Genomic DNA, 57,671 nt, shown 5'->3' with positions numbered 1-57,671 from the left:
GCGATGAGGCGATTGATTCGTTTCGTCAAGCGGTGTCCGAACGGTATTCGGAAGAAATCGGGTATGCCCCGACGTTCTATGTGGCCTCAATCGGTGAAGGAGCACATGAAATGAAGCTTGGGATGAAGGAGGAAGTGTGATGACAACATTAGTCGTTGGTGGAGCCGGTTATATCGGGTCACATGCTGTGTATCAATTATTGGATCGCGGTGAGGATGTCGTCGTGATTGATAATTTGGAGACGGGACATCGGGAATCGGTTCATCCGCAGGCGCGGTTTTATGAAGGCGATATCCGAGACCGCAACTTCTTGAGCGATGTGTTCGTGACAGAAACGATTGATCAAGTCGTCCATTTCGCTGCCAACTCGCTCGTCGGCGAGTCGATGACCAATCCGCTCAAATATTATGACAACAACGTCCATGGAACGCAGTGCTTGCTCGAGGTGATGGTGGCCCATGACGTGAAACGACTCGTTTTCTCGTCGACGGCTGCGACATACGGTGAACAAGACGTGATGCCGATTACGGAGGAAGCCGTGACGAGACCGACGTCGACCTATGGGGAAACGAAGCTCGCGATGGAGCGAATGATTAAGTGGACAGAGGCGGCGCATGGATTACGATTCGTCTCGCTCCGTTACTTCAACGTGGCCGGTGCGCGCGCAGGCGGTGTCATCGGTGAGGATCACCATCCAGAGACGCATTTGCTGCCACTCGTTCTTCAAGTCGCGAACGGTCAGCGTGAGGCGATCTCCATTTTTGGGACGGATTATCCGACACCGGACGGCACATGCATCCGGGATTACATTCATGTCGAGGATTTGATTCAGGCGCACGTCTTGGCGCTCGACTATTTGAAAGAAGGCGGGGCGAGCGAGGTGTTTAACCTCGGTTCAAATAACGGTTTCTCTGTCCAAGAGATGATTGAAGAAGCGCGGGCCGTTACCGGTCATGCGATTCCGGCCGTGGAACAAGAGCGTCGGCCAGGTGACCCGCCGCGTCTCATCGCGTCGTCGGCGAAAGCGAAACGCATCCTTGGATGGGAACCATCGCGCACTGACGTGAAACGGATCATTCAAGACGCTTGGGATTGGCACCGGGCGCATCCGAACGGCTATAAGGGAGGCGTGACGTCTTGATGAATACGTATATCGAAGGATTGATTGATGAGGCGAAACGTCAAGAGTTGATTACAAGTCGTGACATCGTCTATTGTCGCAACCGCCTATTCGATTTATTAGGAGTCACGTGGGCTGAGGTCCCACGTAGCGATGGGAGCATTCCTGAGCTGTTGAATCACATCACAGAGGAAGCGGTGCGGCAGAAACTGATTGAGGACTTCTTGGAAACGAAAGAGATTTTGGCTGCTAAAGTGATGGATGTATTTTTACCAAAACCGTCTGATTTGGAGTACATGTTCCAACTTAAATACTTTGATGAACCGACGAAAGCGACCGATTACTTCTATCACTTGTCTCAAGCATCGAACTATATTCAGACGGCACGAATCGCCAAAAACATCTCGTATCAAGTCGCGACGTCATATGGAGAACTCGATATCACTATCAATATGTCGAAGCCAGAGAAAGATCCAGCTGAAATCGCGCGACAAAAATTGCTGCAACCAGCTGCAGGATTGGTCGACTATCCGAAGTGTCTCCTATGTGTCGAGAATGAGGGATACGCTGGCCGATTGGACCACCCGGCACGTACGAATCACCGTGTCGTCCCGATTCGTTTGGGCGGACAACCGTGGTATTTCCAATACTCGCCGTATGTCTATTACAACGAGCATTGCATCTTATTGTCGGAAGAGCATCGGGACATGGTCATCGATGAAGGGGCGTTCGAGCGCTTATTAGATTTCGTCGACAAGTTCCCGCACTATTTCGCCGGGTCGAACGCCGACTTGCCGATTGTCGGAGGCTCCATCTTGTCGCACGACCATTACCAAGGAGGGTGTTACGATTTTGCGATGGCCCGGGCCAAGGAACTATTCCCGCTGGAGCTCAAAGCGTTCCCTTCGATTGAGGCGACATATTTAAAATGGCCATTATCGGTCGTCCGTCTGCGAGGAATGGAGAAAGAGCAATTGATTCAAGCGGCCACGCTCGTGCTCGCTCATTGGCGGGTCTATTCGGATGAATCGCTCAATATTCTCGCTGAAACGGATCAGCCACATAACACGATTACGCCGATTGCGCGTCACCGAGGGGATGCGTTCGAACTCGATCTCGTTCTCCGCAACAACCGGACGACCGCAGACCATCCGATGGGGCTGTTCCATCCCCATGAGGACGTCCATCACATTAAACGAGAGAACATCGGATTGATTGAAGTGATGGGACTCGCGGTCTTGCCGGCACGGTTGAAAGCAGAGTTACGAGAAGTCATCCGCTATGTGGAGGGACGTCCGGCATCGGTCGAACCGATGCATCAAGCGTGGGCGGATTCATTAAAACAAATGGCCACGCATGACGTCGAGACGCTCGTTTACGAACAAGTCGGTCGGAAGTTCTTGAAAGGTTTAGAAGATTGCGGCGTATATAAACAAGATAAAACGGGATACGAGGGCGTGAAACGTTTCATCGACTCGATGCACACACAAGGAGGGTTGCGGGATGCGGCGTCTGTTCGGGCATTTGAACAATGAACCAATTTTCGAATATACTATATTTAACCAAAACAATCATGCCGTTTCTGTATTGAACTACGGCGGAATCATTCGAAGTTGGATGGTACCGGAACGTGACGGTCAAATATCCAATATCGTCCTCGGTTTTGACACAATCGAGGAGTATGTCGAGCACTCGCCGTATTTTGGAGCGATAATAGGGCGTCACGCGGGTCGAATCGCAGATGGGACGTTCCGGATTGAGAATGAGATGTATCGCTTGGCCAAAAATGATGGCGCGAATCACCTTCATGGTGGGGTTCAAGGATTTGATCGCCACATCTGGCAGGTTGAGCAACACGAGCAAACGCTCGTGTTGACGCGGACGAGCCCACATCTTGAAGAAGGCTACCCAGGCGAACTCACCGTTCAAGTGACGTATGAGCTGACGGATGAAGGGGAGCTCGTCATTTCATATGAAGCGACGACGACCGAACCGACCGTCTGCAATCTGACGAACCACACGTATTTCCAACTTGGAAGAATCGGTGAAACGGTGGCGGCGCAAGAACTGAGCATCGCGGCTGACGCGTTCGCACCGATTCGACCAGACTCGATTCCGACAGGTGAAAGAATCCCGGTCGAAGGTACCTTATTCGACTTTCGTTCGCCCCGGCTACTCGGATCCGGTTTTCATCGACTAGATGAACAATTAGAGCACGCGCAAGGCGGGTATGATCATCCTTTCTTTTTGAACGAGACAGACGAGTCGCCTCAAGCGACACTGCATGACCGCGACACCGGGCGTCGATTAACGATGCGAACGGACTTGCCGGTTCTCGTCGTCTATAGCGGCAATCAATTGGATGGCACTATTACAGTAGAAGAGGCAATCATCCCACAATACGGGGCGATTTGTCTTGAAGCACAACGGTTACCAAATGAAATCAATGAAGTCACTACCTCAAGCGCCATCTTGTCTCCCGGAGAGACGTATCGGGCGACAACGGTATACCAGGTGACGACGGACTAGTATAGGGGAGAAGCACATGGCTACGATTAAAGACATAGCGAAGCGAGCGAACGTGTCCATCGCGACCGTCTCGCGTGTACTCAATTTGGACCCATCTCTGTCGGTGACGGCAGAGACGAAACAACGTATATTTGAGATCGCCGAACAAATGGATTATCAAAAGAAGGGTACCAAACGGACACGCGTCCAAAAAGTAGCTTTGGTTCACTGGTTCACGGAAGAAGAAGAATTGAACGATCTTTACTATATGGCCATTCGTCATGGCATTGAAAATGCCTGTCGCCAACAAGGTCTCGACGTTCAAAAATACACGTATCAACAGTTGGAAGACGTCAGCCAAGCGAATGTAGAAGGGATTATCGCGGTCGGAAAGTACAGCCATCAAGAAATCGAGTCGTTGAAAAAAGCAGCGGACGCCATCGTGTTCGTCGACTACACGCCTGAAGACGAGCGTTATGATTCTGTCGTGACTGATTTTTCGAAGGCGACACTAAAAATTCTCCATCACTTTTGGCATCAAGGGGTGACGGACATCGGCTATATCGGTGGACGAGAGACGTCACGCGACGGGTCCGAAATTTTTGCGGATGCGCGGGAACAGACGTATGTCCAGTTCATGAAAAATCACGACGTCTTCTTGCCGGAACGGATGATGGTCGGTAAGTTTTTGGCGGACGACGGATATCGGATGATGAATGCGATGATTACCGAAGACGAGGTGCCGAAAGCATTACTGATTGCGAGCGATACGTTGGCAATCGGTGCCCTGCGTGCCCTCCATGAAAAAGGGGTCCGGGTCCCGCACGACGTCTCGATGATCAGCATCAACGATATTAGTGTCTCGAAGTACGTCTATCCAGCCTTGTCGACGATTCATGTCCATACGGAGATGATGGGAGAGACGAGCGTCGAACTGTTGCTAGAACGATTGAACGGCCGGAAAATCGGCAAAAAGGTCGTATTGCCGACAGAACTCATTCTCCGCAACAGTAGCCAACAATAAGCGATTCGACCGCCACGAGATTGTGGCGGTTTTTTTGATGGGATTATCCAACGGAAAGGGAGGGAACAAGTAGCATAGTTAAGACTCTAATCGAAGTAGGTGAGCCAGTTGAGAGAAGCAACGATTGAAAACAAGAACGGCATGCGCTTGTCTGCCATTTCATACGGATGTGCCATGACCGAGTTGACGGCACCGGACCGTGATGGGAACATGGACTCCGTCATTTTGAAATATGGCAATCCCGAGCAATACCTCGAGAACCCGGTCTATCTCGGTTCCGTCGTCGGACGAATCGCCGGACGGATTCGCAATGCGGAGATTGATGGTGTGGCCTTGACCCCAAGCGAGGCCCCGCATCATATCCACGGCGGAGACGACGGCATCACATCCCGACATTGGGACATGGACGTCGAGGGGCAGGCGATTTACTTTAAGTATGTAAGCCCAGATGGGGAAGAAGGCTATCCCGGCAACGTCACGTTCAAAGTCGTCTATGAGTTGACGGACGACAATGAGTTCGTCGTCACGATGACGGCTCAGACGGACAAACGGACGTGGGTCAACTTGAACCATCACAACTACTTCAATCTCGGCGGACGACCGACGATTCATGACCATGTGTTGACGCTGCCGGCCGAGCACGTGGCGAAGCTCGATGACGAGTCTTTACCGACGGGTGAGTTACTTGAAGTGGAAGCGACACCGTTCGATTTCCGTGACGGGAAGCCAATCGGTGAGGCAATTTCGTCGGAGGACGAAGCCATTGTGAAGGCTGGTGGGCTGGATCACCCATTCATCTTGAAGGACGGGGTGACCCGGTTGCACGATCCAGTGAGCGGACGCGTGATGGACGTCGAGACGAACCAACCGGTCATGGTCGTCTATACGGCGAACTTCCTCAGTGAAGAGACACCAGTCACGCTCGAGGGACGGCAAAAGCACAGTGCGATTTGTTTAGAAGCACAAGCGTTCCCAGACGCACCAAACCATCCAGACATCGCCACATCGATTGAACTGAAACCGGAGGAGTTATATCACTCGAGGACGGTTTATCGGTTTGGGGTGGAGTGAAATATGAAGCTCATTATGCAATTGCATAATGAGCTTTTATGTTGGAAAAAAATACAGAAACTTATTCGTACCATAAACAAAAAAAGTAAAGCTCAACCTCTGTATAATCCTTATAATGTAAAAAGGATAATATTTTTGTAAAGGGGTCTAAAAATATGGAAGCGCTAAGGTTAATAAGCATTAATGATATCGGAGTGAAGTCACATTTCTTTGTCCCGTCCTATCAAAGAGGATATCGATGGGATGATCAGCAAGTTAACAATTTGTTAAATGATCTATATGAATTTATGGGTGAGCGCGTAGGGGATCAATTCTATTGTCTACAGCCTGTCGTAGTGAGGAAGCGTGGAGAAAATAATTTTGAGGTCATCGATGGGCAACAACGATTGACGACGATTTCCATTCTACTTCAATGTTTAGGGTTCCCTACATTTTCAATTTCATATGAGACGAGACCGAAAAGCCAACATATGCTAGCCTCCCTTAAAGATTACGTGCAAGAAGAAGCGAAAGATGTTGATCACCATTATTTCAAAGAAGCCTATTTAACAATCAAAAAATGGATCGAGGAAAAGCAAGTCGATGAAATGACCATCATCAGTGAACTCTATATCACTCTTGGAAAACATACAAAAGTCATCTGGTATGAAATAAAGGAAGATATGGATGTTCATGAGTTGTTCATGCGTTTAAATATTGGGAAAATTCCATTGACGAACGCCGAGTTGATTAAAGCCTCACTTCTCCAACCGCTATTCAACAGCGAACGGCAAGAACTCGCTTTACAATGGGAAGAGATGGAGCAAACGCTACAAGATGATTCATTTTGGTATTTTATCGAACCGAAAGTTACGTACACGAACCGTATTGAATTTCTATTTGACATCATAGTCGGTAAAACATCAGCAGATATTGACCCATTCCATACATTTTATAAGCTGACGCAACATGAAGACTTTTGGGAAAAAACCCGTTTATTATTTGCACGTCTTCGAGAATGGTACGCGCATAGGGAGACGTATCATCTCATTGGATACCTATTGCATGCGAAAACAAACGCTTATTCGATTCCGAATTTGATTACCTTATATGATAGCGATTTTATTGATTCAAAAGAGAAGTTCATCGATACATTAAGTCAGTATGTTCGAGCAACTCTTCCAAAGGATTTTAAAGTTATAAATGATTATCGGTATGGCACAGATAATCGTGCGATTCAAAACGTGCTTCTCTTTTTCAATATCTTAGAGGAGATGCGTTCGGCGCGAGATACACATAGATTTCCTTTTGATCATTATGCGAAAGAGCATTGGTCTCTCGAACATATTCATGCACAAAAAACTGAAGAGCTCAATAACCGAAAGCAGTGGGAGAAATGGTTACGTGATGCGCTTAAACTGATAGAACCGCTCGTACAATCGAAATTAACTGAAAACATAAAAGAAATGTTGGATCGCGATTTTGAACGGGTCGAATTCGAGAATATGGTTCAGCAAGTTGAGAACGAATTGAAAGAAGAGAATAAACACTTGTTCCTTGAAGGAGAAGACATTCATAGTGTTGGGAATTTAGCGTTACTTGACCGAAGGGTGAATACGATACTAGGTAATCACTATTATCCCATTAAATTTGAGGCTTTGAAGCAACACGAAAGAGCTGGCGGATACGTGCCTCCTGCGACAAGAAAAGCGTTTTGGAAGTACTATTCAAAACAACCAGATCATTTTGAGTATTGGGCATCGACAGATCAACAAGATTATGTGGATGGCATCGTCGAAACGTTAAACACTTACTTTAAGGAGGGTACTCATGCACACGTTTAAATCGCTCTTGTCAGAACAAGCAATTCTGATTCCTATGATTCAACGAGACTATGCGCAAGGGCGAAGGGATGTCCATGCGACGCGTGTTCGTCAAGAGATTGTCGAGCAACTTAAACAAGCAACACTCTATCAAAAAGGATTAGATTTTGATTTCATATATGGAGCTGTCCGTGAAGGTGCGCTTAGACCTTTAGATGGTCAACAACGATTAACGACGTTATTTCTCCTCTATTGGTATATTGGGAAATATCGAAAATCAAATCTTCCTTCGTACTTATATCATTTTACGTATGAAACGAGAATTAGTGCGCGCGATTTTTTCAATGCTTTACGAGATAAAGAAATTGTAGAAATTTCGAATCAACCTTTAAGTAGCGTCATCCACAAGCAAAAATGGTTTCAAGAGGCATGGTTGAATGATCCGACGATTCAAGGTGCACTGACGATGCTCGATACGATTAATGAAACTTTTAAAGATGTTCCAGCGTCAGAATTTCCGGATTTAGAGTTTGAAGAGCCAAATGTCACTTTTCATTATCTTGATTTGGATACGTTTCAACTTGATGAAAGTTTATACATCAAAATGAACTCACGTGGAAAACCACTTACTGCATTCGAGCACTTTAAAGCACAGTTTGAACAGATGTTAGAAAAAAACGGGTGGATCGAAGAACAGCAAGAGTTTGCACAGAAAGTTGAAGTCAAATGGTCGGATTTACTTTGGCCATATCGTGATTTAAAAACACAAACGATTGATTCGGCATTTTTAAACCTATTTCGTTTTATTTCAAGCATATTGGTTTTACAGGAAAGTGATTCTGAATTCGATGATCAGGAAGATTTATTTACATCCGTGACAATCCCTGAACGATTCAAAGTGATTTATCAAGACTGTGAATCCGTTCGATTTTTATTTGATGCGCTCGATGCTTGGTCATCGGCAGATGTGATGGTTCAAGATTTTAAAAAATATGTAGAATCAATTCCGTTGATTAATCAAGACTTATTGACACGCCTACTTACTGGAAAACTATCAAATGAAGACCAATTTATCGTCTATGCGATCTTATTGCTTCGACAAAACGAATTAAATGAAAATATTGAACTTGTAAGAGTGCTAAGGAATGTAATTGAAGGAATACGACAAAACAACCAAGGCGTTTATAACTCAAACTTAAGGTTCGAAATGTTCGGTTCTTTATATAAACAAATCAAACAATTTATAACAAAAGATGGCACAATTATCGAACGATTAGAGCGGTTGGAAACACCTTTCAACGCACGTGTGATTGAACATGAGATAGAGAAACAAGTTTGGCTGACTGAATATCCGCAATTTAAATCGCTAATGTATCAATTGGAAAATCATCCAATCTTAAAAGGATTGACGCATCGTGTATTTCCAGCTTTCATGAGACATGGAGAAGTTGCTGCAGAATTAATTTTTGAGTTGTTAGAAGCATCGCCGGCCCAGGTTTCCCGAGCAATGTTGGCGATAGAAGATTTCGATTTAGTCATAGGGCGATCAAATTTAGGGCCACGTTATGTTTTTGGAGGGACGAAGTACAAAGGGTACGTTTGGACAAATCAGCTTGGGACAGATGAACAAGAGGAAGAAAAGCAACTTCAACTTGTATTAGACCGTTTAATCGATTACTTGTTAGAGATTGAGGGTGAAGTAAGTGCGAGATTGAAACAAGTCATAGATGATTGGTCTGGAGATCGAGATTGGCGCTATTATTTAATCCGATATGATAATATGCTGACGGACAAAGGACACGTTTTTACTTTACAAGGCAAGAATGCGTGGCAAATGGAGCGTTTGAATGGTGTAAGTTTGCAAGGGTCACATGCGAATCCAATCTATTTTGAAGTGGCTGAACATAGCCCAGAAGTCACTGTTGAAGAGGTATACTATAACGATTACAGTGAAATGACGGTAAACGGGACTACACTGTTTATTGTTGATGGTGTATGGGAAGTTGAAGGTGATTACGATAAAGAGGCGTTACAGCGATTGGTTGATTCAAATGAAGATTTAGTCGAGCAAGGAATCAAATTAGCACATTGGTTTAGTCAAAAGAGTCAAATCGTTACACCATAAAAAAGACGTCGTTCCTCATCATTGGATGAAGGACGACGTCTTCATTTATTTTGGAAACGGAACAATCTCTGGGGGATGGAGTTCTCGATACGTTTTCCCACCCATATCGCGAAAACGTTGTGCCCAGCCCTTTTCACTTTTGCTCAGACACACGTCCACCAGTGTCTCCGCTTCGTTCGGAGGCACATAATTTATTTCGATGCCTTGTTCAAGCATGAGTGGCAAAAGGTTCAAATAGCCCGAGTCAATCATGACCATTGCTAAATTAGCGCAAAACGATGTTCGTTCATCTCGTTGGATGGGGAGACATTCTAAAAACTTTCTCTTAAAAATTGAGGGGCGTCCACAGTGAAGCGAGAATGCCAAAAAATTAAATGAATCATGTAGTCTGAACGGCGCCACCGGATAACGTAGCATGCGTTGGAGTGTCATTTCGTTCTCATCAAAAATGCAAAGATATATCGCTTTGTGAGAGACACGCCCTCCTTGTTCGATGACGAAATCGACGGTTTCAGGACGCAATCGATTCGGCAAGAAGTCTAGCAAATCGTCTGGCAGCGTATACTGAGGATTTAATCGACGCAGATGTTCAATCATAAGTCGAGCAGGTTCAAGTTGATTAGAACTCACTGCGAAATGGAGCGACGTTTCTCCCCAGCGACCGATACGTTCAACTTCTGCACCATGATTGAGCAAGGACTGAATGACTTCAACATGAGTATTATTCCGAAACACCAATTCGGTTAAAATCGTTTGCCCGGTTTTGGTAGTACTGTTCGCATTCATCCCATTTGCGAAGAACATTTCGACCAAATCGAGATGCCCGGATTCGGCACATATTTGAAAATCACCGATATCTTCATACGATAAAAATAATGGGGCGAGTTTTGGATCATATTGTAAAGCAAGACGAAGTAATTGCTTAGTGTGGTAATCGTCTAATTCAATCGACTCGAATAGTCTAATGGCCAGCGCTTCATTTTTAGATGAGATCGCTTTTTTTAACAATTTATACATGTACCAGCCTCCATTTCATGATGTACGTACGGTTTCCCATTTCAGACAAGATGCTCCTTCGAAAGTATCCAGACCGCTCATGCTACCGCTATACGGGCCGTTACATCTTCCGGTCGCTTCCTTGGTCTCGAAAAAGCTGGCAGTAAAATCTACGTTGCGTTGGCCGCCCCAATATCGGCAACTTGCGCACACTAGTTGGTCTTTGCTCCATGTCGTCAATAAGTATCCCACCCTATTAAAATAGTATAGATTCCATTATATAGTTATTATATAATTATTTTGTAATTAATTGTTCGTATTTTTCTTTTAATATCCATTTTTAATTCGTAAGCTATTTTGATTTAGAACTACTTTTGAAAACTTTAATTAATTCGAATAAACACTTTACAAACTTCAAATGAAATACTATTGTATTATTAAGAGCAAGTCATACTCATCAATTGGAGGAATGTATATGTATTATTCAGATCAAGATTTTGCTGAGAAGGTTGGAGACAAGCCAGGTAATATTCGATTCTTTAAGAAATGCTTACGGGATTTAGGGCTCATTGGAAGTCGTCAACAACTATCCGATGAATACTTGGAGATTTTTAAAGCAGTGAGTGATTATCGAGATGAGAATCGGTCGACATGGGAAGTGGCGATGGAAAGTGTCCTGCCAAGATACGTCGATCAAGAAGACACAAAAAACGATCGGGAGATTTTAGAAGAGATTCTAGCAGTGCTAAAGCGCATCGAACAAAAAATGTGATGTGATTCGTTGACAACTAAGTATACTGAGTCCTAAGTTTTTATCAATTGCTATCCCATACCAATGAAAAGAGGACAAACAATGACAACAAATTTTGAAAACGACCAGTTTCATCTATCAGAGGAAGAAATGAAACGATTAGAGAAATGGTTTGGTTACGGCGCCTTTCGAGAAGCTGATATCGTATTTTTTGGAAACGAAGAAGGCCTTGGTGGCTACCCGATTGAAGCGGTGCGCGCTCGAACACGAGTGTATGGTAAAAATTCAGATACTTGGTTAGGTGAAGATTGGGAAAATGGTTATTGGGATGAGAGCGGTCATACAGGATACAAGTTGCTTGGGGAAGTCACGAATGAAATTCGTGCTGAAAAGGGATTGGCACCACACAATAAAAAAGAAGGTAATCCGCGTTCAACTATGTTAGATTTTCAAGCTCGCTTACTTCTGGCATTAGAGCAACCGGAATATGATTGGTTCGCTTTAAAGGACGGGAAAAAGGACGAAGAGACAACGAACAAATGGAAAGAAAAATATGAGCGGATTCAAACCTTATATGATAAAGACCATAAAATAAAAGCTGCGCTAATGGACTGGAGACCGCTCCCCCGTCAGGATGAAAATACTTGGCCTTATCAATTGGATCAAAATGAGTACTTAAAAGCATTTAAACCTGGAAAACGATATTTGAAAAAAATACAGTCTGCCATTGAGACAGATAATCTAGATGGTTTGAATGAGTACGGTAAAATGGTCGTAGCAAGGACGAAACTCTTGAAGCGAGTCATTGAGCAATTTGATTTCCCGGTGATTGTCGCGTCTGGAGATCCCGATGCGAAAGAAAACTTATTCAAATTGATATTTGCTGACGGGGGAATCACGTTTGAAGAAAAAACTCTATCGAATGGGAAGCGTTACAAAAAGGCGGTAGTTTACGTGGGGAATCGAGAACTTACAATTCTGTTAAGCTTATTCTTCGATTACCGCAGCAATTGTCTTGGACGTGATGGATTGAAAGATTTGTATAACAAAGAACTTGTTCCGCTATTTAATTAAGGCTATCTATAATTTTCATCTCTGGGAATCTAGTCATTCAAGAACCGTGATTAGATTCTTTTTTTGTTTAACTATTATAAATAAAAAGAAAATATTTGAAAAAGGTAAACTTTAAATTCCTGATATAAACTATATATAGTTTGATTTACAAAATAATGGAGGAATATAAATGGCTACATATTTTTTAAAATTAATCCTCGTCACAGGAATGGCGCTCTTGACTTTCGGAAGTAGTGTCTCAGCAAATGAGAACGAAGCCATGCCCGAACGAGTAATAGTCGAAGTTAAAGGAACGAGAAATGGAGATTTTGAAGGGGAGGTGATTTCGTCAAACCACTTGCGTAAGCAAGCGACGATGACTATGGAAGTACCGGAGGGGATGGCTACTTCTGCATTTATAAAAGAGTTAGAGCAAGATGAAAATGTTCTACGCGTGGAAGAAGACCATTTACTTAAATCAACATACACCCCGAGTGATCGATATTTCAATTATCAATCTCATCATACTAACATCCAATCTGAAGACGCTTGGGATCGAGCGAAAGGGGCAAATGTAGTTGTCGCAATTTTAGATGATGGAATCGATTTGAGACATGAAGATTTTAAAGGTAAAATTGTTAATCCATATGATATTGTATATGACTCGCCGTACACATTGACACCAGGTGAGCACGGCACTCATGTCGCTGGGATTGTCGCCAGTCAAATGGACAACGGTTATGGCGGAGTGGGCGTTGCGCCCGATGCATTCATCATGCCGATTGATGTCTTTGTAGGAGATGCTGCATACACATCAGATACGATTAAAGCAATTTATCGTGCCGTTGATCAAGGAGCGGACGTCATCAATATGAGTTTAGGTAGTTATAACTACAGTTATGCCTACCAACAAGCGATTAACTATGCGTACGCGAAAAATGTCGTCGTCGTGGCCGCAGCAGGAAATGATTCGACGAGTGCGACGCATTATCCATCTTCCTATAATCACGTCATTTCTGTAGGATCGACGACTTCTTATGATACGCTATCCTATTTCTCTAACTACGGATGGGATATTGATATTACTGCACCGGGAAGCTCCATCTTTTCAACAATGCCTTACAATAAATATGCATATATGAGCGGGACCTCGATGGCATCTCCAGTTGTTGCTGGTGTGGTCGCTTTGTTGAAATCTTCCGAGCCAAGCCTGTCTGTGGATGCTATCACAGAACGTTTGACTAGCACAGCTGATGATTTAGGGAATGCAGGATGGGATTATTATTATGGACATGGTCGTGTCAATGCGAAGGCAGCACTACGTGTTCGTAAACTCGAAGCTGTTACGGTCTATGAGTTTTCCGACATCTCGGAGACGATAACTGGCATGGTACCAACAGAAAATGGAATTGGACATGTATCAATTACTGACGAAGCGGGAAATGTCGTCGGCTCTGCGCGTAACTTATCTGGAGGCGAATATTTCAGCATCACTATGCCACGCTATGAGGCCGGAACGGAACTAAAAGTGGTATTTCATGATGATATTGGGAATTATAGTCCGTCTACATTAATTACAGTAAGCGATCGAACAAATCCGATTGTAACTGGTGTAAAGAATAAACAACTTACCAACAAATCGATTCTCATTCAATATAACGAAGGTACAGCTACTTTAAATGGGAAACGTATTTCAAATAATTGGTCGGTGCAGACTTCTGGTGATTACACACTTCGTGTCACTGATCAAGCTGGGAATACAACCGTTCTAACATTCACTATCGACAAAGTAGCACCGTCAAAACCGACCATCTCAACGTTGACGAATAAATCGACGAAAGTAACTGGGAAAGCCGAGAAGGGATCAACGGTGTCCATTACGTATAATGGACGGACGTACACAACGAAAGCATCGACTGCCGGCACATACAGTTACAGCTTGAAAACAACGAAAGCAGGGGCGTCGGTTACGGTTCGAGCGAAAGATACGGTAGGAAACGTTTCGACGACTGCTTCGAATAAAATATTAAATACGTTCGCCACGTTTACCGTTAACACGATTAAATCGAGCGCATCCTCGGTAACTGGTAAAGGAAATAAAGGCGCGACCGTGAAAGCGTACGTCGGTTCGAGAGCCATCAGCAAGGCCGCTAAAGTAGACTCGAAAGGGAACTATAAGTTGACAATCTCACGTCAAAAAGCGGGCGTCACGGTGACCGTGAAGATGACACAAACAGGCTATCAAGAATTGAAGAAGACGACCAAAGTAGCGAAGTGATGTAATACAACAAAAACACCCGAAGGGTTGGTTGTTCGATCAGCCAACTCTTCGGGTGTTTATTTAGTTTTGTGATCTATCTAGTATGCCATTCGTAGTTATAAATGCAGTGAATAATTATGTGATTCACTTTCTTTATGTAGTCGTGGTGTCATTGCTTCTTTTCCCACAGTTAAATTTTCGTGACTGAAGACTAAATAGCTGTTGGAGAGGCAATAAATGTCGGAAGATGGACATATATCAGAAGCATGTATAATCAATTACTTATTCATAATGAACAAGTTCAACATCATTAATAAGTACTGATAAAATTAAGAGAGAAAATGTAATTTAATACGTTCAGAGGAGTCTGTATGCACACAATGAACAAAATAAAGTATCCATTAATAGTATTGATTTTAATATCTTTCTTAGGCATTAATGGTTGGTTGGTGTATAGCAATACAAACAGTGAAGACATAGACAAAGAATTATCTATTGTTTCTTTAGCTAAGCTTTCTGACTTAAAGGTTGGAGAGCCTCTTCGAGTGGTGGGGGTTGTACGAAGTAATTATATATCGAAGGAAGGCATTTTAAGCGTTGCACTTCATGATGGAAGTGGTGAGATTAAAATATCCATGTTTCCAAGTTATGGGAAGCTCGACCATGAATTAAAAATCGGGGATAAAGTTCAAGTGCAAGGAGTTTTGTTGAAATATAAGGAACATTATCAAATTCAGCCTTTTTCAAAAAACTCAATTAAGCTTTTAGAACGTGATTCAAATAATATTCAACTACCCAACGTCTCACTTAATGAAGTTGAAGAATATATAAATAAAAAAATTTTAGTCCGTGCTGTTAAGGCAGAGGACGTCCAACTGTTCACTAGTAAAGCTGGAAAAATTCATGTCCGATTTAAGTTGAATCAAGAACAATCACATGTAGACGCAGTCATGTTTGAGAGCACATGGTCAAAAGAAGACGTGACTATTCTCAAAAATGTTCAATCAATTGACCTTATTGCTACGGTCAGTATGTATAAGGATGAACTATCATTGAACGTTCATGAAGTTTTTCAAGCGACGGAAGGCATCGACACATCAAATCGTTCACAATCAGAAGAAAGTAATAAAGAGAATAGTACTGTTTTACTTTCGCGAGCAGGTCAACATGAAGGAGAAACAATATTGATTGGGCCAGTGTATTTTAGTGACTTAGAAAAATTCACTAGTAAAAATGGTAAGGAGCATCTCCGATTCAAAGTTATGCAGAATCAATCCAAAGTGAATGCTATTATGTTCGAAGGCGACTGGTCCAAAAGAGAGACTACTATGATTAAGTCCTCTCATGAATATTATATAGATGCAAAAGTAGACGAATACAATGGGGCTACCTCCTTGATCGTTGAAGAAATTAAGGAGTAACTATGGACATCATAATTATTTTAATTTCAATCATAGCTGGAATAATGACGGGGATTATTACAGGTCTTATCCCCGGCATACATGTAAATACAATTGCCGCTATAATGGTCAGCATCGCAGCCGTTTTATATGGTTATGGAATCGATAGCACCGGAATAGCTGTTTACATTGCCTCAGTGGCAGTGGCCCATGCGTTTTTTGATTACATTCCTAGTTTATTTTTAGGTGTTCCAAATGACGAAGTCTTTGCTTTGTTACCTGGCCATCGCATGGTTAAAGAGGGTAGAGGAATTGAGGCATTGCACCTTTCGATTCAGGGGAGTTGGAATGGAATCAAGATTGGAGTATCGATTTTACTGATTGTTCTATTGATTAGTTCAACAGGGATCGAGTTTTTTAAAATCCTTGATACATATATCAAACCCTATCTATTCTGGATATTATCAAGTATCTCTATCATTTTGATTTTTAGTGAAACGAAGAGGTTGTGGGCGCTACTTATTTTCTTATTAAGTGGTTTTTATGGAATGGTTGTATTTGGTTCAGCGTTAGTTCCTAGCACCACAGCTGCCTTCAATGGACTGTTTCCTGCACTTGCTGGAATCTTCGGTGTGAGTGGCCTGATTTTTTCTCTTTTCGAAAAAATTGGTGACCTACCTGTCCAAAAAGAAGCTAATAAACTGCCAATTGACGATAAAGAGATTCAGAAAAGTTCAATTCGTGGAACGGGGGCAGGAATTGCCGTAGGGCTTTTACCAGGATTGGGTGCGGCCAACGCTGCGACTTTATTGTTGCTTGTGGAAAATTGGTTAGATAGAAAAAGTGAAAAAAACACTTCACAGTACAGATATATTGTAACGACTAGTGCTATCAATACATCAGATACGCTGTTTGGAATTGCTGCCCTCTATTTTATAGAAAAGACTCGAAGCGGAGCGTCGGTAGCAATGTCTCAGCTTTTTGAAGGTGACTTTAGTCTAACTGCTTTAATCGCTGTAATTTTCGGAACATCAATGTCAGCATATGTATCAATGAAGATTATGAAGCAGTATAGTACATTTATCGCCCGTTTCGTTTCTAAACTACACTACAAAGGGTTAAATCTTTCTGTCTTAGTATTTTTGATTTTATTTATATATTTGACATTAGGCGGCTGGGGAATCGTTATTATGATTGGAGGCACACTTTTAGGGATGTTACCTCAACTTGTAAACGTTCGTCGAGCACAAGCGATGGGATTCTTCTTGCTCCCTGTAATTTTATTTTACTCGAGTTATCAAAGTGAGATTGTATCTTTAATACATTTAAAAGCCAGAGTCACGTACCATGAAAGTATAGAAATTAATAAAATTGCCCTGTACCTCATAATCTCAGCAGGAATCTCCGTTTTGATTTATGCTATGGTAAGTATTTTTCCAAAAATACTGCCAAAGAAATAGGATAATATGATTTTTTGTAAAAAAGAACGTATTATGAAAAGCAGAAACAGCTATGGTCCCGAGTGGTTGTATCTTTCTACCGATTTGGGGAGTAAGTGAAAAAAATCTGGCGACGCTTAACGCGTCGCCAGATCTTTTCTACATCATATCTAGTTTTTAAAAGTGTCTTAATCCAAATGCTCTGACATATCCATTCGAGTCATAATCTACCCAAAATGTAGTATTTTTTGTTGGTTTGTATTCAATAGTTCCAGCAAGTTCATAACTCATTACTGATTTGTTGTTTCTGGAATACACTTTATTGTATCGATCATAGATAGAAAATTTATTGTGTGATTTTGGTTTGCCAAGCGCACTTGTCACTTCCGTCAACTTTATTTTACGATTATCGATTGATGGCATCGTCATGATATCACCGACATGATTCGGATACTTTTCATCATATCCAATCGTTCCATAGAGAAAAACTCCTTTTTCTTTGCCAAACACACAACAACCAGTGGCATAGAATCCGTAAGATGCGTCTTTACCTGCTATCTTCATGCGGTCATACAATTTTGCCTCAGCTTTATACATGGTGCCCTTCTTAGCAGCTGCGTAATGTTCTTTCAAATAGGTCGCATTACTTTTTTTGAAGACAGTGACGGTAATGGTCTTTAGCTTGCTTTTGTTTTTGGCAGCATCAACAGCATACAGTGAGAACTTGGTTCCACTTGCCTGTGCCTTAAAAGTAAACTTGAAAAGACCTTTTGAGTCAGCTTTTGTACTGGCGACCTTTGTTTTTCCTTTATAGAGGTACACCGATGCCTTTGCTTCCGTTTTTCCCGTTAGGCTCGTACTTTTAGTATCTACATTACTAGATGTTGGTGTAGGAGGTGCTGTTTTGTCTGTTACTTTAATAAGTACAGACTTACTCTTGTTTTTAGCGGCATCCATTGCGTAAATCGTCAATGTCGTTCCGGCTTTTTGCTTAGCTAGTTTCACTGAAAATTTTCCTGAAACAGCGGTCGCTTGCCCCACTTTTTTGCTTCCGTTCATGACAATGACGGTACTTTTACTCTCAGCTGTTCCGGTAAGTGCCGTCTTTGCATCTGAGAACGCTGAAACTTTTGGTGTGAGTGGAGCTGTCTTATCGATGACCTTGAACGTCGTCACGGCGCTTCGATTTTTTTGATTGTCTTCCACTGCTACATAGAGAGTAGAACCGCCTGGTTGTTTTGAAACTGGAATAACAAACTTCCCTTTTTGACTTTGTTTGAGTTGGCCAATAACTTTATTTGAAGCATTGTATACATAAATAGTGCCCTCTGGGACATCGTATGGAAGTTGTCCTGTAACTTGCGTCGCTTGATCTGTAAATGCATCCACGATAACTGGGGCATACATTGACGTATTGACGGCTGCTGCCGCATTGACGCGACCGTGTCCGTAATCTTCGTCTTTGCCTCGTGCTCCGAGATCATCTGCCGTATCAATCAAACGTTTAACGATTTGATCGCCTGTTAAAGAGGGGGCGGTTGCTTTAATTAGTGCTGCAACACCTGCGACGACAGGAGATGCCATGGAAGTTCCGCTCATCTCGCCGTAGCTATCGTAGGGTAACGTCGAGTAAATATAGCTGCCTGGAGCCGAAACATCAATTGTCGAACCATAGTTTGAGAAGTAAGATGGTGAATCCCATGATGTCGTCGAGGCGACGGATACAACATGTTCGTAAGCGGCAGGGTACCATGGATCGTCCGTCGCATCGTTTCCTGCTGCTGCGATGATTACTACTCCAGCATCATGTGCGTATTCAATAGCTTCTTGATTTAACCAACTGTAATAGTAACTACCTAAACTCATGTTAATAATATCGGCGCCATTGTCTACTGCATAATAAATGGCTTTGATAACATCTGAAGAGTAAGCACCATCCCATTCAAACACATTAATAGGCATAATTTTTGATTTTGGAGCAACTCCTGCTCCTCCTGTATAATTATCAATTTGCCCGGCGATTATTCCCGCAACGTGTGTCCCATGTTCGCCCATTGGAATTGTCTCATCTGAATCTTCAACCATGTCATAGGGATGAATGATGTTATTTTCTAAATCCTCATGATTTAAATCGATTCCATCATCAATTACAGCAACAATGACATTAGCTGATCCTTTTGTCTTATCCCATGCTTTTTTGGTCTCAATGTTTTCATGATGAGATTGAAGATCTAAGTCTGAGTCATTTGATGTATAAGAGTGTTTTAAAAGATAATCAGGTTCAACTCTTACGACTTCTGGTTGGGATTTTAATTCACTAATATATTCCTTCACAGTTTTCCCTGTCGGAACGTCCACTGTATAAATCGCTGAAGAATTACTTATTTTTTTTATGAGCATTTCTTGTGATGTGTTCGTCAAGTTCTGGCCTTTCACTTGAACGATGACTCGATTGTTTTTTGTATTAGTGTCTTCTGCGATGTAAGTGTCTGACCAACCTAAACACCCCGACGTTAAAACAAGACCAATTACCCATTTCCCCCACTTCATTTTTCATCCTCCTACAATCTTTTTATTTTATGAAAATACCACAAAAAGGTAATATTTACTTTTTAGACAAAAAATAATACTCTTACTTCCATTAAGACGGTCACCCTCTTAATGAATGAGCGGAGCGACGAGACGTGGATGAGTGACGTCATTGTCCCATTCTCAATCGTTGCGTACGTCCAATCTGATTTTCTCATTCGAGTAGCGAGTCAGATACTGATTGACGCCAAACACTTTGAGCGGATTGAGTTGATGGAGACGGTTGAATTCGGTCGAGTCTTCGAGTTGTAAGATGGTGTCGAGTGAGTAGGTCATATCCATCTCCTAAGAGAGTGGATAAGTTTAGCGACTAATTAAAGGTTTTTTGAGGATCCTCAGATTAAAATTGTCGAATGAATGTCGAACGATTCCAGGGGAAGATTGGCAATATCATCTACCTTTTTTACAGAAATCGAGAGTAATTTTTCTATTTCTTTTGTAATATCAACATCGAAGGTATGACATTGAGTAATTATAACTAATAAGGTCTATATTTAGTTCCTCATGCCTATAAACCCCTAATAAAGTTAATAACAAATATACTCAAATAATGTAATTACAACGCATTATCAAGTTAAAAAAGTAATCGAAAGAAAAAATGTATAGCGGGTGATTAAAATTGGAAAAATTAAATCAGTATAAGAATTCGATTAATAACCTTATCAGTACAGCAAATGCTCTTCAAAAAATAGCAAGTGCGATAGAACAAGACGACCTTTTTGAACAATTAAAATTAGTGAAGCTATGGGCAGAAGAACAAGATTTGCTATTAGCTACTGTCGGAGAGGTCTCCGTTGGAAAATCCTCTTTTTTAAATGCTCTATTAAAGCACCCGGTTTTACCTGTTTCTAGAAAAGAATCTACAGCACTTGTAACTCATGTGCGTAGAGGAGAGAACTTAAAAGCGTCGCTGTACATCGAAGGGGAGCAGATTTTTTCTTCAAAAGATTTAGAATCATTCAATGACTCATACACGGTTCATTCTAAGCGGTGGAAGGAAGAAAGCACCGGACGGTTAGCCCGATTTAAAAAAATCATGACAACGAAAAACGAAGTGAACGAAGATACATACATTGAAATTCAACTTAATCATCCATTATTACAAAACCGAGTTCGCATCATTGATACCCCTGGACTCAATGATTCAGGTGGCATCCGTTCTGTTATTACAAAACGGTTTGTCAGAAAAGCGGATGCTGCAATCGTATTGATGCGAGCGGATAAATTGTTATCGAATTCAGAGATGGCTTTTTTTCAGGAATATATTCTTAAAAAGCATGTGGATCACATCTTTATCTTAGTTAATCGATTCGACAAGTTAGGAGCAGATGACCAAGTCACGGTAAAAGAAGCGGCGTACAAAAAATTTAAAGAGTTAAACATTCCTGAGAAAAATGTCTTTTTCGTTTCCGCTAAGCAGGCAGTTCTTGCAAACAGCTTAGAAAAAATTGTTGTCAGCGGAGAGGGTGACTTCCCAACGAAAGCTCTTCAGCTTAAAGCAGAGTCGTTAACTCCTAGTGAGCGGGTGTCGCTTGCAAAAGATGAAATGCTTCGTCTAAGAGAATCGAGTGCATTAAATTACTTCCTTGACGTTTTACAAGAATTTCTTGTTTCGAATAAAGGAGAAGGAAGAAAAAGAAAAATTGAAAATCAGTTAGAAGAGATTGGAAAACGTCTAAATGATGAATTAGATGAAGCGAATAAAGACTTGCGTCGGACAGATGATGAAGTGAAAACTGAACTGAAACGCAATCGAGATGAACATAAGCAATCTATCAAGGCCATGGAAACGACTCGTCAGAAGTTCAGTGAAAAGACCAGACTAGAGAAACATGAGTTTATAAAACGCTTTGAAAGAGTTTTTGAATCAATAAAAACAGAGGTTGAAGCGGAAACGACGATAACACATATACACTCCAGTGAAGCAGCTAATGCGTTGTTAAAAGCTCGAACTGATGAATTGATGGATCGTATCCAATCGTGGGTTCTTGAGGAACTTCCGAAAATTGAACAGAGCGTCAGACAAATATATCTCAATGAATACTCTAGTCAGTTACCGACGGTCCAAAATGTTTTCCAAATGCCTACTATACGTAGTGCATTTATTCCAGCAGAGATTAAAAAGTCTTCAAGTAACACAGATTCAGCGGCATTAACTGGAGCTGTGGTAGGTTTTGGGGCAGCTGCATTATTAGGTGTTGGAATATTTGGTGCCCTTTTATTGATTCCTGCAGCAGCGATGGGGGCAGCTTTCCTTGCCGAAGAAAGTTCATCAAGTTCAGACGGTCGTAAACTGACGCAAAGACTCAGCAAAGAAATTGAAAAATTGTATGTTCGTGTAGAAAAAGAGTCTAAAAAAACTATTCAAACCGGATTCGATCAATCCGTTGAAACATGGATGAACGATATGGAAGAAAGCATACAGAAATCTTTCGAGCGAACGGAAAAGCGTCTAAAGAAAATAGAGCAATCATTTAAAGATGAAGAAACAAACGTCTCAAAAGAAATTGAGTATATTAATTCATTAAAAATAGAAGTCCAAGCTCAACTTGCTAGAATCTAACATCCTTTATATTTTTCAATGAGGTGAGAACATGTATTTAGATACGGTGGAAAAAATTAAACGAGTGAAGGATGTCATTGCACAAGAAGAAATATTTATTGTGGTTGTAGGTGAATTTAATCACGGGAAAAGCACCTTTGTGAACAGTTTACTTCGTCAAGATTTACTGCCTACAGGTATATTGCCAACTACGGCAACGATAAATATTATCGGCCAAGGTGATGAAAAGATACAAATTCATAAACAAGAACAAATCGTTACAGTAAAAGGTGAAGACTTACGGAGCTACATTGGGGATTCTGATGTAAGTGAAATCGAGTGGATTGGCATTAGACACCCGAATATTCCGTTCGCTCCTCCTGTATATGTGGTAGATACGCCAGGTTTGAATGACGTAAACAAGAAGCGAAGTGACGTGTCTTACAAGTTTATCCCTAAGGCAGACATTGTGTTCTTTTTATTAAAGGCGGATCAGCCGATAACAGAGACCGAACTATCTTTTTTACGCGATACACTTTTAAAAGAAGGGCTACATCGCATAATTTTTGTTATGAATTTTGCTGATGCTTTTGAAGATGAAGAAGAAGAGTTGGAAGAAATGATTGAGTCTTTAAAAGAGACTTTATGTACCATCGAAGGACTCGATGATCCGATTATTATCCCATTTGATGCAAAGAGAGCGCTGAATAACTCGATACTTGGCCAAACTTCAGAAGTCGATGAATTGATTTCTCAAATTGAAAAATTCCAAAAAAACGGACTTGAGTCGTTGAGGTTACCTCGTTACAAGGCGATGTTTAATGAGGTAACACGTACTTTTAATCAGGAACAAGAGACTTATAATCAATTAGATATGATGAAGGTCGAAGAACTTGAAATTATTCGGACATGGATTGATTCAGCCAACGAAGCGAATCAAGTACATTTTAGTGAAATAAAAAAATATTTGGAAGTTAGACAGAATGACCTTTTGTTAATGATTGATAAATCGATTGAACGTCTGTCCGAAGAATGGATTCGAGAATGTAATCGGGTTGTCAAACGTTATCAAGGGCCTTCTGCTCAATTTTTAGAAGTCATTCAACAAGATATTGAACATATATTATCAACGGAAAGAAAGCGTTGGGTTGAACGTTATACACCACAAGTTGATTTATATATTCGAAAAGTCCAACAGGAGGTTTTACAGTCCGTAACCAACATGACGAAACAGCAAGCCGTCGTGCTATGGAAACAGATCGAAGAAGACAATTTATCAGAAGTATTATTCCAACCGCCTTTCTCGGATGGAAAACCGGATCCGACTATTACCGCTGGATTGGTGGCAGGGGGAGCGGCAGCCATCATGTTAGGCCTAGGGGGCGGTTTACTATTGCCTTTCGTCGGTTTAGCAGCCTATCCAATCATTAGAAAGAAGTTAGAAACTCAAGCTCTGACAGAAGCCAAAAATCTAATGCTAATGGACTTGGATAAAATAGTTCATGTTGTTCTAAAAGATATGAAGCAAACGCTTGAGACTTATGTGGAAAAATCTTTTGCTACCATTTCAGAAACGACATTAAGTCAAATTGCAAATCATTACCGAAGCCAAGAAGAGAAAATTCAAAAACAATTACATAATCAAAAAAATGACAAAAACGTTTGGTATGAGCAAAAAAAGACGATTGAAAAAGAACTAGAACATGAAATCGAAAAAATTAAAGAGGCATTATTTAAATGAAAGCGAGAAAAAATATGATTCAGTACAAAAAAATGCTTCCTCTCCTTGAAGCTTTTGAAATGGATGCATGGAACGATTACCTTCATTTTTTGGAATACTATTCTCTAGCGACAAAAAGGCCGACCATGGCGTTACTGGGTGAATTCAGTGCAGGGAAAACTAGTTTGATTGAAGCCTTGTTAGAGACAAAGGCAGGCGTAATCGATATTCTCGAATCAACCAAATGTCCCGTATACTTCGTATACGGAGATGAAGCTCGTATTTATCCATTTAGTAAACAAGTGCCTTCCATTCAAAGTTTTGATATAGAGTCCATTTCTTTGCTAACAGCTTCAGCAAAAGAGGCAGATTGGTTGTTAGTAACGTTACCAAACAAAAATCTGAAGAAAATAAGTCTTCTCGATACTCCTGGGTCAAATGCCAGTACAACTTTCGATTTAGATTTTATCCCATGTATTACGTATGCTTGGTGTATGCCATACGGGGACGTACTCAGCGAGACACAAATGACGACTTTGAATCAAATTGGAGCTACACATCTCATTGCGACAAAAGCAGATCTCATCGATGAAGATGAGGAGGAAGAAGTAGAAGAACTATTTTCTGAAATTCAAGATACTGGCCTTTTTAAATGGGTCACCCAACAGTCTAGCCTTTGGTTGAATGACGAACCGTCATTACGCAAGTCCCTCTGGGAGCAACTGATAAAGCAGTCTAGATATCCTGCGAGTAATATAGAAGTTCCGATCATTGACCAAGTGACACATGAATTGTCATCTGCAATTAGTCGAACTGCAAATATGAAATACAAATCAATTGAGCGAAAGACAGATGTTATTTGTGCACGGTATAACTCTTGGGACAAAGCCTATCAAACTAGCTTGAACAATTTAGATTTCAAACTTAAGGAACTTCAACAAGAATGGTACTTATCATTCTTTAATATGATTTGGAAGAATGAAGAGGCCGATACTGCGACTTTAATCGGTAAAACTGTGAATATATTTAAACAAACCTGGAATCAATATAATGATTTTTCTTTATCTCATGATAATCAGCAGTTGATTATGCATCAAAAGGAACAGATGCTTTCGTTGTTATACGCAATGGAAAAAAGAATATTCAGTAACCTTTCTTGGACTAAAACTGAACAGAGTGCATTTCATGACGTGATTGAGGAAGCACAGAAATTAGATCAACGTTTAAATCTAATACTTGATAAAGATAAAGAGAAGTTAGAGGAAGCAAGACTTCAAGAAGGTTACAAAGAGTTTAGTGAATTTGGTACTCGGCACTTAACGAATGTACAGAAGACCATTAAGAACGATGTAGAAAAAGATTATTTGAATGATTTTGGGAAAGTTATTTTTATAAAACGAAATGGAAATAGTGGAGAAATAAAAATTTCTCCCGATTTGAAGGACCAAATAGAAAGAGATAATATGTTGACTTTCATCCATGAAATGGAATTAGCACTCATATCGATAAAACGAGAGAACATGTATTTGGTAGAAGAAGTCTTAAAAAATTCACCTAGAAAAGAATGGGGATTACCGAAGGAGGAACAAGTATTAGAAAATCCGTGGAAAGCGATTAAAGACTCTTTGTTAAAACTTGAGGAAAAACGAAATAGAATTCTAAAGTATTCCGATGACTGGCAAAGTAAGATGGATCAAGCAGAACATTCTTTGAATGAGTTAGGTCAAAAGATTGAGATAATTGATAAAAAATTAATCAAGTATCCTATCCCACAAGAAAATGAATGGAGCTTTGTTAATGCTGTTGTCGAACGGGTGATTTCAGATTCGAAAATACTATTAAATGGGGTTTCTAAAACTCATGCGTTCTCTTATCAACCAGTGTACAAGAAATATGTAAAGCTAGAAAAACCTTCTGCAAAATACAATAAGTTTAATCAACGGCAATGGAATTACTCACTTTTTAAATTCGATACATTGTCTATGACGGTCTTACTGACATTCTTACTTTTGGTTGGTCCTTTGATTTCTTTTTCAACTATAGAAATGGATTATGGGAAAGGGTTTCTATTATTCCTACTTACCAGCCCAAGATTTTGGGGAATCGTCGCCTTCAGTTTTATCAGCTCATTAACCTGGACTTACTTTGCACATCGATACGTAGAGAGAACATTGATGAAGTCAAAAGTAGTCGGAGTACGATTTACAACAGATGTACAGAAAACAGCAAAATTAGATTTTCCTTGGAATCTTATGTTGATAGGTATGGCACTACTTTTAGTGGAGATTGGTAATCTCCTATTTGGAGCTGACCGTGCAGTCGTTAGTTATTTAGTCGGTGCAATTTTACCGTTTATGTTGTTTCGAAACTATTAATTAATCGTTCATAACCCACGAATAATAAAAGGATGATAGTTATTATTTAACTATCATCCCTTATTATCTAGCATTAGCTTCTTCTGTAGTATCCATCACCATCAAATACATTCGTGTTTCCATCTCCGTCACGGAAATAGCCTTGTACATATGTGCCATCTGAGCGGAGATACCCATCTACCCAGTGAGGTTCTACATAAGTTAACTTTACAGGTTCCAGGTTCAAATGTTGGATGTGTGCTAAAGGATCGTGTTTTAACAAACAATCATCAACAGTCATTGCGTGTGAAGAATGTACCATAGCATTAGACAGAACAAATGGATCATTTGCGATGTCAGTAGGTGATATCTCACTTAGTGATTGATAGTCGTATGAATCAAAATCGTTATCCATATAAAATCCTCCTTAAGATATAATTTGTAAGATACTTATAGCTTATTACAAAAACTATAAATTTTCATTCTTTCATTTACGTAATTAAAAATGTACTTATCCACTGCGGGGAGAAAATCTAATGAATCCTTACAAAGTTTTGAAAGTAACTCCTTTACATACAAGAGAGGAAGTTGAAAAAGAATACCTGAATCTTCGTAAAGACGATTCAGCAAACTTTGATGAAATTGAAGAAGCTTATCAAATCATCGTCAGGTCATTAAATAAGACTGTCCATGAAAGAAGTTATATTTCCAATGTTGAACATGAACTAAGTAATCAATCAGTGCCTAAATTAGGAGGGAAACCCAAAAAGAGTTCAAATCATCGTGATATACAGCAAAAAATCTTTTTAGGGGATCAAAATTACAACCAGCAGTTTACGTACCCTTCAATCTCTTCTAAAATTTCACATTATCGCTCAGATATGAGTAAAGGATCTGCGAACAACAAGAAATATTATGTTTTGCCAATGGCTTTTTTACTTGTAGCGAGTGGCGCGTTCTTATCAAATGCTACGCATCAATACTATACGAATAACGAAATGGATTTTAGTCTATTACCTTCGGATGAAGAAGACTGGGATGGAGAGTATGACGAAGGTTATTATTCTGAAGATGAGTCTTATTCTGATGAAGTCTTCGAAGACGAAGAGCAAAATGAAGACGATGAACAAGCTTACTTAAATGAAATGGCAATCGGATTAGTGAACGATATGTCACCAGTATTTTTTACAGATTTACAGAACTCACTAAAAGGAAGAACAGATAACTTTTCGGGAATTGTCACAGATAAATTTCGAAGCGATTTTCGTCCTATTGTTGAAAGAATGGGAGAAAATCACGTGGTTTTTGAAGGTGAAATTCAATCATACCCAATCAGTTCATCCAATATCATTGAAGTGACTGAGAGTCGAGTGGTTGCGATTGTGGGGACGGACTATTCTTCTCTATCTTATGTCCCTTATTTGAGAGGGGAACCAGAAGGTAGTGAAATGGAATGGCAACTGACAATACTGAAAGAAGATGGGTATTGGAAGGTAGATGAGCGAAAACTGATTTCAGATTCATCGAGTGATCGAATTGATCCAGTTCGCCCAGAAGTGAAACAGGATATTGTGGATACAATTTATACGAATGCACGGGATTGGGAAAAAGCTTATCGAAATAAAGATTCTAGTTACTTTACTCGCATTCGTTCGTCAGACTATATCGATCGACAAGAATCATATTACCGAGCACTGGATCGAAATGATTGGTATTGGCAAGGTGAATATGTCGGATTGGAGTTCAGTAGTGATTCAATCAGCATTGAAGAATCTAATCCAATCAAAGCCACGATTGAAGCTAGAATTCAATACGAGGGTGAATACTTAGATGAAGATACGATGGAGTTTGCTGAGGAAGACGATTCTAAACCAAGTACTTTCCGATACAATTTAGAATTCGACTACGATGCACAGACGTGGTACATCGTAGATACTACACTTTTGAAACAGTTCTCAGAAGGTGGCATACAGTCATATTCAAGTTATTGAATTCAAATGATCATGGATTATTTTATTAAACAATATATTTTATATAAAAATCGATAATCAACATAAAACGTGTTTCTTATCCTACTAGGAAGAAGCACGTTTTTTTTGTGAAAAATAGTTGATAAATCTGGGGAAATCACATGGAGAGAAACAAAAAAAGATAATTACAATAAAAAGCTAAACAAACACAAGATGTATTATTTTTTTCCAATTAACAATTCAAGATGTAAAAATATAAGAATAAATAGGTGATTATAAAGTGAATTAATCGAACACCTCCTTACTTACTTATAATTAAAACTGAAAAGGTAATTAATGCACAGCCATAGTGTTGTTTCTACTTAATTAATAAGGAGGTTAATTATGCTAAATAGAGAGTTGAAAAATGAATCGATTGAACGTCTGAGTTTTGCAGAATTATTGTATGGACGGACCAAGAAGGGTCTTATTGCAATGTCAGAAAGGTTATATAACGAAAGAAGATTGCTAAATATCTCAATCAATGAGAAGTGGGAAATTTTGAACCATCTCAAACACAAACCTGCTGATTTAAAATTAAGCGTACAAATAATTGCAGAAGAAGTTGGGGAATACGAGAAATTAGTAGAAGAAGTGAATAATGAGGCACGCATTCTTATTAATAAGAAAATTAGTTCGAATTCGAAAACAGATATAACTCACAATGAAATAGTATCGATGGCTACAACTTTTGCTTCAATCATCCCGGGTTTAAAAAAAGATAATAAAGCAATCACTCAAGTGACATTTAATTGGCTCATAGCTGATTTTATATTACCAGTGAAATTATTAGCTCGTGGCATGATGTATTTTTCTTCGTTACTCTTCCCATTGAATTTTGTTTACGAAAATTATTCGAATAAATCAAAAGCGATGAGAATACAAAATCAAGCTCTTGCATATAGAAATGAACAAAAATTGTTAATGAGAAGTATAGGAGAAGTACGGGAATTAATAGATTTAACAATGGAAAGTAGAAAAGGAATCAATTCTTTAATGAATGAAATTGGTCCCCTAATTAAATTAAATGATTACAGCATAGAGAATATAAAAAAAGATCGTGACCTTTTAAGTTTATTGGGAACTTTAGTGAATTTACTTCATACATCCTCAATCATTCTGAATAAGAAGGTGGGCGACATTGATGAATCAATCTTTTGAAAACATTCTTCAACAAAATTATGGGATTAACCTTAATACTACGCCTAAGTTAGGACGTACTGGAATTAAAATATTGCTACAAGAGTTTAAAGAAATTGCGTTGACTCAAGTTATTAATGAATTTGGAATAGGTCCTTTTTTAGAAGATTACAAAAAAGGGGGAAATGTAACAACACTTCACAATGCGAATGCAAAAGTATTTGCAGAACTTGATGTAAAAGAGCGTTATGAGAAGAAGTATTCTTCAGAAGTAAGAAGAAAAATATATGAACCTGAATGGCGTCAAAAGAAAAGACAACATCTTAAACAATATTCGATACCCATAGATGCTTATACGAATAAAGAATTGTCGAACGTTTCGTGGAGCCATCTAGATCATGTAGTGTCAGCAGCTGGAATTCATGAAAATCCTAAGGCTCGGCTGTATATGACAGACGTTGAGCGGGGAGGGATGGCCGTTGATAATCAGAACCTAGCTTTAACGACGGGCAAGATAAATTTGTCGAAAGGCAAGAAGGATTTAGAAGAGTGGGGGGATAGTAATAATTCATTAAACCAAAAAAAAAGTAATTTTGATTATTTCGAAATTGATAAAAAGTCTGCATTGTCACGTCACACTGTAGCTAAGAAACATATTAATGATTCGATTAAAGTTGCTGGAATCAAATATTATTCAAAAGGACTAACTGTAACTGGAGTTAAACAAGGTCTGGTTGTAGGTTTAAAACAAGCAATGGGTTTATTCCTTTATGAATTACAGTCTGTTCTATTTAGAGAGTTAAATGTTTATTTCGCAAAAATAAAACATTTTAATAATTGGGAACGTAGAACCAAGGAACTAAAGAAAGCCTTCAATCGAGTACACATTCACATGTCACAAAAAATAAAACGTTTTTTAACTGTGTTTGCAGAAGGTTTTCTTCGAGGATTTATAAGTAATTTGATTACCGTTCTTATAAACTCGGCATACACTACAACAAAAAATATGGCGAAAATGATAACTGATGGTCTAAGTGGTCTTTGGCAGGCTTACTGTCTTTTGACTAATCGATATGAAGTGACACCTCGACATACCGCTCTCAAAAAAGCCTCCAAAATTATTACAGCAATCTTAGTTACGACTACTGGGGTGATATTTACTGAATCTTTTGCAGTATATTTAAAAACAACAATATTTGCTACTTTTGCAGAGCTTATTGGTAGCCTCGTAGGAGGAATTTTAACAGGTATTACTGTAGCTATTTTAATGTACGCGATTGAAGAATTGGTGTTTTCTTTACAGAAAATAAATGAAGATATTGCGTGTGTAAAAAAAGAACTTCAGGTGGATGATAAGGAGTTACAACGCACATATACAAAAACATTAGCCACAATAAATCATGAATATCAAAATTTGTTAAACCGAATAATCAATGAATATAAAGTTTATCGATCTCTAACAGTAAAAACATTTGATGATAGTCACACTGTAAATTCAAGGTTTACAACAAGTATAGAATTAGCTAATTCCTTGAAGGTAAAGGACGCGAAGATACTAAAAAATCTAGAAGATGTTAGTAATTTTTTTAACTTATGAACAAAATGAACAAAAATCATATGATATTTGAATAAAGGGAAATTTAGAAAGTACAAGTGAAATGAGAAAAGCAGCTCCAGCCAATTCGGCCGAAGCTGCTTTTCTCATTTCTCTACAGAAGCCTTAAGTGTTACTTCTTCACCATTCGTCGCGATAACTTGCTTATACCAATCAAAGCTCTTCTTCTTCGAACGGGTGAGAGACCCGTTACCTTCATTGTCTTTGTCGACGTAGATGAAGCCGTAACGTTTCTTCATCTCGCCGGTCGAGGCGCTGACCAAGTCGATCGGACCCCAGCTCGTATAGCCGAGAATCTCGACGCCGTCCTTGATGGCCTCACGCATCTGTTCGATATGCTTCGCCATATAGTCGATGCGATAGTCGTCTTCGACGTAGCCGTTCGCGTCTGGCGCGTCGACGGCACCGAGTCCATTCTCGACGACGAACAACGGCTTCTGGTAGCGGTCGTACAGTTGGTTCGCCGTGATGCGGAAGCCGGTCGGATCGATCGTCCAGCCCCACTCCGACTTCTCGAGGAACGGGTTCTCGAGCGAGCTGAAGATGTTGCCTTCGGTCGATGCGTTGATCTCCGGGTCCGTGCTCGTCGTCCGGCTCGCATAATAGCTGAAGCCGATATAGTCGACCGTATGCTGTTTCAACAAATCGAGGTCGCCGTCTTCCATTTGGAGAGTGATGCCGTTTTCGTCGAGGAAGCGTTTGGCATAACCTGGGTACTCGCCGCGCGACTGGACATCGATGAAGAAGAACGATTCACGGTCCTTTTCCATCGCGTCCAAGACGTCGTCCGGGTTGCACGAGTAGGCGTACGTCTGACCGGCCGCGAGCATGCAGCCGACTTGCATGTCGGGGTTGATGGCGTGCGCCGCCTTGACCGCTTTCGCGCTCGCAACGAGCTGGTGATGCGCCGCCTGATATTTCACTTGCTGCTTGTCCTCGCCGTCCGCAAAGACGAGACCGGCGCCGATGAACGGCAAGTGTAACAGCATATTGATCTCATTGAACGTCATCCAATATTTCACTTTACCATTATAGCGGGTGAACAGCGTCGTCGCGTACGTCTCGAAGAAGTCGACGACACGGCGATTGCGCCAACTTCCGTAGTTTTGGATCAGGCTGACCGGTACGTCGAAGTGGGCGATCGTGACGACCGGCTCGATGCCGTGCTTCAACAGTTCGTCGAAGACGTCGTCATAAAACTGGAGCCCGGCCTCGTTCGGCTCGGCGTCGTCGCCGTTCGGGAAGATACGGGCCCATGAGATCGACAGGCGGAGCGCCTTGAATCCCATCTCGGCGAACAGCGCGATATCTTCTTTATAACGGTGATAGAAGTCGATTGCTTCGTGTGAAGGATAAAACTCGCCCGGCACCGGCTCGAGTGACGGCAAGTCACCGAACATGACGTCGAAGCGCTTCTTGCCGGTCGGCAACAAGTCGACCGTCGTCAAGCCTTTTCCACCTTCTGAGTACGCACCTTCAGCTTGGTTCGCGGCGATGGCGCCGCCCCATAAAAATCCGTTTGGAAAACTCATTAAATCCATCCTTTCTCAGATAGGGGAGGGACGGGCCCTCCCACATTTATTCGTTGATGACAAACAAGGCTTCGCCTGAGCGAACGTTTGTGGCCCGGCTCGGTGAAATCACTTTCCGGTTCGTGACGATGACCGGTGTCGTGAGGGCACGGCCAGAGCGTTTGATTGCGTCGAGGTCGAACTCGATCAACAGCTGTCCTTTCTCGACGAATTCGCCTTGCGTGACGTGTGCTTTAAAGTGTTTGCCTTCGAGTTGAACCGTGTCCATACCGATATGGATGAGCACCTCAGCCCCGGTCTCGGTCGTGATACCGATGGCGTGATGCGTTGGGAAGAGGGCGGACACCGTCCCAGATACCGGGGCGACGAGCTTGCCTTCCGTCGGTTCGATGGCGACACCTTGGCCGAGTGAGCCCGATGAGAAGGCGACGTCCGAGATATCTTTCAAGTTGACGACGTTGCCGGCAAGTGGACTGAGGATTTGCTCTTGGCCGACTTTCGTCGCTGATACTTCTTGTGAGACTGGTGTGACTTCTGGTTGTGGTGTTGCGGCGACCGCTTTATTGACGCCACCGAACAAGTACGTCAAGACGAAACCGACGACGAAGGCGACGGCCGTCCCGATGAGTGAACCATAGAAGCCGGTCGTGATGCCTTCCGGTGAGATGTTTGACGGGTATCCGAAGACGCCGAGTCCACCGATGATATACACTTGTGTACCCATGATGCCCATGATCCCACCACCGACGGCACCACCGATACAGCTCATGATGAACGGTTTCTTGAGTGGGAGCGTGACCCCGTAAATGGCCGGCTCGGTGACCCCGAAGATTCCTGAGATGAAGGCCGGGATCGAGAGTGTTTTGATTTTTTGATTTTTAATGCGAAGGAAGACTGCGAGTACGGCACCGATTTGCGCGAATGAGGCTGCGAAGACGAGTGCGAGTACCGGGTCTGCCCCGAGTGACGTCAAGTTGTTGATGGCGACCGGGACGAGTCCCCAATGTAGGCCGAAGATGACGAACACCTGCCAGAGACCGCCAAGGAAGATCCCGGCGATGAGCGGGCTCAAGTTGTAGACGGCGACCGTGGCGCTACCAAGCAACATACCGGCCCATGTCGCGATTGGTCCGATTAAGATGAACGTGAGCGGAACGATGATGAGCAACGTCAATAATGGAACGATGAACATTTTGACGACGTCCGGAATGACCGTCTTCAAGAAGTTCTCAAGCTTCGCTGCGAAGAACGCCGCGATGATGATTGGAATAACCGATGTCGAGTATGTCATCAAGATGACCGGCACACCGAGGAACGTGATATGGATCGGTGACTCGAACATGGTGCCGGCGAAAACGGTGTAAAGCGGGTCACCGGCCGTGAGTGTCGACAGCGTCGGATAGACGAGCGCCGCCCCGATGGCCATCCCGATAAACGGACTGCCACCGAACTTCTTAATGGCCGTATAGCCGAGGAAGATTGGGAAGAAGTAGAACAACGAGTCGCCGATGGCGTTCAACAGCTGATACGTGCCGGATGTGGCGTCGAGCCAACCGAGAGCGACGAAGAGGGCGTTGAACCCTTTGATCATCCCGGTCGCGGCCAAGACGCCGAGGACAGGAGTGAAAATGCTAGAGATGATATCGATGAACCGGCTGAATAATGATCCTTTCGGACCTTCCTCTTCTTCAATCGGTGACTGGTTCTGGAAACCGCCGACTTCGACGACGGCTTTATACACGTCGGGGACGTGATTACCGATGACGACCTGGTATTGGCCGCCGCTCTTCATGACGGTGACGACACCATCCATGTTTTTGAGGGCTTCCGTGTTGGCCTTGCTCTCGTCTTTTAATTTGAAGCGCAAACGGGTGATACAGTGGACGACGCTGTTGACGTTCTCTTTGCCGCCGACTTGCTGGATAATGTCGCGTGCGAGCTGTTCGTATTTCATGTCCATACCTTCCTTTTCCATTGGATTTTACGTTCGCGTCAAATAAAAAACCTGACCCGTGTCAGATGAGATACGTGAAATCACGTCTACCATCTGACTCGAGTCAGGTTATGCCCACTAAAGGTAACATTCCTGCGCAGGAGACCGTTCAGTTGTTATTTGATACTTGAAATGTAGCACGTGCCAAAACAAAATGTCAACGCTTACATTTAGGAATTTTCAGATTTCTTTATTTAGACAAAAATGGACTCACCATGAGGCGAGTCCATTGGATTGGATTATACGGCGTAGTCTCCGTTGTATTGGACGAGTGAGACGTCGCGGACTTCTTCAATATCGTTCAGTCGGTTCATGAAAGCTGTATTGTCGATTTTCAAGCGTAACTCCGCCGTCAATTCGACGACATCTTTCCGAACGATTTTTGATTTGAGCGTGTAATCGAGTTGCTGCAGTTCACGTCGTACTTCATCGTTCCCATCTTCATAGTAATGGATTACGAGAAGATAAAGCGTATCGGTATGCTTTTTCCGGGACAACATGAAGATGACAGCTCCGACGACAACCGCGCCGAACAACGTCAAAAAGTAGAGTCCGGCGCCACTCGAGATGCCGGCCGCGATTGCCCAAAACATAAAGACGACGTCGAACGGGTCTTTGATGGCTGTCCGGAAACGGACGATACTGAGTGCACCGACCATCCCGAGTGATAAGACGACGTTCGTCGAAATGGTCATAATGACGAGGCACGTAATCATCGTCATGACGAGCAACGTGGCATTGAAGCTCGGACTGTACAGGACACCTCGGTATGTCATTTTATAGATGAGGTAGATGAAGCCGCCGGCAATAAAAGCGGTCAACAATCCTAACATCACATCGATAATTGATAAATTTCCGAAGGTAAATTCGTTTAAGAAGCTATTTTTAATGACATCGTTAAAGTTTATTGTTGTATCCATTGATTCCACTCTTTCATAATCCATGATAACGAATGCTGGCCATCCGACAGTGAACATACTTCGAAATGGCAGATCGTTGGTGTGACTCTAACTGCAATAATTGGCGTACATACTCCGGCAAGAATTCATCGTACTTCACTTCCAAAATCGTCTTTGGATAGTCGAGTACTTCTTCCGATACAGGGTGCTTCTCGAACAAATCGACACTGTTCGTGACGAAGCTAAGCTCTTTATCGAACGTGACCCGGACATTGCCGAGGGTCCCGACGTATGCCTCACGGACATAGTCGACGATGACACGGGGACGCATTTGGGAGCTCGTCAGATAGTAGTAAAACTCTTGGTATAGCTGCCCTGTTTTCTTCAACAAGAAGTCATAGTCCCAGTCTAAGATTTGTTCATATTCTTCACGCGTAATCGGGACAGAGGATTTTAAAATGTATTCACCTTGCCGACTTTTTTTCTCGAGCTTGATGACGTCTTCTGAGTAGTTGTACGTTCGAATCCGAAACTTTTTACGGCGGAAGATTCCACTGTTCTTTTGAATCAAATCGTGATCATACACGTTGTCGAAATAAAGACTGCGAATCAAGTAGCCGTCCCGACTGACGGAGTGCCGGTCTTGGGTCAGGACGAGACTGATTTTGTCGCGAAGGGTCGCGTAATCTTTTTCATTAATAAAGTATTTGAGTTCGTGCCGGAATCGCTTCATGGTTTTGCTCCTGGTATGACAATTTGTTGGACTCCCCAATGCATCGTACGGTCGTTATCACGGTAATAGTCAAATGGGATTTGTGTATTTCCTTCCGCGTCTGTGACCGTGACACGCCAATAGTAACGACCGGGGTCAAGGCTTGGAATCGACTGAGAAAACGTCGTCATGTTTTGCTTTTCGGTGACGAGCGTCGAAAAATCAGGAGATTTACTCAATTCAAAGTGATATCGTAACTCATCGTTTTGGATGTCGTATGAAGCATCCCATCGGAAGACATCTTGCTTCCCTTCACGAGCATGGTTAAGGAAAATCGGCATTGGATTTTCGAGAGATCGAATAAAATCTTTATGATATTTCGAAGTGATATTTTCGAGTGTACGATAACTCGTCGCATAATCTTTTGCTTCGACGCTTAAGAAGCGAATATCTGGTTCACTCGTGACGAGTGGGGCGACAACCGGATAGAATCCATCAATCAATCGTTTCGTATTGTCCGCATTGATGACGCGCGTCAATTCCTCCATTTTTGTCTTCAGTGCCTCGACGTGATCCGGGTCTTTTAAATAACGGCGATGGAGGACAGTTCCCCAGTAACGTTGGACACCTTGTTGCCAACTTGGCATGACGTCCGTCCGTTCAGTATCTCGTCCGAGTGCTTTGTCGAAGTCCCAAGGCATGAAATACCATTTTTCCGAGTTGAGCGGACTATATAAATAATAGTTCGTCGACATCGTGTCATAGTTACCAAACAAAATATTCGTCCCAAGCCATGTTAAGTAATTGTCCTCATCGAAATAGGTGTCGAATACTTCGTCGAACGGTTTGGATAAATCATTCAAATCATCGAGCATGGTCAACAACTCTTCATGATTATCCGAACCATTAATTTTGAGCACCGACTCGAATGTTTTTTTGTCATAAGTCGGATCGTCTTTCGCTTTTAAGGCATCCGGGTAGCGATGAAACTCAAAATTTTCTGCTTTGTATAAATGACCATCTGGGTTCAATCCGCGCGCAGAGAGCGCCTCCTCATTCAGTTGTTCGACATGCGTATAGAGGCCGTAACTGACAAATTCGTCAGCCTGGCTCGGATCCGTCATATCGCGGACATGCAATTGAACGAAGTTGGTACGCAAACTTGAGATATCATCGAGTTGTTCGTAATAGGCGAAGGCCAAACGATTGCGAACCCGTGTCCGGTCGTCCGCATGTTTATTTAAATTCAGTACACTTTGGCCGTACCACAGCCCGGCGCTGTCTTGGAGTCGGATTTTATACGACTTTTGTGGTTCTAAACGGCTCGATCGCCCCCGTAGTTCGATGGTGGCATTGACGGTCGCGTCATCAAATAAGTTGAGGGAATCAGGACCCTCAGCATCGCCTGACTCAAAATGGACGAACAGCTTCGGACCGCTCTCGAGGTTGCTATACTGTTTATACGATTCATTTAAATCATACAGAGTGATGTCGTTTTCCGGTACCGACTTTTGGTCGAACACAGTGACGTATACGTGCTCAAGCCGGTTGCCATCATGGCTGGCATACACCCGTTTGTCTTCAGCGAACGACGTTTCGGACAATTTTGCCTCGGGCGATGTGACAGTCGATGAGGCTGATGTCGACGTCGATGTCGATGGAGACTTTAGAATGGCTTGAAGGCCAAGCAAAACAAAAAATAAGCAGATGATACTGACTGTCGTTTTCGGATAAGGCAACCGTTTCATTAATTAACTCCTTCTTTCATGACAAGCTGCCGATTCGTCGCAAGAATCGTTCGGTTTTCGTCGTGATTTTTTGGTAGACAATCGGCTGTGAACAGAACGTGGTATAGTCGATGTCATTTAAGCTCCGGATGAGCAGACGAGCTCCCCATAGAAACCCGAGGACGGAGGAGAGGAACATGCCGACGCCGTACATATCGAAACCGAGTACAAACAACAGGGTAGTCGTGAAGCTCGCCACCGCATAAAATCCAGTCAAACTGATGGCAGCGCGACGTTCGTCAAAATAAAGCAAAATCAAGAAGAACGTGATGATCAAACTGAGGAACCAACTACCGAGTACCACGATAATGTAAATATCGATTTGGTTTTGCGTCATCCCTAGGAAGGGAAGCAGACGCACACCTAAAAATAAGAAGATGAACGTGATTAACATTTGAACTTGAGCCATGAACAAGAGCTCGGAACCAAGTGTTCGATACATCTCTTGTTTTGCGTTCTGAATATCTTTGTACGGGTATCCGTTCAAAATCCGACCGTAATATTTTTTATACGTCGTATAAAAAGTCGTCTCGAGCGTGACCATAAACAACACGAGAGAAGGCAAGACGCTCAAATAGGCGTAGAACACCGGAGTGTCATAATAAGGCGCCATTAAGAAGGTCTCCCCGACAACGATGGCCCGGTCTCCAAACCAAGTCGCCAAATTATGTCCGTATAAACCAAAATAATAGGCAACACCAATTAAAAACAGGAGCGGGTACTTCTCGAGATAAACGAGAAAATAAAAGTAATTACGATCGTTCACTTGAAAGTAATTGTGGATGTCTCGGAATAACCGAATCAAGATGATAAAAAAGCCGATGTTTAGTCCGATGAAGACCGAGGTCGGTGTCGCTGAATCGAGTGGTCCCGTCAACAGCCAAATGAAAAATGCCGCGACAATCGTTCCGAGTAAGTAGCTCTTGACGATTTTTTTGTAGTCTTTCAGAGCGGATACATACATCGATAAAATCCAAATGACAGAGAGCTGGGTGAAGTATAAATACGTCACGAGCTTATAACTGAAAGGTAGCGGAGACCCGGCGTAGAAGACGACCGTCATCACAAACCCGATTAAGACGACGAGACTGATGAGTCCGTATAAAGACGACAAGACGTGCTCTTCTTTCTCTAAAAACGTCTGATCGGCTACGAACCGAGAAATCGTGAACAAAAAGCCACCAGTCAGCAATTGAGAGAAGATAAATGTGTATTGGACCGCTGCCATATAGATGTTAATCTCTGTTGCGGCGACGTCCAAAAAGAGAAGCCATTCGCGTGATGCTGTGATTAACAGTATGGATAAAAACATAGGACCGACCGCAGTAATCGAGGAATATCCATAGGCGCGGAGTTGTCCGAAAAAGCTAGATTGGTCATACAGACGCTTCAGTTGAAATCCGATTCCGGCCATGACGTTCTCCTTTCTCGTAATAAGATTTATAACGGTCAATCATCATGTGGAGCGTGTAACGGTTGAGGACGCGTTCCCGCCCATTTTGTCCATATGTCATTCTCGATTCCGGGCGCTCGATTAATTTTATGATCTCTAACGCCAGTAGGTGAAAATGCATGACAGGGACAGTTGCGCCGGCTGGACCGTAGTGATCTTCTGGTCCTTCTAATAGTTCACGGCACCCTCCGACGTCGGTCGAGACAAAGGGAATCTCCATCGCAAGCGCCTCTAAAATTACCAAAGGTTGTCCTTCGCTAATGCTTGAGAGGACAAGAATGTCCATGAACGTCAAGTAGTCCGTGACGTTGACAGGTCCAGTAAAATGTACGTTCTGTAAATCAAGTGTGTCGATTAAGTCGAGGCACTCGTCGTAGTAATCTTCATCTTCGTCCAAGGGACCGATGATATAAAAATTGGAGTCAGGGAAGGTCTCCTGAACAAGCGCGAACGCCTGTAACATCGTCTTGATGTCTTTGATTGGGACAACACGTACGATGGCCCCGATATGAATCCCAGGTCGTGTCGCCCGGAGTTCGGGCGAAAATCGAGCGACATCGATACCGTTCGGAATGAGAAACGTCTTGTTTGGGGGGCAACCGAGCTCCAATTGGATTTCACGATTCCCTTCGAACAAAGTACTGACGTCGTCGGCGTATTGATAGGCGCAGTTGGATAAACTGTAGAAGTAATCAATCCATACATCCTTGAAGTAGCCTTTGATCCATGAGGACTTAATGATTTCTTCTTCACGTTCACGTGTATAAATCCCATGTTCTGTGATAAGCAATGGTTTTCCGTACTGATACTTCGCAAGTGCCCCTAAGACGCCGGCGTATCCCGTCGACACGCTATGATAGACGTCGGCAACGGGCACTTTTTGATCGATGCAGACGAAGAGCGGAAGTAACATCGAACGTAGCGCCCAAAACATGTCCGTGAACGGAACTTGCATGAAACGTTTTTCACACAGGATGGTGACGATGTCATAAAAATCTTTGCTTCCTAAAAAGTTCATAACCGAATCGATTCGGCCACTCGTAAAGAAGTTGAATAGGACATCCCAATCGGTCTGACGGTTAGACATAAGGGAGAGGAAGGCCAACCGTTCGGCTTCAGTCAATTTGTAACGTTTTCCGGTCACGATGGCTTGATCCAAGTAATCCCCGAGATGAATTTCTCGCAATTCAATCAAATTCGGAGGGAGCGTATATTTGGGCTTCGCGCCTTTTAATTCTTTAGCGGAAATCGAATAAACGATGAAGTCATGTTCAGGCATTTGCGTAATGATGGATTGAATCCAGCTCGAGACACCACCTGTGACGTGAGGATAGGCCCCTTCTGAAATTAGACAAATTTTCATATCGTTTCCTCCAATTGAATCGTGAACGATAACGACTCCGACTTCACGAGGTATAAACCTGGACCGATTGATTCAAGCTGACAATCGGTGTAGTCCGCTACCGGGATGGGTGTCGTGAAATAAAAGAATGTTTCATCCGATCCTTCGTCAAGCGTGAACGTGTAGGTGTTATCTGTTTTTTTCGTATAAATCGAGCCGTTAAAGAAGTGATGGTTGTCTGCTACGTCTGACGCTTTTGTGGAGCGGAGCCATGGTACTTCTCGTTGTTGCATCTCATGACTGTCTTTAAAAGAAGCCAGAAATTGTTCGCCACCTTCTTCTGACGTGACGGCTTGAGGCATGATTTGTGTGGAGATGAGTCCGCTCGAGACGAGCTCATTAAACGTATACCACTTCGTCAAGTCTGTGTTGGTGAAGTCGCTAGGAGCAGAAGGGAGTCGCAATTGGTCCTCTTGCATGGTAGGGAATTGGGTACCGCCAAGGGCTACAGTCACATCTGAAAAGGATTTGTTGAGCCGCGTCTCGTCGAGCGGTGAAGTAGCAAGAACGGTTTTGACGGTGAGACCTGGCAACGCATATTGGAGTTGTTGACTATTGGCCTTATACCAACCTTCTTGCTGCTTTTCAGGGGCTGATATAATGGCGACCTCACCACCCGACCGTAACGTCTCGCGTCCATAGAGTGCCAAATCTTCGGAGTAAGCAGACGTCTCTAGTTGGGGATTCAAAGACGGGCTTGCCGTAGCCATCACGTAGTTCAAGTCATACTTAGCTTCCACCCGCTGGAGTTCTGCCCAAAAGATATTTCGATAATAGTCTCGATCTGTCATCGAGGATGAGATGTTTCTTTCGTCCGAGCTATGAAACGGGAAGCCATGTAACGCTGTGATTTTCGTATTCAAAATAGGGCGTAGCATTGGGTCTGTGTGTGACAGACCCACAAAGAACAAGGCATGTTCTAAAGGATCCTCCATCATCGTTCCGTTGAAGAAAATGAAACGTCCGGCTTGATAGTCGGTTTGCCAAAGTAGCGGGACATCTTGGCTCGAACGTGCGAGTAATGTCGCGCTCGGATCAAGACGAACGGATAGGGATGAATTAATCAGTTCTTCGGTCTCGAACGTTTGATAGTCAGAGGCACCGAAAAACGGATTCGTTAATTGAATTCCGGTCGTCTCGACGAAGTTACCTACCTCAATCAAACCGACGTGACGGTATATCTCCATGAAACGGGGACTTGGAGAAGGTCTCGTCGCAAAAAAGACAGTCCCCCCTTTGCCTACATAATTTAAGAGAATGTCTCGGTCACGTAATAAGTCGAGCCGCTCTGTCGCGATGATGACGGTTGTGGCTTCTGGTAGACTCGTTAGCTTTTCAATCGAGGACACGGTCACACGTTTGCCGATGCCTTCAAGCCGTGCTAGTAAAGATGCACTAAGACGCGTTTCTTTTTGACTGTTGATAATCAAAAACGAATCGATTGTCCCGTCTTTATTAGGATCAATCGATTGGGTGCGAATTGCACTAACGGATGACTCGTTAAACAAAGGTAGCTTCAGCACATAGTCTGATCGAATCAAAACAAACAGAACACCTAATACGGCGATAAATACCCCGATAATATATAATCCTTTTTCAAGTTTGAACGCATGTTTCACTGTTTTCACCTATATCCAAAATCGTAGTTGATTGAGTCCATCCGGCGATAAACGTACTTCAGAGGAGCGAAGCAGATGAATCATTTCGTGGACTCGCTTTACATTTTTCATTGCATAATGAACGGCCATTGCTTCAAAATAGGCCGTTTCGTTCGTAGGATGTTGATGTAAAAACAAATCACTCGCTTGAAGCGCATGCTCATATTCACCGAGCGAAAGTGCCATCTGGATACGCTCCACATGATAGATGGTTTCCGCACGGCCATCCACATCAATCAAATTGGCTAGCGCATGGAGATAGGTGTAGGCATACTTCATTTGGGTCCGTCTGTCTAGAAACTCCATGTCCATGATCTGTTTTAAAATTTGTAAATACGATTTAATAACTTGTGGGTCCTCAGGCCGTTCTTCTAGTTCGCGTTCTAGATGACGCAGTTGTTTAGAGAGGTGCGTTTTAGCTTGTTGAAGTGCGGTTGCTGCGTAATGAGACGTCTCATTGTCTTCACTCTTCAAAGCAGCTGCAAGCATCGGTGCCTGTTGGAGGAAATCATTTTTTAAGATGTTCATGAGTGTTTTACGTTTAATTTGATTCGTATTTAAAATCAATGCATCTTGTAGGGAAATCATATTTGTCTCACTTGATTTATCCGGGAGGCTTAGACTTACGTCTTCATAGGCCTCTTTTCGTAAAAGCCAATCAGGGAGTTCTGTTGCATCGTGTTTCGAACGTTGTAAATAGTAGATGATTCCCCAACTGAAAAATGGTAAAGCAATCAGCGTGAAGGCCATTGGAATAAAATCTTTCCGTTGTTTGAGGAAGACGATGACAAGAGTAATCACTGCCAAAACATAGTGGAGGATTAAGGCGTTACTCAACATAAGATACGTCCTCCACGACCTCGGCATGAATGGATTTTTGGGCTAACCGTTCAATAACGATTTGCGATTCATCCATAGTCGCGTTTGATAATAGGGCATATAGTTCATTGTCATCACGATAACCTAAATAATCTGTCGTTCGTAATGTGGCATCTACCGAGTGTAGGACAGTGTCAGTTAGGGATTCGCGAATGTGTAATAACGTGTAAGGGATGTTTAACTCTACTTTGGCCTGTTCTTTTTGTATGACAATCCGTTCGAAATAGTCTTGTTTCAGAGCGTTTGTATTTCCGACGTATCGATCAAGTTGGACGGCATCAATATAACCAAATGAACGATCGAGCGATGAGTTGATCAAACGCGTCATAACATCGATTAGGTTTCGGTAGGACAGCGTCAAGTTTTGGAACGGAACTTGGTAACATAAAATCACAGCAAATATTTCGCCTTGGCGGAGCAATGGCGCGCCGAACATGGCTTCCTCTGGAGTGAGCGCTGTATTAAACACAATTTCTTTAGATTGAACCACTTCGTTCACTAGCGAATGTTGCTCGAGATCTAGTGAATTTTTAGGGTGAAACTCGGGATTGGCTGATTTGGCTGCTAGTCGTGCAAAAGCAGATTGATTTACTAAATAGATGGCGAAATGGTTAGCCTTCAATGTTTTTTCGAGTACAGAAATTGATCCGACAAACAGTCCTTCCGGCTCTAAGCTGTCAAGTGCACGCGTCGCTTCATAAACACTTCCGATACTGTCTTCCGAACGAATGATTTGTTGATGTAACTGATTTTTGATATCGAGTGTTTCTTCATAGATCTCATTTAAGAAGTGGTGACGTTCACTCGTTGCGGCTAACTCATCTTTTAAAAACTGAATCTCAATTTTGCGACGATCCATGACATAACTCACGATTAGTCCAATCAATAGGTAAATTGTAAATACCGCGAGAATTGAGTTATCGACGAACAAAGATAGAATATTTCGACCGGTCGCAGCATGATCATAGAATTGAACACCAACAGCCAAAATCGAGGCTACGAGGGATTGGGTTTTCCCAAACAGTAAGGCTGCTAACAACACATAGATAAACCAATAATCTGGTGCATCTACAACAGGTGTCATGATGAGTGAGAGAGCAAAAAAGATGAGAAATAACGTTAAATTCTCAGCAATTCGAACAAACGGGTGCGAGAAGAGCGCGGTGAACTTCGTCGATTTCTTCTCGTCGGAGACAGACGTTGCAACTTCATGTTTGTCATAGTACAACCGAGTTGCGTGCAGTCCTTCTTCAATCGTATACTTTGGTACCCAATCTAAGTCGGTTTTTAATTTGCGATTTTCAAATGGAGCTGCGTGTGTTTTAGCAGTATGACTGTATGTCACGTCATTCAAACCGACAAGTTCAGATAAACGGCGCAGAGAAGTTTGAGTGCTAGATGATAGATTGTATATACCGGTTAATTGACTCATGACACTGCGATATACGGCATCGGCTACATCCCCTACAAAAATGAAGTCGTATGTCCAGTCAGGGCTACCATTTAGGAGAATATTCGTCCCTTTTGAAGCGGCAGAGGTCACAGTGGTGATGAGTGAACTCTCTGAACTCGTATGTTGCTTCGGTCCATAAACATGACCCAATCGGAGTATGAGCGTTGGAAGTCCATACAATTCAGACCATTGTTCGCAGTACGCTTCGCCATGGAGTTGATCAAGTGCGAACGGTGTGGCTGGAGCAAGGGCTGTTGTCTCTGTAATGAGTCCTTCACTCTGATTTCCATATACCTCTGAGGTCGAACAATAAATAAATTGTTTCACCTGATATTTTTTTGAAAGTGTCAATAGATTAAGGAGACCGTTCACGTTCGATTGAACTGGGTGAGATAGATGGGAATGTTGATTCGATGCGGCACAATGGATCACGACATCGAAGGAGTATGTTCTAAAAAAAGCTTCACAATTCGGATCGGATATGTCTGAGATTAAGAAGCGATGTTTGAAATCAATATTTGATTTCGTGCCAGATGAGAGATTATCAAGTATATGTACGTGATGACCTTCTTTAAAGAATCGTTCAGCGAGAGTGCTGCCAATAAATCCATAGCCGCCTGTAATTAATATGTTCATCGTCTAGCCCCTTCATGATTTGAAAGTAAGAATGCGTAAGGAATATTATAATCGACGGATGTTGCATTTACCTAAAATCGAAGAAAGGACAATGTGCTCCTTACAATTAGTCGAATAATGTAGAATTTAAATGCTGATTCTACATATTTTCTCCAATATTAGTTTGAAACATACGTTACCTTTTATCCGTATAGATTTAATAACCTGATTAATAAGAAGGAGGAGGACTATGAGACGTGAACAACATGTCCGTCGCCTTGTCGATTACGCACGGCAAGGAAATGCGAAGACCTTCATCATTGGGGCCGCTTCGGCCATCATCACGGGAATACTCGTCCAGTACGTGTCCCAATACGAATTCGTCGTGCTCGGTATCGGATTTCTAGGCGTTATTCCGTTGGCCATTCGCGAATGGAAACTTGGGTCAATCCGGGCATCGTTCAACCATAGTGCGACGTATCAACGGCTCGTTCGGTTGCCGTTTTGGCTGACGTTATGCGGATTGGTCATGCTGTACGTGCTTCTCGGCTGGTACGATTCCGGCTCGGCGGGTCCGTCCTTCTTTATCTTGTTCGCAGCGCTCTGCATCGGGATGTTTGGTCTCCAGCGTGCCTTCGACCGGGTTATCTTGAAACTCGAGCCGGACTATATCACCGACCGCGAGCTGCATCGCGAGTTGAAATGAAAACGAGGTCACCCGGCGCGGGGTGGCCTCGTTTTTGCTTACAGGTAGCGTTCGTTCATGACTCGGCCCCGCACCGGTTTGGCCGGGGAGCCGTAGGCGACGGCGTGATTCGGGATGTCCTTGACGACCGTGGCCCCGGCACCGATGACCGTGTCGTGTCCGATGTGAATTCCATGGATGACTGTCGCGCTCATACCGATGAACGTGCGGGCGCCGACATATACGTTGCCGCCGAGATGCGCGCCCGGGGCGACCGAAGCGAACGGTTCGAGCACACAGTCGTGATCGACCGACGCCATCGTATTGATGATGCTATGAGGACCGATGACGGCATTCGGGTTGATGACGCTACCGGCCATGACGGCCGTTCCTGCGCCGAGGGTGACGTTCTTGCCGATAATAGCACTCGGGTGCACGGCGTTGACGAATTCAAAGTCTGGATTGTATTTCATAACTTTTTTGGCAATGTTCTCACGATGGTGATTCACTCCGACCCCGATAATCCCTTTCTGAGCCACAAGCTTAGAATCAATCAGTCCTAGTACCGGATACCCAGCAATGAACTTTCCTACTAGACTGGGACTGTCATCGTAAATTCCCGCAATCCGATAAACACCCATTAGTTCAAGTATATCGATGAGAACTTGTGCGTGACCGCCTGCACCAAATATCACAATCCATTCCATAATTGGTCACCCCTTTTGCCGAAAACTGTCGAATTTTATACTGTACGTTAGTTATTTCCGATTCACCATATTTAAAACAAAATCAAAAAGAAGTTACGAGAATAGTTTGATATCAAAGCATATTCCACATGAGGGTCTCATCCCGAAATAACGAGGCAGACGATAAATAAACAACATTATACGAAAGGTTTGGATTGCAAAAGCATTATTCGCATTTCCGTTTTGTTGTTTTTCGGACGGGCTATTTTCCTAAAGTAATCTACTTACGGAAGGAGTGCTCGCCATGCCTTTAAAATTGATGTACATTACGAACCAGCCGGAGATTGCGCTGCTCGCTGAACAGAACGGAGTCGATTGGGTATTCGTCGATTTAGAACTGAACGGAAAAGAAGAACGACAAGGTCATCTCGACACGGTCATTTCACGCCACGCAATCCGCGATGTGAGTCGGTTGCGCGCGGTCTTGAAGCATGCCGAGCTGCTCGTTCGCGTCAATCCGATTTTTCAAGGCTCACGCTATGAAATCAATGAAGTGATCAATCGTGGTGCCGACGTCGTCATGTTGCCATATTATAAGACAATCGACGAAGTCGCGACATTCATCGAACTTGTCGACAAGCGAGCCAAGGTCTGTCTGTTGTGCGAGACAAAAGAGGCCGTTGCCTGTATGCCGGACGTGCTCACATTATCGGGCATCGACTATATCCATATCGGATTGAATGATCTTCATTTGAGTTACGGACAAAGTTTCTTATTTGAGCCGCTCGCTGACGGTACAATCGAATCGGTCGTTCGTCAAATACAGACGGCGGGAATCCCATATGGATTCGGCGGCATCGCTCGAATCGGGGAAGGGAGACTCCCGTCCGAGAAAGTAATTGGCGAGCATGTCCGGCTCGGTTCGTCACTTGCGATTCTATCGCGTAGTTTTTGTAATGTCGGTTCGATTGGAAAACTTGACGCCAAACAGGCACAAATGTTCCAAGAAGGGGTATGGAAAATTAGGGTGTACGAGCAACAGCTCGAACACGCGACACCGGAGTGGTTGGAATTGAACCGGTTGAGCCTCGTCTCGACCGTCGATGCCATCACGGCGGAAATCCAGAACCGGAAAGGAATTTTGTCATGAATTTGCTGTCGACAGGAGTGCGGTTGACTCCTGAACAACTCGCAAAACTTGAACGACTCGGCTATACGGTGACGATTCTCCGGGAAGAGGCGGACGTAGCGGACATCGATGTCTCAGAGGTCGAGGGCTTGATTTGTAACAATGTGTTTCAATATCGCCAATGTGAGGATTTCAAACGACTGCAGTTCGTCCAAGCCATCAGCGCCGGACTCGACCGTCTGCCGCTCGAAGAACTTAAGAAACGAGACGTCCGCATCTATAACGCTGGCGACACGTACGCCGTACCGATGGCCGAATGGATTGTCTGGCAATTGCTCGACTTCATGAAGCACGGGGCGGCGTTTCGAGAGAAACAGGCGAATCGGCATTGGGAGAAGGAGCGTCGGTTGCGCGAACTGACCGGGAAGACCGTCGCCTTGCTTGGTCTCGGTCACGTTGGAGAGGCGATTGCGACGCGGCTCCGGGCGTTCGATATGACCATCATCGGCGTCGGGCATCGCGAGAAACAAGTGTCGTTTGTCGACCGTTACGTGTTGATGGATGAGTTGCACGACGTCCTGGCGGAGAGTGACGTCATCGTCATCGCATTACCGCTCACCGACGATACGTATCATGTCATTGATGCGGAGGCGATTGCATCCATGAAAGAAGACGCCGTCCTGTTGAACGTCGCGCGCGGCTCGATTATCGATGAGACGGCGCTCATTGCCGCACTCGAGGAAGGGAAGTTCTTCGGGGTCGCCTTGGACGTCTTTGAGACTGAGCCGCTTCCGTCGGACCACGCGCTCTATAATTTTGAATGGGTGACGCTCACCCCGCACAATTCATACGTGTCGGACCGGGTGAATGAGAGGCTGTTTGATAATATCTTTCATAACTTGTTACATGAACAACCTAACTGACACGCGAAGCTGACCCAAGGGTCGGCTTTTTTCATTTTTTATACTTCACGAAAAGATTATCCACCACTCATTCTGTTTGTGAGTTACGGGAAAGGGCTTACGGGAACAACGAGGATAGAATCATAGCCTTTCACTCACATCATGAAACGACAACCTAGAAGGAGTGACCCACATGCCAAGTCTTACCCCGCTCGTCAGTTTGGTCGTGCCCATCCACAACACAAGTGCCTACTTGAGACAATGTCTTGATAGCCTTGTCCATCAAACGTATCCACACCTCGAAATCATTTGTATCGATGATGGCAGTACGGATCATAGTCTCGACATCGCCTTAAGCTACGACAAAGATCCACGGGTGCGTGTCATCAGTCAGACGAATCGAGGATGCTCCTCTTGCCGAAATCGTGGCCTACAATTGGCGTCAGGTGAGTACATCATGTTCATCGACAGTGACGACTGGCTCGACTTAGATGCGATTCGATTAATGGTCGAGCACGCAGAGGCAGGACGTGCCGATGCCGTCATGGGCACGTACGTCCGTGAATACACCGACCGTTCCCTCCCTAAACGAATCTTTGAGGCGGATTTTTTGTCGTATGACGCAGCGCAGACGAGACGTTATGTTCACCGCCGATTATTCGGACTCGTTGGTGAAGAGCTCGCTCGCCCGGAAACCGTGGATGCGCTCAATTCAAATTGCATCACGCTCTATCATCGGGACCTCATCAAACATTTGTCGTTTGGCGGTCCATACGGGACGTTCGTCGACTTGTATTTTCAAATCCAAGCGTTGGAGCATTGCCAGCGATTCATTTACATCGACTATCCGGTCTATCATTACCGAAAAACCAATGCTGCATCGGAGTCGAGTGTGTATCACAAAGACCTCATCTCCTCGCGCCTGCAGTTCTTTCATATTTTGATGCGCTATATCGAGACGCATCAACTTGGGGAGGAGTACAATCACGCCCTTTATAATCGAATCGCCCTCAGTATGATTGGCATCGGCTTGAACGAACTTGCGGCACCGAAATCACTCTTCGCCCAGGCCGAGTCGCTGAAACAAGTGCTCCGGCAAGAGGAGTATAAGCTCGCCTATTCGCAGATGGACATGCATCATTTCGATGTGAAATGGCGGACGTTCTTCCAGCTTTGTAAGAACGAACAGACCGTGCCGCTCGTCTTGATGTTGCGTGGTGTCGATTATCTTCGGAAACGTGTATGAGGAGGAGAGAACGATGAAACGAGTGCTTATGGTCGCCTCAGTCGTCTCAATGATTGAGAGTTTCAACCGCGACAATATTCGGATGCTCCAAGAGATGGGCTATCAGGTCGACGTCGCCACGAACTTCGAGTGGGGCAGCATGTATTCGCCTGAGAAAATTGCCCGCATTAAACAGGACTTACAAGATAGTAACGTCGGTTTGTTCCAAATCGATTTCGAGCGTGACATCAAGCGGATGAACAGTCACGTCCGTGCCTATCAACAATTGAAGGCCGTCATGACGGCGAACCGCTATCACTTCGTCCATTGCCACTCGCCAATCGGCGGGGTCGTCGGTCGGCTCGTCGCCCGCCAGACGCATACGCCATGCATGTATACGGCGCACGGATTCCATTTTTTCAAGGGCAGCCCGTCACTCAACTGGATGCTGTATTATCCAGTCGAACGAACGCTCGCCCGTCTGACCGACACAATCGTCACCATCAATGAGGAGGACTTCTCACGGGCACAGACGTTCAAGACGTCACATACGTTCCGTATCCCCGGCATCGGCGTCGACACGAAACGGATCGAGGCGATCACGATCGACCGAACGTTGAAGCGTAAAAGCCTCGGCATCGACAGTGACACCGACTTTGTCTTGTTATCGGTCGGCGAGTTGAACGAGAACAAGAATCACGAGACGATCATCCGTGCCATCGCCTCGCTAAAAGAACCGACGCTCCGCTATTTGATTGCCGGGACGGGTGACAACAACGACCACCTCGAACGGCTTATCCGGGAGCTAGGGCTCGAGCGGCAAGTCACTTTACTCGGTTTTCGGGACGACGTCATCGAAGTGATGAAGGCGTCGGATTGCTTCGTCTTCCCATCGAAACGCGAAGGGCTCGGCATGGCCGCGCTCGAGGCGATGGCTGCTGGACTCCCGCTCATCACGTCGAACGTCCACGGCATCAATGACTATTCGATTGACGGGGTGACCGGGTATAAGTGTTCGCCGGAAGACGCTTCAGGGTTCGCTCGAGCAATCCGGACGATGCAACTCGATTTTGATTTGTCCCACCAGATGGGGCTCCACAACAGTGAGTCGGTCAAGGCTTTCGACGTCGACCGCTCGAAGACGGAGATGCGCCGCATCTATTCCCAATTCCTTCAAGATAAGCCGACGTGATAGTTCATGAAAAGATGGTAGACATTTCTTTTCGATTTGCAGAGAACGTCGGGTAAGAAGTAAAGACATAGAACAATCTCATTATCTCGATTGGATTATTGTATAGGCAACTTTGTCTGAAGGAGGGCTTACGTGTGAAAAGTCAAACGATGTTACTCTCAGAAATATTTGGAGTTCTAAAGAAAAACTTTTTACTTCTCGTGTTGATGATGCTCATTGGAGGAGGGGCGGCCTATTATTTAAGTCAGTATGTGATTGCACCGACTTATGAGGCTTCGACACAAGTATTGATTGTACCTAAAGAAGAAGCCGGTACGAACGTGATTGACAGTGCCCAAGTATCTTCTTCACTATCGCTCGTGAACACGTACCGCGTCATCATGCGCAGTCCAGCTATCTTGAACGAGGTACAAGAAAGAGTGCCTGAAGCACCGACAGACATCAGTGAGATTCTTTTGGTAGAAAGTGAAGAGGACTCGCAAGTCATCAACATCGTCGTTCAATACGTGGATCCAGTCGTGGCGACTGAAATTGCAAATGTCATCACGCGTGTATTCGCGAGTGAGATTCCTGATTTAATGAACATCGACAATGTTCGCATTTTATCAGAGGCTGTCGTACCCGGTGATCCAATTGCTCCTAACCTCGTTATGAACACCGCGATTGGTCTACTTGCAGGTTTCATGGTCGGAGGAGCGCTCGCTCTCATCCGCCATACGTTTGACAAACGGATTCACGATGAGCGTGAGGCAGAACTGATTTTGTCTCTGCCGGTGATTGGTTCAATTCCGGTCATTGAAAAACGGGATATGAATCCCAAAGCGGTGAAGGCAAAAGCTGAAGTTGCCAAAGAACCGAAAGGAGATGACCCACATGTTCCACCTGTCAAAGAGACAAGACAAACATCGTGATTCTGGGCGTAGCCTCATCACATTGGCAAATCCTAAATCCCCGATCGCCGAACAGTATCGAACGATTCGGACCAACCTACAGTTCACGGCACTTGGTGCGACGTTACAGACGATTGTTGTCACGTCGGCGTCGCCAGGCGAAGGGAAATCAACGACGGCTTCGAACTTGGCCATCGTCTATGCGCAGCTCGGAAAACGGGTGTTGCTCATGGACTGTGATATGCGGAAGCCGACGGTGCATTTCACATTCCAACTAGCGGGGCAAACCGGTATGTCTACCGTCCTCGCTAAACGGACATCGTTTGAGCGTGCGGTTCAAATGACGAAAGTGCCAAAACTTCATTTACTGGCAGCAGGACCAATCCCGCCGAACCCATCTGAGTTATTGGCTTCTCCAATGATGAAGCAACTATTGGATGAGGTGAAGGAAAAGTACGACTTGGTTATCTTGGACGCTCCTCCACTCATGCACGTTGCGGACAGTCGACTGTTGGCAAGTGAGACCGATGGAACCATTCTCGTCGTAGGTTGTGACAATTCAAACCGCGATCTCGTCTTAAAGGCGAAAGAACAGCTTGTCTTGTCCGGTGCTCACATGCTTGGAATCGTTATGAACAAGCGGGAACGGGGCGGTAAGGACGCCTACTACGCCTATACGTACGAATAAGAAGGGAGGGAGAATCATGCGGATTTTACACATCAATGCCATTCATGAAGACAAAAGCACGGGACGGATTTGTAAAGAGATTTCGTCTGTAGCGGTAGCCCATGGGCATGAGAGTGTCGTCGCTTATGCGACAGGTCCAGATACGGGAAGTGGGTTCCGCATCGGTTCATCCTTCGATCAAAAGCGACATGCGCTCTTGTCTCGCTTGAGTGGGAAACAAGGCTATTTCTCAAAAGGGGCGACGGTAGAACTCATCGATTATATCGAATCGTACAAGCCTGACGTCGTGCATTTGCACAACCTCCACGGCAATTATATCCATCTCGAGACATTGTTTAATTGGCTCAGGCATACTGACACACCGACGGTACTGACGCTACATGATTGTTGGTTTTACACCGGGAAGTGCACGCATTATACGCGAACCGGTTGTGAGCGTTGGCGAGATGGATGCGGGAGCTGCCCTAGACTTGCGCTTGATAATCCAAGTTGGGGTCTTGATCGGACTGCTGAAATGTGGCAGGACAAAAAACGATGGTTCGAAAACATCTCGCGATTAGCCGTCATCGGCGTCTCGGATTGGATCACGATTGAAGCACGATTTTCATTTCTCGGTAATGCAAAGATGATTCGGCGGATTTACAACTGGGTCGACCTCGATATTTTCTACCCCAGGGACACATCAGGGTTACGTGAGGTGCTCGGGTTAGAGAACCGTTTCGTTCTACTGGGCGTCGCTAGCTCATGGGACGACTCGAAAGGACTGTCTGACTTTTTGCAGGTGGCACAGGCGTTGCCGGAAACACAATTGTTGCTCGTCGGAGACCTTCCCGACATCACGTTACCAGTGAATGTGATTCATATTCCTTCAACGAATCGTATCGAGGAGTTGGCTGACTACTATGCGCTCGCAGATGTGTTCCTCAACTTATCGGTCGAAGAATCATTCGGGAAAGTGACCGCGGAAGCGATGGCCTCAGGAACGCCGGTCGTTGTGCTCGATGCGACAGCTAACCCAGAGCTAGTTCCACCTACATGTGGTGAAGTCATACAGCCCCAACGGTTAGAGGCCGTTATAGCTGCCATCGAAAAAATGAAAAGACTCGGAAAGGAACACTACACGGATTCCTGTGTCGAGCACGCACGCACCTCCTTTTCAATGGAAGAGCGAGTGACGGATTATCTGGGAGTGTATGAAAGCTTGGTCGACGAAAAAAGGAGGAATCCACAATGGAACGCCCACTCGTCTCGATTGTCATCCCCGTCTACAATGGAGCGGACTATTTGAAGGAATCGATTGAAAGTGCCCTCGCTCAAACGTATGAGCGTGTGGAAGTGATTGTAGTCAACGACGGATCGACAGACAGCGGGGCGACAGCGGCTATTGCCCGTAGCTTTGGAAACCAAATTCGATATTATGAAAAATCAAATGGCGGAGTATCGACCGCACTAAATCTTGGTATCGAGAACATGCGCGGTGAATGGTTCTCTTGGTTAAGTCATGATGATCTTTATGAACCGGACAAGGTGAACAATCAAGTCCAAGAACTACAGAAGCTTGGTGATCAAGCTCAGAACTATATATTGTCTTGTGGTACGAAACTGATTAATGAAGCAGGGGCTCCCATCCATCGTCCAAGAAGACAGTTGAAAGGGTTGTACAAGGATGAGGCCATGTTTGATTACCTTTTACTCAAAGCTTGTTTGAGCGGCTGCGCGTTACTTATTCCCAAACAAGCATTCGAACAAGTGGGAGGATTCCCAACAACGTATCGATATATTCAGGACTGGGTGTGCTGGGTTGATATGGCTTTGGCAGGATATCAATTCAAATTGACAACGACTCCACACTCGAAGACACGCATTCATGAAAAACAACAGACTAAAAAAATAGCTGACCTCGCGCCAATCGAGACGGCTCGCTTTTTCGAACAGCTGTTAGTACGACTTGATGCCCAAAATAGTGTTACCACGCCTCAGATTAAAACGGTATTTAAGGCGGTGTATCGCTCGACTGAACCTGAAGTAAGAGAGGATTTATTAAAACGTTTCGCTGGGAACCGTCATTTAAGTGAATTCGAACAAAAGAAATTGCAGACGTCTTCGTTCATCTATCATCGCGTGTTGATGCTCTATCGAGGAATGATGAACCTTCGTTATCGTTAAGCGGAAAAGGAGGAGGTCATATGTGGATCTATTTGATTAATATGTTGCTTCTGATTGCATGGGCGGCGCTCCTCCTGCGTGATGATGGCATCAAGCACGGAAAGTTGCTGTTTGTGACGATTGCGACGTGCCAGTGGATACTTTTATCAGGATTTCGACATTTCAGTGTAGGTGCCGATACGATGCAATACAAATGGATGTTTGATGAGACGAAAGGCATATCGTGGGAACGTCTAGGTGACAATTTTGTCAGCATTCTCTTTGGCGCCGCTGACGGAAGAGATCCAGGTTATTACTTATTGCAAAAAACAATTCAACTGGCGACAGAAAATTATCAGTGGTACCTGTTAACGGTTGCGCTCTTGTTCTTGATTCCGTTTGGGATTTGGATTTATCGAAACTCTAGCGAACCGTTACTCAGTTTTCTAATTTTTTCAACACTGTTTTACGCGTTCTTTGCCATTACTGGTATCCGCCAAACAATTGCGACGGCGATTGCCGTGTTGATCGGCTATTACTTTATTCAAACGAGACGATTTTGGCCATTTCTCGGTGTCGTGTTGCTGGCAGCGACGATTCATCAATCCGCACTCGTCTTCCTTCCGTTTTATTTCTTGGCTACGAAGACGATTACATCACGCTATCTGTTGTTCATGGGTGCGCTGATTCCATTCCTGTTCGTTTTTAGGGTTCCACTCTTCGAATTCTTCCGTACCATTAGCGGTTATGACGAGTATGACTACTATACGGGCGCAGGTACGTTCAATTTCTCCATGATTTTGATTTTAATCACGATTGTCTCGCTTTGGCGTCGTGAACAAATGATTGCGGTCAATCCGAACGTAACTCACTACTTAAATGCGTTACTGTTGGCGCTTTGCTTCCTACCATTAACGTTCATCAACCCTTCGATGATGCGAATTGTCCAGTACTTTTCAATCTTCGTCATGCTACTGATTCCTGAACTTCTCCGTTCATTCGAGCGGCGAGAACGTTTGCTCGTCTATTACGTTGCCATCACGATGCTGCTGCTCTTATTTGTCCGCAATGAACCGCTTTATATGTTCTTTTGGCAACAAAAATAAGAGGAGGGGAATCTGGTGACGACGAAAGTGGAATTTGATGAACAAAAAAGCTCTCGGCAAATCAAGATTGGCGTGCTTATGTCTTACGTCGCCATCGGATTCAATATCCTGGCGGGTCTGTTTTACACCCCGTGGATGATTGCGGAGATTGGGAAGGCGAACTACGGGCTCTACATGTTGTCGCTGTCGCTCGTCAGCATCTTTGCGATGGATTTCGGGTTAGAGGCGGCGGTGTCGCGGTTCCTGTCAAAATACCACGCCCTCGGGGATACGGAAGGGGCGTCTCGCTTTCTCGGGGTCGCGTTCAAACTTTTCATAGGCATCGCGCTGTTGATTGGGATCGTACTCATTGGTGTGTATATGATGATCGACACGATTTATGCGAGTTTATCTCCTGGTGAGATTGAGACGCTTCAAGTGCTATATATCATGGTTGGCTTTTACATCGTCGTCTTGTTTCCGACCAAACCGTTCAACGGGATTTTTATCGCGAATGAACGATTCGTTGTCCTCAACTGGTTCAACTTGATTGAGAAAGTATCGACGGTCGTCTTGATGGTCGGTGCGCTCCTATTCGGATTTGGCTTGTATGCGCTTGTCTTCGTTAATGCGCTTGTCGGTCTGTCAATTATTATCGGCAAAGGAATCTATCTCATGCGTAAAACAGAGACGGCGATTGATTTTTTGCATAACAGCCGTTCGATGTACCGAGACATCTTCACGTTCTCCTCGTGGACGACCGTGATTGCCATCGCGCAGCGCTTCATTTTAAATATCACACCGACCATCCTCGGAGCTTTGGCGAGCAGTGCCTCCATCGCCTTGTTCTCGATTGGGATGGTGATTGAAGGTTATGTCTGGACCATTTCCTCGGCGATCGGGTCACTGTTCCTGCCGAAAGTCACGCGTATGACTACGTTTAATCGTCAGGCCGAACTCGATAATCTATTAATCCGCGTAGGGCGGATTCAATTATACATCGTCGGCTTGATTATCATCAGCTTTGCGACGATGGGCCGGGAGTTCATCGGACTTTGGGTCGGGCCAGACTTCTTTCCCTCTTATGTAGTGGCATTATTACTCATTCTTCCTGGCATCATCACGTTGACGCAAGAAATTGCC

The 57,671-nt window shown here is 43.7% G+C and carries 45 protein-coding genes (2 of these 45 only partly in view); 30 read left to right on the top strand and 15 right to left on the bottom strand.

Annotated features, from left to right (window positions below; translation table 11 throughout):
* The 8 genes from KNP95_RS04000 to KNP95_RS03965 form a co-directional block, all read left to right on the top strand.
* A protein-coding gene (locus KNP95_RS04000) for a galactokinase (protein WP_214835560.1) crosses the window boundary here: on the top strand, positions 1–140 show its 3' portion. It extends 1,045 nt beyond the left edge of the window; 140 of the gene's 1,185 nt are visible here — the last part of the coding sequence; its start codon lies off the left edge, out of view; it ends in the stop codon at positions 138–140.
* Positions 140–1,141, top strand: a complete 1,002-nt coding sequence (gene galE / locus KNP95_RS03995) for a UDP-glucose 4-epimerase GalE (protein ID WP_214835558.1) — start codon at positions 140–142, stop codon at positions 1,139–1,141. Before KNP95_RS04000 ends, galE begins: the two co-directional genes overlap by 1 nt.
* A complete protein-coding gene (locus KNP95_RS03990) occupies positions 1,141–2,655 on the top strand; it encodes a UDP-glucose--hexose-1-phosphate uridylyltransferase (RefSeq protein ID WP_251138454.1) in 1,515 nt (504 codons plus the stop codon). Before galE ends, KNP95_RS03990 begins: the two co-directional genes overlap by 1 nt.
* Entirely contained in the window at positions 2,624–3,649 is a 1,026-nt protein-coding gene (locus tag KNP95_RS03985; protein ID WP_214835554.1) for an aldose epimerase family protein, read from the top strand. Before KNP95_RS03990 ends, KNP95_RS03985 begins: the two co-directional genes overlap by 32 nt.
* A gap of 16 nt (positions 3,650–3,665) precedes the next feature.
* The gene (locus KNP95_RS03980; protein WP_214714280.1) at positions 3,666–4,652 is read left to right on the top strand and encodes a LacI family DNA-binding transcriptional regulator; all 987 of its coding nucleotides are present in this window, start codon (positions 3,666–3,668) and stop codon (positions 4,650–4,652) included.
* A gap of 108 nt (positions 4,653–4,760) precedes the next feature.
* A complete protein-coding gene (locus KNP95_RS03975) occupies positions 4,761–5,723 on the top strand; it encodes an aldose epimerase family protein (protein WP_214835552.1) in 963 nt (320 codons plus the stop codon).
* Between the two features lie 155 nt (positions 5,724–5,878).
* A complete protein-coding gene (locus KNP95_RS03970) occupies positions 5,879–7,546 on the top strand; it encodes a DUF262 domain-containing protein (protein ID WP_214835550.1) in 1,668 nt (555 codons plus the stop codon).
* Positions 7,533–9,650, top strand: coding sequence for a DUF262 domain-containing protein (locus tag KNP95_RS03965; protein WP_214835548.1), 2,118 nt, complete (start codon positions 7,533–7,535; stop codon positions 9,648–9,650). Before KNP95_RS03970 ends, KNP95_RS03965 begins: the two co-directional genes overlap by 14 nt.
* A 45-nt stretch (positions 9,651–9,695) precedes the next feature.
* Here the strand turns inward: KNP95_RS03965 and KNP95_RS03960 are convergent, their stop codons facing one another.
* Positions 9,696–10,667 (bottom strand): ankyrin repeat domain-containing protein, encoded by a 972-nt coding sequence (locus tag KNP95_RS03960; protein ID WP_214835546.1) that lies wholly within the window; start codon positions 10,665–10,667, stop codon positions 9,696–9,698.
* Between the two features lie 454 nt (positions 10,668–11,121).
* Between KNP95_RS03960 and KNP95_RS03955 the strand changes: the two genes are divergently transcribed.
* The 5 genes from KNP95_RS03955 to KNP95_RS03935 all read left to right on the top strand — a co-directional run bounded on the left by KNP95_RS03955 (position 11,122) and on the right by KNP95_RS03935 (position 17,570).
* Positions 11,122–11,418: a hypothetical protein gene (locus tag KNP95_RS03955; RefSeq protein WP_214835543.1), complete on the top strand. Its 297-nt coding sequence runs from the start codon at positions 11,122–11,124 to the stop codon at positions 11,416–11,418.
* An 81-nt stretch (positions 11,419–11,499) separates the two neighbouring features.
* Positions 11,500–12,471: a hypothetical protein gene (locus KNP95_RS03950; RefSeq protein WP_214835541.1), complete on the top strand. Its 972-nt coding sequence runs from the start codon at positions 11,500–11,502 to the stop codon at positions 12,469–12,471.
* A gap of 169 nt (positions 12,472–12,640) precedes the next feature.
* Positions 12,641–14,728 carry a S8 family serine peptidase gene (locus KNP95_RS03945; RefSeq protein ID WP_214835539.1) on the top strand — a complete coding sequence of 696 codons (2,088 nt, stop codon included), beginning with the start codon at positions 12,641–12,643 and terminating at the stop codon, positions 14,726–14,728.
* Positions 14,729–15,081: 353 nt separating this feature from the next.
* On the top strand, positions 15,082–16,131 hold the full coding sequence (locus tag KNP95_RS03940; protein ID WP_214835536.1) for an OB-fold nucleic acid binding domain-containing protein: 1,050 nt from the start codon (positions 15,082–15,084) through the stop codon (positions 16,129–16,131).
* A gap of 2 nt (positions 16,132–16,133) precedes the next feature.
* On the top strand, positions 16,134–17,570 hold the full coding sequence (locus KNP95_RS03935) for a tripartite tricarboxylate transporter permease (protein ID WP_214835533.1): 1,437 nt from the start codon (positions 16,134–16,136) through the stop codon (positions 17,568–17,570).
* A 156-nt stretch (positions 17,571–17,726) separates the two neighbouring features.
* On the opposite strand, the gene KNP95_RS03930 is transcribed toward KNP95_RS03935, so the two are convergent.
* Both KNP95_RS03930 and KNP95_RS03925 read right to left on the bottom strand, forming a co-directional pair.
* Complete coding sequence (locus KNP95_RS03930; RefSeq protein ID WP_214835531.1) at positions 17,727–20,099, bottom strand: S8 family peptidase; 2,373 nt, start codon at positions 20,097–20,099, stop codon at positions 17,727–17,729.
* A 162-nt stretch (positions 20,100–20,261) separates the two neighbouring features.
* Positions 20,262–20,414 (bottom strand): hypothetical protein, encoded by a 153-nt coding sequence (locus tag KNP95_RS03925; RefSeq protein ID WP_214835529.1) that lies wholly within the window; start codon positions 20,412–20,414, stop codon positions 20,262–20,264.
* A gap of 343 nt (positions 20,415–20,757) precedes the next feature.
* Between KNP95_RS03925 and KNP95_RS03920 the strand changes: the two genes are divergently transcribed.
* The 3 genes from KNP95_RS03920 to KNP95_RS03910 are packed head-to-tail and all read left to right on the top strand — an operon-like array spanning position 20,758 to position 26,775.
* Positions 20,758–22,701, top strand: a complete 1,944-nt coding sequence (locus KNP95_RS03920; RefSeq protein WP_214835527.1) for a dynamin family protein — start codon at positions 20,758–20,760, stop codon at positions 22,699–22,701.
* A gap of 31 nt (positions 22,702–22,732) precedes the next feature.
* Entirely contained in the window at positions 22,733–24,421 is a 1,689-nt protein-coding gene (locus tag KNP95_RS03915) for a dynamin family protein (protein ID WP_214835525.1), read from the top strand.
* On the top strand, positions 24,418–26,775 hold the full coding sequence (locus KNP95_RS03910; protein WP_214835523.1) for a dynamin family protein: 2,358 nt from the start codon (positions 24,418–24,420) through the stop codon (positions 26,773–26,775). The genes KNP95_RS03915 and KNP95_RS03910 overlap by 4 nt, the downstream gene beginning before the upstream one ends.
* Before the next feature lie 73 nt (positions 26,776–26,848).
* Here KNP95_RS03910 and KNP95_RS03905 read toward each other — a convergent pair whose 3' ends face one another.
* Positions 26,849–27,169, bottom strand: coding sequence for a hypothetical protein (locus tag KNP95_RS03905; RefSeq protein WP_214835521.1), 321 nt, complete (start codon positions 27,167–27,169; stop codon positions 26,849–26,851).
* A gap of 121 nt (positions 27,170–27,290) precedes the next feature.
* Here KNP95_RS03905 and KNP95_RS03900 point away from each other — a divergent pair, with 121 nt between their 5' ends.
* The 3 genes from KNP95_RS03900 to KNP95_RS03890 all read left to right on the top strand — a co-directional run bounded on the left by KNP95_RS03900 (position 27,291) and on the right by KNP95_RS03890 (position 31,500).
* Positions 27,291–28,745 (top strand): J domain-containing protein, encoded by a 1,455-nt coding sequence (locus KNP95_RS03900; RefSeq protein WP_214835519.1) that lies wholly within the window; start codon positions 27,291–27,293, stop codon positions 28,743–28,745.
* A 363-nt stretch (positions 28,746–29,108) separates the two neighbouring features.
* Complete coding sequence (locus KNP95_RS03895) at positions 29,109–29,924, top strand: hypothetical protein (RefSeq protein WP_214835517.1); 816 nt, start codon at positions 29,109–29,111, stop codon at positions 29,922–29,924.
* Positions 29,908–31,500, top strand: coding sequence for a hypothetical protein (locus KNP95_RS03890; protein ID WP_214835515.1), 1,593 nt, complete (start codon positions 29,908–29,910; stop codon positions 31,498–31,500). The genes KNP95_RS03895 and KNP95_RS03890 overlap by 17 nt, the downstream gene beginning before the upstream one ends.
* A 104-nt stretch (positions 31,501–31,604) precedes the next feature.
* On the opposite strand, the gene KNP95_RS03885 is transcribed toward KNP95_RS03890, so the two are convergent.
* From KNP95_RS03885 to KNP95_RS03840, 10 genes are all read right to left on the bottom strand, one after another.
* A complete protein-coding gene (locus KNP95_RS03885) occupies positions 31,605–33,059 on the bottom strand; it encodes a 6-phospho-beta-glucosidase (RefSeq protein ID WP_214835513.1) in 1,455 nt (484 codons plus the stop codon).
* A gap of 37 nt (positions 33,060–33,096) precedes the next feature.
* Positions 33,097–35,004 carry a beta-glucoside-specific PTS transporter subunit IIABC gene (locus KNP95_RS03880; protein WP_214835511.1) on the bottom strand — a complete coding sequence of 636 codons (1,908 nt, stop codon included), beginning with the start codon at positions 35,002–35,004 and terminating at the stop codon, positions 33,097–33,099.
* 278 nt (positions 35,005–35,282) lie between these two features.
* Entirely contained in the window at positions 35,283–35,963 is a 681-nt protein-coding gene (locus KNP95_RS03875) for a DUF4956 domain-containing protein (RefSeq protein ID WP_128123200.1), read from the bottom strand.
* A 13-nt stretch (positions 35,964–35,976) separates the two neighbouring features.
* Positions 35,977–36,675, bottom strand: a complete 699-nt coding sequence (locus KNP95_RS03870) for a polyphosphate polymerase domain-containing protein (RefSeq protein ID WP_021066326.1) — start codon at positions 36,673–36,675, stop codon at positions 35,977–35,979.
* Positions 36,672–38,402: a CotH kinase family protein gene (locus tag KNP95_RS03865; RefSeq protein ID WP_214803833.1), complete on the bottom strand. Its 1,731-nt coding sequence runs from the start codon at positions 38,400–38,402 to the stop codon at positions 36,672–36,674. Before KNP95_RS03865 ends, KNP95_RS03870 begins: the two co-directional genes overlap by 4 nt.
* Before the next feature lie 16 nt (positions 38,403–38,418).
* Positions 38,419–39,855 (bottom strand): exopolysaccharide Pel transporter PelG, encoded by a 1,437-nt coding sequence (gene pelG / locus KNP95_RS03860; RefSeq protein ID WP_214803832.1) that lies wholly within the window; start codon positions 39,853–39,855, stop codon positions 38,419–38,421.
* The gene (gene pelF, locus KNP95_RS03855) at positions 39,818–41,257 is read right to left on the bottom strand and encodes a GT4 family glycosyltransferase PelF (protein WP_214803823.1); all 1,440 of its coding nucleotides are present in this window, start codon (positions 41,255–41,257) and stop codon (positions 39,818–39,820) included. Before pelF ends, pelG begins: the two co-directional genes overlap by 38 nt.
* Positions 41,254–42,837, bottom strand: coding sequence for a DUF2194 domain-containing protein (locus KNP95_RS03850; protein WP_214835509.1), 1,584 nt, complete (start codon positions 42,835–42,837; stop codon positions 41,254–41,256). The genes pelF and KNP95_RS03850 overlap by 4 nt, the downstream gene beginning before the upstream one ends.
* Before the next feature lie 87 nt (positions 42,838–42,924).
* Complete coding sequence (locus KNP95_RS03845; RefSeq protein WP_021066331.1) at positions 42,925–43,794, bottom strand: bacterial transcriptional activator domain-containing protein; 870 nt, start codon at positions 43,792–43,794, stop codon at positions 42,925–42,927.
* A complete protein-coding gene (locus KNP95_RS03840; RefSeq protein WP_214835506.1) occupies positions 43,784–45,922 on the bottom strand; it encodes an NAD-dependent epimerase/dehydratase family protein in 2,139 nt (712 codons plus the stop codon). The genes KNP95_RS03845 and KNP95_RS03840 overlap by 11 nt, the downstream gene beginning before the upstream one ends.
* Before the next feature lie 229 nt (positions 45,923–46,151).
* Here KNP95_RS03840 and KNP95_RS03835 point away from each other — a divergent pair, with 229 nt between their 5' ends.
* Positions 46,152–46,607 carry a hypothetical protein gene (locus tag KNP95_RS03835; RefSeq protein WP_214803816.1) on the top strand — a complete coding sequence of 152 codons (456 nt, stop codon included), beginning with the start codon at positions 46,152–46,154 and terminating at the stop codon, positions 46,605–46,607.
* A gap of 38 nt (positions 46,608–46,645) precedes the next feature.
* On the opposite strand, the gene KNP95_RS03830 is transcribed toward KNP95_RS03835, so the two are convergent.
* Positions 46,646–47,293, bottom strand: coding sequence for an acetyltransferase (locus tag KNP95_RS03830; protein ID WP_214803814.1), 648 nt, complete (start codon positions 47,291–47,293; stop codon positions 46,646–46,648).
* 283 nt (positions 47,294–47,576) lie between these two features.
* Here KNP95_RS03830 and KNP95_RS03825 point away from each other — a divergent pair, with 283 nt between their 5' ends.
* The 10 genes from KNP95_RS03825 to KNP95_RS03780 form a co-directional block, all read left to right on the top strand.
* Positions 47,577–48,422, top strand: a complete 846-nt coding sequence (locus KNP95_RS03825) for an aldolase/citrate lyase family protein (RefSeq protein ID WP_214803813.1) — start codon at positions 47,577–47,579, stop codon at positions 48,420–48,422.
* Positions 48,419–49,324 carry an NAD(P)-dependent oxidoreductase gene (locus KNP95_RS03820; protein ID WP_214803811.1) on the top strand — a complete coding sequence of 302 codons (906 nt, stop codon included), beginning with the start codon at positions 48,419–48,421 and terminating at the stop codon, positions 49,322–49,324. The genes KNP95_RS03825 and KNP95_RS03820 overlap by 4 nt, the downstream gene beginning before the upstream one ends.
* A 172-nt stretch (positions 49,325–49,496) precedes the next feature.
* Positions 49,497–50,549 carry a glycosyltransferase family 2 protein gene (locus tag KNP95_RS03815; RefSeq protein WP_214803809.1) on the top strand — a complete coding sequence of 351 codons (1,053 nt, stop codon included), beginning with the start codon at positions 49,497–49,499 and terminating at the stop codon, positions 50,547–50,549.
* A 13-nt stretch (positions 50,550–50,562) separates the two neighbouring features.
* Positions 50,563–51,720, top strand: a complete 1,158-nt coding sequence (locus KNP95_RS03810; protein WP_214803807.1) for a glycosyltransferase family 4 protein — start codon at positions 50,563–50,565, stop codon at positions 51,718–51,720.
* Positions 51,721–51,854: 134 nt separating this feature from the next.
* Positions 51,855–52,631: a YveK family protein gene (locus KNP95_RS03805; protein WP_214803805.1), complete on the top strand. Its 777-nt coding sequence runs from the start codon at positions 51,855–51,857 to the stop codon at positions 52,629–52,631.
* Complete coding sequence (locus KNP95_RS03800) at positions 52,594–53,298, top strand: CpsD/CapB family tyrosine-protein kinase (RefSeq protein ID WP_021066340.1); 705 nt, start codon at positions 52,594–52,596, stop codon at positions 53,296–53,298. Before KNP95_RS03805 ends, KNP95_RS03800 begins: the two co-directional genes overlap by 38 nt.
* Positions 53,299–53,314: 16 nt before the next feature.
* Positions 53,315–54,586 (top strand): glycosyltransferase, encoded by a 1,272-nt coding sequence (locus KNP95_RS03795; RefSeq protein WP_214803803.1) that lies wholly within the window; start codon positions 53,315–53,317, stop codon positions 54,584–54,586.
* Positions 54,529–55,464, top strand: a complete 936-nt coding sequence (locus KNP95_RS03790; RefSeq protein WP_214835504.1) for a glycosyltransferase family 2 protein — start codon at positions 54,529–54,531, stop codon at positions 55,462–55,464. The genes KNP95_RS03795 and KNP95_RS03790 overlap by 58 nt, the downstream gene beginning before the upstream one ends.
* Before the next feature lie 20 nt (positions 55,465–55,484).
* Positions 55,485–56,549, top strand: a complete 1,065-nt coding sequence (locus KNP95_RS03785) for an EpsG family protein (protein WP_021066343.1) — start codon at positions 55,485–55,487, stop codon at positions 56,547–56,549.
* A gap of 15 nt (positions 56,550–56,564) precedes the next feature.
* Positions 56,565–57,671, top strand: partial view of an oligosaccharide flippase family protein gene (locus KNP95_RS03780; RefSeq protein ID WP_214803799.1) — the 5' portion only. The gene runs 435 nt beyond the window's last position; the window shows 1,107 of its 1,542 coding nt (coding positions 1–1,107); its start codon is at positions 56,565–56,567; its stop codon lies beyond the right edge, outside the window.

This window comes from Exiguobacterium sp. s36 (assembly GCF_018618345.1).
Lineage (GTDB): Bacteria > Bacillota > Bacilli > Exiguobacteriales > Exiguobacteriaceae > Exiguobacterium > Exiguobacterium chiriqhucha.
This window is presented reverse-complemented; position numbering and strand designations above follow the sequence as displayed.

Coding starts and splice junctions, on each gene's coding strand:
- KNP95_RS03845 (WP_021066331.1), bottom strand. CDS start 43,794: ATGTTGAGTAACGCCTTAATCCTCCACTATGTTTTGGCAGTGATTACT.
- KNP95_RS03875 (WP_128123200.1), bottom strand. CDS start 35,963: ATGGATACAACAATAAACTTTAACGATGTCATTAAAAATAGCTTCTTA.
- KNP95_RS03965 (WP_214835548.1), top strand. CDS start 7,533: ATGCACACGTTTAAATCGCTCTTGTCAGAACAAGCAATTCTGATTCCT.
- KNP95_RS03925 (WP_214835529.1), bottom strand. CDS start 20,414: ATGACCTACTCACTCGACACCATCTTACAACTCGAAGACTCGACCGAA.
- KNP95_RS03960 (WP_214835546.1), bottom strand. CDS start 10,667: ATGTATAAATTGTTAAAAAAAGCGATCTCATCTAAAAATGAAGCGCTG.
- KNP95_RS03970 (WP_214835550.1), top strand. CDS start 5,879: ATGGAAGCGCTAAGGTTAATAAGCATTAATGATATCGGAGTGAAGTCA.
- KNP95_RS03900 (WP_214835519.1), top strand. CDS start 27,291: ATGAATCCTTACAAAGTTTTGAAAGTAACTCCTTTACATACAAGAGAG.
- KNP95_RS03880 (WP_214835511.1), bottom strand. CDS start 35,004: ATGAAATACGAACAGCTCGCACGCGACATTATCCAGCAAGTCGGCGGC.
- KNP95_RS03785 (WP_021066343.1), top strand. CDS start 55,485: ATGTGGATCTATTTGATTAATATGTTGCTTCTGATTGCATGGGCGGCG.
- KNP95_RS03865 (WP_214803833.1), bottom strand. CDS start 38,402: ATGAAACGGTTGCCTTATCCGAAAACGACAGTCAGTATCATCTGCTTA.
- KNP95_RS03800 (WP_021066340.1), top strand. CDS start 52,594: ATGTTCCACCTGTCAAAGAGACAAGACAAACATCGTGATTCTGGGCGT.
- KNP95_RS03825 (WP_214803813.1), top strand. CDS start 47,577: ATGCCTTTAAAATTGATGTACATTACGAACCAGCCGGAGATTGCGCTG.
- KNP95_RS03810 (WP_214803807.1), top strand. CDS start 50,563: ATGAAACGAGTGCTTATGGTCGCCTCAGTCGTCTCAATGATTGAGAGT.
- KNP95_RS03835 (WP_214803816.1), top strand. CDS start 46,152: ATGAGACGTGAACAACATGTCCGTCGCCTTGTCGATTACGCACGGCAA.
- KNP95_RS03890 (WP_214835515.1), top strand. CDS start 29,908: ATGAATCAATCTTTTGAAAACATTCTTCAACAAAATTATGGGATTAAC.
- KNP95_RS03950 (WP_214835541.1), top strand. CDS start 11,500: ATGACAACAAATTTTGAAAACGACCAGTTTCATCTATCAGAGGAAGAA.
- KNP95_RS03815 (WP_214803809.1), top strand. CDS start 49,497: ATGCCAAGTCTTACCCCGCTCGTCAGTTTGGTCGTGCCCATCCACAAC.
- KNP95_RS03945 (WP_214835539.1), top strand. CDS start 12,641: ATGGCTACATATTTTTTAAAATTAATCCTCGTCACAGGAATGGCGCTC.
- KNP95_RS03885 (WP_214835513.1), bottom strand. CDS start 33,059: ATGGATTTAATGAGTTTTCCAAACGGATTTTTATGGGGCGGCGCCATC.
- KNP95_RS03930 (WP_214835531.1), bottom strand. CDS start 20,099: ATGAAGTGGGGGAAATGGGTAATTGGTCTTGTTTTAACGTCGGGGTGT.
- KNP95_RS03985 (WP_214835554.1), top strand. CDS start 2,624: ATGCGGCGTCTGTTCGGGCATTTGAACAATGAACCAATTTTCGAATAT.
- KNP95_RS03955 (WP_214835543.1), top strand. CDS start 11,122: ATGTATTATTCAGATCAAGATTTTGCTGAGAAGGTTGGAGACAAGCCA.
- KNP95_RS03910 (WP_214835523.1), top strand. CDS start 24,418: ATGAAAGCGAGAAAAAATATGATTCAGTACAAAAAAATGCTTCCTCTC.
- KNP95_RS03840 (WP_214835506.1), bottom strand. CDS start 45,922: ATGAACATATTAATTACAGGCGGCTATGGATTTATTGGCAGCACTCTC.
- pelG (WP_214803832.1), bottom strand. CDS start 39,855: ATGGCCGGAATCGGATTTCAACTGAAGCGTCTGTATGACCAATCTAGC.
- KNP95_RS03795 (WP_214803803.1), top strand. CDS start 53,315: ATGCGGATTTTACACATCAATGCCATTCATGAAGACAAAAGCACGGGA.
- KNP95_RS03820 (WP_214803811.1), top strand. CDS start 48,419: ATGAATTTGCTGTCGACAGGAGTGCGGTTGACTCCTGAACAACTCGCA.
- galE (WP_214835558.1), top strand. CDS start 140: ATGACAACATTAGTCGTTGGTGGAGCCGGTTATATCGGGTCACATGCT.
- KNP95_RS03940 (WP_214835536.1), top strand. CDS start 15,082: ATGCACACAATGAACAAAATAAAGTATCCATTAATAGTATTGATTTTA.
- KNP95_RS03870 (WP_021066326.1), bottom strand. CDS start 36,675: ATGAAGCGATTCCGGCACGAACTCAAATACTTTATTAATGAAAAAGAT.
- KNP95_RS03905 (WP_214835521.1), bottom strand. CDS start 27,169: ATGGATAACGATTTTGATTCATACGACTATCAATCACTAAGTGAGATA.
- KNP95_RS03990 (WP_251138454.1), top strand. CDS start 1,141: ATGAATACGTATATCGAAGGATTGATTGATGAGGCGAAACGTCAAGAG.
- KNP95_RS03895 (WP_214835517.1), top strand. CDS start 29,109: ATGCTAAATAGAGAGTTGAAAAATGAATCGATTGAACGTCTGAGTTTT.
- KNP95_RS03980 (WP_214714280.1), top strand. CDS start 3,666: ATGGCTACGATTAAAGACATAGCGAAGCGAGCGAACGTGTCCATCGCG.
- KNP95_RS03935 (WP_214835533.1), top strand. CDS start 16,134: ATGGACATCATAATTATTTTAATTTCAATCATAGCTGGAATAATGACG.
- KNP95_RS03830 (WP_214803814.1), bottom strand. CDS start 47,293: ATGGAATGGATTGTGATATTTGGTGCAGGCGGTCACGCACAAGTTCTC.
- KNP95_RS03790 (WP_214835504.1), top strand. CDS start 54,529: ATGGAACGCCCACTCGTCTCGATTGTCATCCCCGTCTACAATGGAGCG.
- pelF (WP_214803823.1), bottom strand. CDS start 41,257: ATGAAAATTTGTCTAATTTCAGAAGGGGCCTATCCTCACGTCACAGGT.
- KNP95_RS03915 (WP_214835525.1), top strand. CDS start 22,733: ATGTATTTAGATACGGTGGAAAAAATTAAACGAGTGAAGGATGTCATT.